The sequence below is a fragment of the Pseudoxanthomonas sp. SE1 genome (genome assembly GCF_029542205.1).
GTDB lineage: Bacteria > Pseudomonadota > Gammaproteobacteria > Xanthomonadales > Xanthomonadaceae > Pseudoxanthomonas_A.
Genome location: NZ_CP113783.1, coordinates 1,338,973 through 1,395,188, shown reverse-complemented (window position 1 = coordinate 1,395,188; position 56,216 = coordinate 1,338,973). Strand labels below are relative to the sequence as shown.

Annotated in this window: 56 protein-coding genes (2 of these 56 only partly in view); 31 read left to right on the top strand and 25 right to left on the bottom strand. The window is 67.0% G+C overall.

Annotated elements, in window-relative coordinates; genetic code table 11:
• The 6 genes from OY559_RS06445 to OY559_RS06420 form a co-directional block, all read left to right on the top strand.
• On the top strand, positions 1-761 hold the 3' portion of the coding sequence (locus OY559_RS06445) for an aldo/keto reductase (RefSeq protein ID WP_277729232.1). Its footprint begins 208 nt before the window's first position; 761 of the gene's 969 nt are visible here — the last part of the coding sequence; the start codon falls outside the window, past its left edge; it ends in the stop codon at positions 759-761.
• A 99-nt stretch (positions 762-860) separates the two neighbouring features.
• Positions 861-1,238 (top strand): GFA family protein, encoded by a 378-nt coding sequence (locus OY559_RS06440; protein WP_277729231.1) that lies wholly within the window; start codon positions 861-863, stop codon positions 1,236-1,238.
• Positions 1,239-1,358: 120 nt separating this feature from the next.
• Positions 1,359-1,769, top strand: coding sequence for a DUF695 domain-containing protein (locus OY559_RS06435; RefSeq protein ID WP_277729230.1), 411 nt, complete (start codon positions 1,359-1,361; stop codon positions 1,767-1,769).
• Between the two features lie 202 nt (positions 1,770-1,971).
• A complete protein-coding gene (locus OY559_RS06430) occupies positions 1,972-2,295 on the top strand; it encodes a YbjQ family protein (RefSeq protein ID WP_277729939.1) in 324 nt (107 codons plus the stop codon).
• Positions 2,296-2,320: 25 nt separating this feature from the next.
• The gene (locus tag OY559_RS06425) at positions 2,321-2,887 is read left to right on the top strand and encodes a hypothetical protein (protein WP_277729229.1); all 567 of its coding nucleotides are present in this window, start codon (positions 2,321-2,323) and stop codon (positions 2,885-2,887) included.
• The gene (locus OY559_RS06420) at positions 2,884-3,306 is read left to right on the top strand and encodes a hypothetical protein (protein ID WP_277729228.1); all 423 of its coding nucleotides are present in this window, start codon (positions 2,884-2,886) and stop codon (positions 3,304-3,306) included. The genes OY559_RS06425 and OY559_RS06420 overlap by 4 nt, the downstream gene beginning before the upstream one ends.
• A gap of 24 nt (positions 3,307-3,330) precedes the next feature.
• On the opposite strand, the gene OY559_RS06415 is transcribed toward OY559_RS06420, so the two are convergent.
• Complete coding sequence (locus tag OY559_RS06415) at positions 3,331-3,555, bottom strand: DUF2798 domain-containing protein (protein ID WP_277729227.1); 225 nt, start codon at positions 3,553-3,555, stop codon at positions 3,331-3,333.
• A 26-nt stretch (positions 3,556-3,581) separates the two neighbouring features.
• Positions 3,582-4,073, bottom strand: a complete 492-nt coding sequence (locus OY559_RS06410) for a DUF2938 domain-containing protein (protein WP_277729226.1) — start codon at positions 4,071-4,073, stop codon at positions 3,582-3,584.
• Positions 4,074-4,172: 99 nt separating this feature from the next.
• Here OY559_RS06410 and OY559_RS06405 point away from each other — a divergent pair, with 99 nt between their 5' ends.
• The 4 genes from OY559_RS06405 (at position 4,173) to OY559_RS06390 (ending at position 6,616) form a co-directional block, all read left to right on the top strand.
• Positions 4,173-4,586: a helix-turn-helix domain-containing protein gene (locus tag OY559_RS06405; protein ID WP_277729225.1), complete on the top strand. Its 414-nt coding sequence runs from the start codon at positions 4,173-4,175 to the stop codon at positions 4,584-4,586.
• Between the two features lie 94 nt (positions 4,587-4,680).
• Positions 4,681-5,826 (top strand): glycosyltransferase family 4 protein, encoded by a 1,146-nt coding sequence (locus tag OY559_RS06400; protein WP_277729224.1) that lies wholly within the window; start codon positions 4,681-4,683, stop codon positions 5,824-5,826.
• A complete protein-coding gene (locus tag OY559_RS06395) occupies positions 5,804-6,355 on the top strand; it encodes a phosphatase PAP2 family protein (RefSeq protein WP_277729223.1) in 552 nt (183 codons plus the stop codon). The genes OY559_RS06400 and OY559_RS06395 overlap by 23 nt, the downstream gene beginning before the upstream one ends.
• Before the next feature lie 105 nt (positions 6,356-6,460).
• Positions 6,461-6,616, top strand: coding sequence for a helix-turn-helix transcriptional regulator (locus OY559_RS06390; RefSeq protein WP_277729222.1), 156 nt, complete (start codon positions 6,461-6,463; stop codon positions 6,614-6,616).
• A gap of 34 nt (positions 6,617-6,650) precedes the next feature.
• Here the strand turns inward: OY559_RS06390 and OY559_RS06385 are convergent, their stop codons facing one another.
• From OY559_RS06385 to creB, 6 genes are all read right to left on the bottom strand, one after another.
• Complete coding sequence (locus tag OY559_RS06385) at positions 6,651-7,541, bottom strand: carbon-nitrogen hydrolase family protein (RefSeq protein WP_277729221.1); 891 nt, start codon at positions 7,539-7,541, stop codon at positions 6,651-6,653.
• On the bottom strand, positions 7,538-8,143 hold the full coding sequence (locus OY559_RS06380; RefSeq protein WP_277729220.1) for a GNAT family N-acetyltransferase: 606 nt from the start codon (positions 8,141-8,143) through the stop codon (positions 7,538-7,540). Before OY559_RS06380 ends, OY559_RS06385 begins: the two co-directional genes overlap by 4 nt.
• A gap of 58 nt (positions 8,144-8,201) precedes the next feature.
• Positions 8,202-8,627, bottom strand: a complete 426-nt coding sequence (locus OY559_RS06375) for a hypothetical protein (protein WP_277729219.1) — start codon at positions 8,625-8,627, stop codon at positions 8,202-8,204.
• Positions 8,628-8,634: 7 nt separating this feature from the next.
• Positions 8,635-10,008: a cell envelope integrity protein CreD gene (gene creD / locus OY559_RS06370; RefSeq protein WP_277729218.1), complete on the bottom strand. Its 1,374-nt coding sequence runs from the start codon at positions 10,006-10,008 to the stop codon at positions 8,635-8,637.
• 89 nt (positions 10,009-10,097) lie between these two features.
• Positions 10,098-11,537 (bottom strand): two-component system sensor histidine kinase CreC, encoded by a 1,440-nt coding sequence (gene creC / locus OY559_RS06365; RefSeq protein ID WP_277729217.1) that lies wholly within the window; start codon positions 11,535-11,537, stop codon positions 10,098-10,100.
• Position 11,538: 1 nt separating this feature from the next.
• Positions 11,539-12,249 (bottom strand): two-component system response regulator CreB, encoded by a 711-nt coding sequence (creB, locus tag OY559_RS06360; RefSeq protein ID WP_277729216.1) that lies wholly within the window; start codon positions 12,247-12,249, stop codon positions 11,539-11,541.
• Here creB and rlmJ point away from each other — a divergent pair.
• The 6 genes from rlmJ to mfd all read left to right on the top strand — a co-directional run bounded on the left by rlmJ (position 12,248) and on the right by mfd (position 19,895).
• Complete coding sequence (rlmJ, locus tag OY559_RS06355) at positions 12,248-13,105, top strand: 23S rRNA (adenine(2030)-N(6))-methyltransferase RlmJ (RefSeq protein ID WP_277729215.1); 858 nt, start codon at positions 12,248-12,250, stop codon at positions 13,103-13,105. The genes creB and rlmJ overlap by 2 nt on opposite strands.
• A gap of 82 nt (positions 13,106-13,187) precedes the next feature.
• A complete protein-coding gene (locus OY559_RS06350) occupies positions 13,188-14,141 on the top strand; it encodes a DUF808 domain-containing protein (protein WP_277729214.1) in 954 nt (317 codons plus the stop codon).
• A 55-nt stretch (positions 14,142-14,196) separates the two neighbouring features.
• Positions 14,197-14,745, top strand: coding sequence for a GNAT family N-acetyltransferase (locus OY559_RS06345; protein WP_277729213.1), 549 nt, complete (start codon positions 14,197-14,199; stop codon positions 14,743-14,745).
• Positions 14,746-14,861: 116 nt separating this feature from the next.
• Complete coding sequence (locus OY559_RS06340) at positions 14,862-15,911, top strand: class I SAM-dependent methyltransferase (RefSeq protein WP_277729212.1); 1,050 nt, start codon at positions 14,862-14,864, stop codon at positions 15,909-15,911.
• A gap of 19 nt (positions 15,912-15,930) precedes the next feature.
• Positions 15,931-16,203 carry a DUF4242 domain-containing protein gene (locus OY559_RS06335; protein WP_277729211.1) on the top strand — a complete coding sequence of 91 codons (273 nt, stop codon included), beginning with the start codon at positions 15,931-15,933 and terminating at the stop codon, positions 16,201-16,203.
• Between the two features lie 104 nt (positions 16,204-16,307).
• Positions 16,308-19,895 (top strand): transcription-repair coupling factor, encoded by a 3,588-nt coding sequence (gene mfd, locus OY559_RS06330; RefSeq protein WP_277729210.1) that lies wholly within the window; start codon positions 16,308-16,310, stop codon positions 19,893-19,895.
• Positions 19,896-20,026: 131 nt separating this feature from the next.
• Here mfd and OY559_RS06325 read toward each other — a convergent pair whose 3' ends face one another.
• Positions 20,027-21,577 (bottom strand): phospholipase D family protein, encoded by a 1,551-nt coding sequence (locus tag OY559_RS06325; protein ID WP_277729209.1) that lies wholly within the window; start codon positions 21,575-21,577, stop codon positions 20,027-20,029.
• 116 nt (positions 21,578-21,693) lie between these two features.
• Between OY559_RS06325 and OY559_RS06320 the strand changes: the two genes are divergently transcribed.
• From OY559_RS06320 to OY559_RS06300, 5 genes are all read left to right on the top strand, one after another.
• Positions 21,694-22,239, top strand: coding sequence for a SixA phosphatase family protein (locus OY559_RS06320; RefSeq protein ID WP_277729208.1), 546 nt, complete (start codon positions 21,694-21,696; stop codon positions 22,237-22,239).
• Positions 22,236-22,901, top strand: coding sequence for a deoxyribonuclease V (nfi, locus tag OY559_RS06315; protein WP_277729207.1), 666 nt, complete (start codon positions 22,236-22,238; stop codon positions 22,899-22,901). The genes OY559_RS06320 and nfi overlap by 4 nt, the downstream gene beginning before the upstream one ends.
• Before the next feature lie 87 nt (positions 22,902-22,988).
• A complete protein-coding gene (locus OY559_RS06310) occupies positions 22,989-23,852 on the top strand; it encodes a pirin family protein (protein WP_277729206.1) in 864 nt (287 codons plus the stop codon).
• 149 nt (positions 23,853-24,001) lie between these two features.
• Complete coding sequence (aqpZ, locus tag OY559_RS06305; RefSeq protein WP_142123942.1) at positions 24,002-24,724, top strand: aquaporin Z; 723 nt, start codon at positions 24,002-24,004, stop codon at positions 24,722-24,724.
• Between the two features lie 244 nt (positions 24,725-24,968).
• The gene (locus tag OY559_RS06300) at positions 24,969-25,427 is read left to right on the top strand and encodes a hypothetical protein (protein ID WP_277729205.1); all 459 of its coding nucleotides are present in this window, start codon (positions 24,969-24,971) and stop codon (positions 25,425-25,427) included.
• Positions 25,428-25,472: 45 nt separating this feature from the next.
• On the opposite strand, the gene OY559_RS06295 is transcribed toward OY559_RS06300, so the two are convergent.
• From OY559_RS06295 to OY559_RS06250, 10 genes are all read right to left on the bottom strand, one after another.
• Entirely contained in the window at positions 25,473-26,333 is an 861-nt protein-coding gene (locus OY559_RS06295; RefSeq protein WP_277729204.1) for a pirin family protein, read from the bottom strand.
• A gap of 180 nt (positions 26,334-26,513) precedes the next feature.
• Positions 26,514-27,875 (bottom strand): NAD-dependent succinate-semialdehyde dehydrogenase, encoded by a 1,362-nt coding sequence (locus tag OY559_RS06290; RefSeq protein WP_277729203.1) that lies wholly within the window; start codon positions 27,873-27,875, stop codon positions 26,514-26,516.
• Between the two features lie 175 nt (positions 27,876-28,050).
• Positions 28,051-28,893, bottom strand: a complete 843-nt coding sequence (locus OY559_RS06285; RefSeq protein WP_277729202.1) for an ABC transporter permease subunit — start codon at positions 28,891-28,893, stop codon at positions 28,051-28,053.
• Complete coding sequence (locus OY559_RS06280) at positions 28,890-29,804, bottom strand: ABC transporter permease subunit (RefSeq protein ID WP_185742000.1); 915 nt, start codon at positions 29,802-29,804, stop codon at positions 28,890-28,892. The genes OY559_RS06285 and OY559_RS06280 overlap by 4 nt, the downstream gene beginning before the upstream one ends.
• Positions 29,801-30,937 carry an ABC transporter ATP-binding protein gene (potA, locus tag OY559_RS06275; RefSeq protein ID WP_277729201.1) on the bottom strand — a complete coding sequence of 379 codons (1,137 nt, stop codon included), beginning with the start codon at positions 30,935-30,937 and terminating at the stop codon, positions 29,801-29,803. Before potA ends, OY559_RS06280 begins: the two co-directional genes overlap by 4 nt.
• Positions 30,938-31,038: 101 nt before the next feature.
• A complete protein-coding gene (locus tag OY559_RS06270) occupies positions 31,039-32,160 on the bottom strand; it encodes a polyamine ABC transporter substrate-binding protein (RefSeq protein ID WP_277729200.1) in 1,122 nt (373 codons plus the stop codon).
• A 204-nt stretch (positions 32,161-32,364) separates the two neighbouring features.
• Positions 32,365-33,480, bottom strand: coding sequence for a polyamine ABC transporter substrate-binding protein (locus tag OY559_RS06265; RefSeq protein WP_277729199.1), 1,116 nt, complete (start codon positions 33,478-33,480; stop codon positions 32,365-32,367).
• 90 nt (positions 33,481-33,570) lie between these two features.
• On the bottom strand, positions 33,571-34,935 hold the full coding sequence (locus OY559_RS06260; protein ID WP_277729198.1) for an aspartate aminotransferase family protein: 1,365 nt from the start codon (positions 34,933-34,935) through the stop codon (positions 33,571-33,573).
• Positions 34,936-35,085: 150 nt separating this feature from the next.
• Positions 35,086-36,477 carry a glutamine synthetase family protein gene (locus OY559_RS06255; RefSeq protein ID WP_277729197.1) on the bottom strand — a complete coding sequence of 464 codons (1,392 nt, stop codon included), beginning with the start codon at positions 36,475-36,477 and terminating at the stop codon, positions 35,086-35,088.
• A gap of 102 nt (positions 36,478-36,579) precedes the next feature.
• Positions 36,580-37,341 (bottom strand): gamma-glutamyl-gamma-aminobutyrate hydrolase family protein, encoded by a 762-nt coding sequence (locus OY559_RS06250; RefSeq protein WP_277729196.1) that lies wholly within the window; start codon positions 37,339-37,341, stop codon positions 36,580-36,582.
• A 208-nt stretch (positions 37,342-37,549) separates the two neighbouring features.
• Between OY559_RS06250 and OY559_RS06245 the strand changes: the two genes are divergently transcribed.
• From OY559_RS06245 to OY559_RS06230, 4 genes are all read left to right on the top strand, one after another.
• Complete coding sequence (locus OY559_RS06245; RefSeq protein ID WP_277729195.1) at positions 37,550-38,929, top strand: glutamine synthetase family protein; 1,380 nt, start codon at positions 37,550-37,552, stop codon at positions 38,927-38,929.
• Between the two features lie 157 nt (positions 38,930-39,086).
• Positions 39,087-40,373 (top strand): NAD(P)/FAD-dependent oxidoreductase, encoded by a 1,287-nt coding sequence (locus OY559_RS06240; RefSeq protein WP_277729194.1) that lies wholly within the window; start codon positions 39,087-39,089, stop codon positions 40,371-40,373.
• 97 nt (positions 40,374-40,470) lie between these two features.
• Entirely contained in the window at positions 40,471-41,775 is a 1,305-nt protein-coding gene (locus OY559_RS06235; protein ID WP_277729193.1) for a GGDEF domain-containing response regulator, read from the top strand.
• 275 nt (positions 41,776-42,050) lie between these two features.
• Entirely contained in the window at positions 42,051-42,512 is a 462-nt protein-coding gene (locus OY559_RS06230) for a bacteriohemerythrin (RefSeq protein WP_277729192.1), read from the top strand.
• Positions 42,513-42,562: 50 nt separating this feature from the next.
• Here OY559_RS06230 and OY559_RS06225 read toward each other — a convergent pair whose 3' ends face one another.
• From OY559_RS06225 to OY559_RS06215, 3 genes are all read right to left on the bottom strand, one after another.
• Positions 42,563-43,840, bottom strand: a complete 1,278-nt coding sequence (locus tag OY559_RS06225) for an MFS transporter (protein ID WP_277729191.1) — start codon at positions 43,838-43,840, stop codon at positions 42,563-42,565.
• Between the two features lie 136 nt (positions 43,841-43,976).
• On the bottom strand, positions 43,977-45,479 hold the full coding sequence (locus OY559_RS06220; RefSeq protein ID WP_277729190.1) for an aldehyde dehydrogenase: 1,503 nt from the start codon (positions 45,477-45,479) through the stop codon (positions 43,977-43,979).
• A gap of 152 nt (positions 45,480-45,631) precedes the next feature.
• Positions 45,632-46,180, bottom strand: coding sequence for a type II toxin-antitoxin system RelB family anti-toxin (locus OY559_RS06215; RefSeq protein WP_277729189.1), 549 nt, complete (start codon positions 46,178-46,180; stop codon positions 45,632-45,634).
• 236 nt (positions 46,181-46,416) lie between these two features.
• On the opposite strand from OY559_RS06215, the gene OY559_RS06210 reads away from it, so the two are divergent.
• The 6 genes from OY559_RS06210 to OY559_RS06185 all read left to right on the top strand — a co-directional run bounded on the left by OY559_RS06210 (position 46,417) and on the right by OY559_RS06185 (position 53,293).
• On the top strand, positions 46,417-47,787 hold the full coding sequence (locus OY559_RS06210) for an omega-aminotransferase AptA (RefSeq protein ID WP_277729188.1): 1,371 nt from the start codon (positions 46,417-46,419) through the stop codon (positions 47,785-47,787).
• 65 nt (positions 47,788-47,852) lie between these two features.
• Positions 47,853-48,968, top strand: a complete 1,116-nt coding sequence (gene ald, locus OY559_RS06205) for an alanine dehydrogenase (protein ID WP_277729187.1) — start codon at positions 47,853-47,855, stop codon at positions 48,966-48,968.
• Positions 48,969-49,196: 228 nt separating this feature from the next.
• Positions 49,197-50,687 carry a CoA-acylating methylmalonate-semialdehyde dehydrogenase gene (locus tag OY559_RS06200; protein WP_277729186.1) on the top strand — a complete coding sequence of 497 codons (1,491 nt, stop codon included), beginning with the start codon at positions 49,197-49,199 and terminating at the stop codon, positions 50,685-50,687.
• Positions 50,688-50,719: 32 nt separating this feature from the next.
• Complete coding sequence (locus tag OY559_RS06195) at positions 50,720-51,931, top strand: serine hydrolase domain-containing protein (RefSeq protein WP_277729185.1); 1,212 nt, start codon at positions 50,720-50,722, stop codon at positions 51,929-51,931.
• 104 nt (positions 51,932-52,035) lie between these two features.
• A complete protein-coding gene (locus OY559_RS06190; protein WP_277729184.1) occupies positions 52,036-52,404 on the top strand; it encodes a response regulator in 369 nt (122 codons plus the stop codon).
• Between the two features lie 43 nt (positions 52,405-52,447).
• Positions 52,448-53,293, top strand: coding sequence for a cyclic di-GMP-binding domain-containing protein, MshE-related (locus OY559_RS06185; protein WP_277729183.1), 846 nt, complete (start codon positions 52,448-52,450; stop codon positions 53,291-53,293).
• A gap of 6 nt (positions 53,294-53,299) precedes the next feature.
• Here the strand turns inward: OY559_RS06185 and rlmKL are convergent, their stop codons facing one another.
• The 3 genes from rlmKL to OY559_RS06170 all read right to left on the bottom strand — a co-directional run.
• Positions 53,300-55,435, bottom strand: a complete 2,136-nt coding sequence (gene rlmKL, locus OY559_RS06180) for a bifunctional 23S rRNA (guanine(2069)-N(7))-methyltransferase RlmK/23S rRNA (guanine(2445)-N(2))-methyltransferase RlmL (RefSeq protein ID WP_277729182.1) — start codon at positions 55,433-55,435, stop codon at positions 53,300-53,302.
• A gap of 154 nt (positions 55,436-55,589) precedes the next feature.
• Positions 55,590-56,117, bottom strand: coding sequence for an alpha/beta fold hydrolase (locus tag OY559_RS06175; RefSeq protein ID WP_277729938.1), 528 nt, complete (start codon positions 56,115-56,117; stop codon positions 55,590-55,592).
• Positions 56,114-56,216 carry the 3' portion of an MOSC domain-containing protein gene (locus tag OY559_RS06170; protein WP_277729181.1) on the bottom strand. 389 nt of this gene lie beyond the right edge of the window, so 103 of the gene's 492 nt are visible here — the last part of the coding sequence; its start codon lies beyond the right edge, outside the window; its stop codon occupies positions 56,114-56,116. Before OY559_RS06170 ends, OY559_RS06175 begins: the two co-directional genes overlap by 4 nt.

The following is a 56,216-nucleotide window of genomic DNA, read 5'->3' as shown; positions in this document are numbered from 1 at the left end:
GCGACGTGCTGCGTGCCTCACCCGGCCTGCGCCAGCGCATGGTGCTGCAGTCGAAGTGCGGCATCCGCTTCGCCGACGATCCGGCGGGCACCCCGGGACGCTACGATTCCAGTCATGCGCACATCGTCGCATCCGTCCATGGCAGCCTCACGCGACTGGGCGTGGAGCACCTGGATGTCCTGCTGCTGCACCGTCCGGATGCGCTGGTGGAGCCGGAAGAGGTCGCACGCGCGTTCGACGACCTGCATGCCGCCGGCAAGGTGCGCCATTTCGGCGTGAGCAACCACACCGCCGGACAGATCGCGCTGCTGCGCAGGCATGTGCGGCAGCCACTGATGGCCAATCAGCTGGAAGTCAGCCTGCTGCACCATCACCTGATCGACGACGGCGTGGTCACCAACACCACCGGCCATGCCTATGCGGCAGCAGCCGGCACGCTGGACTACTGCCGCCTGCACGATATCCGCGTGCAGGCGTGGTCGCCGCTGGCCGGCGGCAAGTTCGCAACGGCCTCGGAGTTCGCCGATCCGGTGATCCGCCAGACGTCCCAGCTGCTTCGCCATCTGGCGGAAGAGAAAGGCGTCACGCCGGAAGCGATCCAACTCGCCTGGCTGCTGCGCCACCCCGCCGGCATCCAACCCATCGTCGGCACCACCGACCCGGTTCGCCTGGCGGCCTGCTGCGCCGCCGACGGCGTCGAGCTGAGCCGGGAAGCATGGTACGCATTGTTCACCGCTGCGCGCGGCGAGCGCGTGCCGTGAGACAGCCCCTCTCGTCGAGATTGCATGCCGGCGGGCGCTCACACATATGATCTTCCATCACGGCCGATCCTCCGGCCAGACCACAACGAGGACGTACCGGTGATCACCCCGCAGACCGTCAAAGGAACCTGCCATTGCAAGGCGGTCGAGTTCGAGGTGGACCTGGTCAATGGCCACGAGAACATACGCCGTTGCAACTGCTCAATGTGCAGTCGCCGGGGCGCCATCATGGCGGGCGTCACCCTGGACCGATTGCGCATCACGCGCGGCGAGGACAAGCTCAGCGTGTACCAGTGGAACACGAAGATCGCCAGGCACTATTTCTGCAGCCTCTGTGGCATCTACACGCATCACCGACGCCGCAGCGTCCCGACAGAATACGGATACAACCTGGCGTGCATCGAGGGAATCGATCTCGCGACCATCGGCGAGATAGGCGCCAGCAATGGCGCCGCGCAATCGCTGGTTTCATCCTGACCTCGCCTCATCGTCCCTGTCAGAATGCAGTCCATGACGTGATCGAGGTGTCCGGCATCCATGGCAGACCAGTACGTCCGCATCGTTCTCCCGGAAGCGCACTACACGCTCTTCGACGCCATGCGCAGCGATCTTCCAGAAGTCATTGTCGTCAATGACGCGTTGTTGACGTTCCTGCATCTGGACATATTCCCCTGGCACCTCGAGATCAGCATCCACGCCACGCATCTCGCCGACCAGGGCATGCCGACCCCGGAAGAAAGCGCGCTTCTCTTCGAGATCGGCGACAGCATCGAAAAGGCCATCGAGGGCAACAACGCACTATTCCTGGCGCGCAGCACTTGGGGCGGCCTCAGGCAGTTGTCCTTCCGAGTGCACGACCCCGAACAGGCGAACGATACCCTGCAATCCATACTCGCCAACAAGCCGCACACCAGGCCGTGGGAGTATCGGATGCATGCCGATCCGCACTGGCACGAGGCCGGCTACTTCTTCAAGCTGTTTTCCACCGCGGAGGGTGCGAATGCATGATCTTTCGAAGAAATCGACCGCCCGACAACGATCCGATGCCAGCGGAAACTGGAACTGGACTTGAGCGGGGATGGGTCCCGATCCGCCGACCCCGACCCGTGCCACCGGCATCCGGCGCCCGGCACCACCACAGGAAGAACGCGTGACGGATCCCTACAACTCCCCGGCAACGCGTCCGGCGGCTTCACCCCTGAACGACGCCATGGTCACCACGGCACTGGAACTGCCGGACTACCGCATCGTCCGCAATCTGGGCCTGGTGCGCGGCATCACGGTACGGTCGCGCTCGATCGTCGGTAATTTCCTGGGCGGATTGCAGTCGCTGTTCGGCGGCAACATCACCATCTATACCGAACTGTGCGAGCAGGCCCGCGACGAGACCTACCGCGACATGCTGCAGCACGCGCGCCAGTTGGGCGCCAACGCGATCATCGCCGTCCGCTACGACGCCACCGACGTGATGGCCGGCCTGACCGAAGTGCTGTGCTACGGCACAGCGGTGGTGGTCGAGCCGCATGGCCTTTGATGCGGCGACGCCTTCCGGAGTGCCGATGCAGCCGCTGAAACGAAAACGTCGGTGGCGGACCGGGCTCGTACTGATTGGAATGCTCCTGACAGCCTACCCCGCCTTCGTCCTGACCTACACCTGGTCCCACGTCCTGCAAAGCCCGCTCCCGGGTGGCCGCCACGGTCCGCTGGATGCTTACCGGCACACGCTCGCCAGCGCCGTGGTGGCCTACACGCTCGATGCGCGCGCTGTCGGCCTGGTCAACGGCGTGATGGAACGGCGCGGCAGGCGCTCCAACGCCATGGACATCCACAACAACCTGATCGGCGCCAGGATCGGCGCGCGCGCGATGCGGTTCTCGGACATCGAACCGATGGTGGCGCGCAGCGTGGCGTCAGGCAGCATCGACGGACCAGACGACGTGGCTGCCGCGGAGCGACTGGAAGGAAGGATTCGCGTGGTGACGCTGGCGCCCCCAGGGAAGTGGCGTCAACGCCGACGTCCACACGCATGTCCCATGACCAGGACAGGCTCGGCTATAGTCGCCCCAGCCACGGCCGGCCCCACGCCGACCGGCAATCCCTCGCATCCTTGCCGGAGGTTGTCATGAAGCGTGTGATCCGTTTGATCCTGGCGGTCATCGCCGGGCTGTTCGTCGGCAGCATCGTCAACATGGGGCTGGTCATGCTCAGCGGGCATGTCATTCCGCTGCCGGCAGGTGTCGATACCACCACCACGGAAGGCCTGAAGGCGGCGATGCCGCTGTTCGAACCGAAGCATTTCCTGTTCCCCTTCCTGGCCCATGCGGTCGGCACGCTGGTGGGGGCCTTCGTCGCCACGCTCGCGACACCCGGGCGCACGCGCGGCCCGGCGTGGGTGGTCGGCGCCTGCTTCCTGATGGGCGGCATCGCAGCCGTCGCCATGCTGCCCTCACCGCCCTGGTTCACCGTGGTGGACCTGGTGTTCGCCTACCTGCCGATGGCGTGGCTGGGGCATCGGTTGGCGGCACGGGGACAGCGCGCGGCCTGATGGCGGCCTTCACCCGCTGAAGAATCAGGCCGTCAGCCTCGCGACGATCCGACGCACCCACGGCGCCAGCAGGGTGACGGCGACGAAGGCCACCGGCCACGTCGTGGCACAGCTGCGCGCCCAGATTGCCAGGAAGCCCGCGTGCAGCCCCTGGTTGACCAGCAGCACGAACGCGGACACCAACGACACCATGATGGCGGACAGCAGCGCACCGAACAGCAACGGCGCGAAACGGGCGGGAATACGCATGCAGGACTTCTGTTGGAAGAATGGGATCAGAAGGAAAAGAACGGACGTACGAGCAACGCCGACAGATAGAGCCCAGCGCCGAACATCAGGTGGTTCAGCAGGCTGTGCATACGCGCGATGCCGGGACGCGGCGTTCTGGACGCCGCGACGCCGGCGCCCATACCGGGCTGCATCAGCAGGAACGGAACGGCGACGGTGACCAGTCCCACCAGGAGTGCCGGCCCCGGCGTAGGGTCACGCAGCCACGCAACACCCCAGACCAGGGGAAGCACTCCAGCAAAGGCGATGCCGGTCAGGTAGTGCGCACACCAGCCCAGCGTCCGTTCGCCGCGGACGGAGGCGCTGCGGGCGATGGCGTCATGGCGGAAACGGCCCGCCCGCATGTGGCCCAGCCAACGGCCCACCAGGGCATAGTCGGCGACAGGCACGCCAAAGAGCGCGCGTCGCAGCAGGCCCCAGGCATCCATCGCGAGCGTGGCGCCGATGCCGACGAGCAGCGTGCAGGTCAGGTAATCCATAGCGGTCTCCCAGATTGAAGGCGCGGCGCACGCTTGCGCCGCACGACCATGGCGTGCACGATGCCACTTCAAGTCAACTTCAAGTCAAGCGGGGTCGTGATGGACATCGGCGAGGTCGCGAAACGGTCCGGCTTACCCGCATCCACACTGCGCTACTACGAGCAGAAAGGACTGATCGCATCGATCGGACGCCATGGCCTGCGCCGCACCTTCGATCCGGACGTGCTGGAACGCCTGGCGCTGATCGCCCTGGGGCAAACGGCTGGGTTTTCGCTCGACGAAATCGCCGCGATGTTCGGCGCCGACGGCCGGCCCGATATCGATCGCCGCAGCCTGCGCGCGAAGGCGCGGGAACTGGACGCGATGATCCTGCGCCTGACTGCCATGCGCGACGGACTGCGCCACGCTGCGGCCTGCTCCGCGCCCAGCCACCTCGAATGCCCACGGTTCCGGCATCTGCTGCGCGAGGCGGCCACGGGCGGGCGTCGCTCAGGCAGGCCGAAGATGCGCTGAGGGGCGTTCTTCCTGCCGCGTCATGTGCCGGTAACCGCGCTGCAATACACGCTACATCTCCCGCCCTCAGCATGCGCAAAACGTGGAGCTGCGCATGCGCTTTGCCATTGTCACCGAGACCTATCCGCCGGAGGTCAACGGCGTCGCCCTCACCGTGCAGGGGCTGGAAACCGGCCTGCGCCAGCGTGGGCACGCGGTATCGCTGGTACGCCCACGGCAGGCGGGCGATGCCGGTGCGGCGGATGAAACGCTGCTCGTGCGCGGCACCAGCCTGCCGCGCTATCCCGGACTGAGATTCGGCCTGCCCGCCACCCGGCGCCTGCTGGCGCAGTGGAGGCAGTCCCCGCCGGACGCGATCTACGTGGCCACGGAAGGCCCGCTGGGGTGGTCTGCCGTGCGCGCCGCGCGCCGGCTGGGCATTCCGGTGGCCACCGGCTTCCACACGCGCTTCGACGAATACATGCGCGACTATGGCGCGCGCTTCCTCGAACACACTGCGCTGCGCTGGATGCGCCGCTTCCACAATGACGCGGACGCCACGCTGGTGCCGACGCGCGAACTGGCCGACTTCCTGCAGTCGCAGGGCTTCCGGCATGTGGTGCGATTGGCGCGGGCGGTGGACGCGCAGCACTTCAGCCCCGCGCGGCGTGATGACCGCCTGCGTACGCAGTGGGGCCTGCAGCCGGACGACCTGGCGGTGATCTACGTGGGCCGCATCGCAGCGGAGAAGAACCTGGACCTGTCGATCCGGGCCTTCGAGGCGATCCGGCAGCAGCATCCGACCGCGAAGTTCGTTTGGGTGGGCGATGGCCCGATCCGCGCGCGGCTCGCGCAGGAGCATCCGGACTTCATCTTCTGCGGCGTGCAGCGTGGCGACGCGCTGGCGCGGCACTTCGCCAGCGGCGACCTGTTCCTGTTTTCCAGCCACAGCGAAACCTTCGGCAACGTGACGCTGGAAGCGATGGCCAGCGGTGTGCCGACGGTGGCGTTCAACTACGGTGCCGCGCGCGAGCATCTGGTGGATGGCATGCACGGCGCCGCCGTCGACAGCGACGACGGCTTCATCTCCGCGGCCTTGCGGTTGGCGGGTGATGCCCCGGCGCGCCGCGCCATGGGCGACGCCGCCAGCGACGCGATGCGCGCGCTGCATCCCGACCAGGTGTCCGCCGATTTCGATGCCCTGCTGACCGACCTCGCCCTGACACGGAGAAGCCACCATGCGTCCGTTGCTGCCGCGTAATCCCCTCATCGGCCGGGACACCGGCTGGTGCCTGCTGGCCAATCGCTGGGGCGAATGGAACGGCGTGCGCCGCTTCTTCGCCCTTGTCAGCCGACTGGGCGATGGCGTGTTCTGGTACGTGCTGATGGCCGCGCTGATCGTCGCCGATGGCATGGACGGGCTGGCGGCATCGGCGCACCTGGCGGCGACCGGTGTGATCGCGTTGACGCTGTACAAGGCATTGAAGCGCTGGACGAAGCGACCCCGTCCGTTCGCGTCGGACGTGCGCATCCGCGCATGGATCGCGCCGCTGGACGAGTTCAGCTTCCCGTCCGGGCATACGCTGCATGCGGTCGCATTCACCATCGTGGCGCTGGCGCATTACCCGGTACTGGCGCCTTTGCTGATCCCGTTCGCGGCCTGCGTGGCGGTCTCGCGCGTGGTGCTGGGCCTGCACTACCCCAGCGATGTCCTGGCAGCGACGGTGATCGGCAGCGCACTGGCGACGCTTTCGATCTGGCTGGTGCCGGGCGTGAGCCTGCTGGGCTGAGCCATACACTGCCCAAGCGACAAGTACAGCGGACGACGAGTTATCTCTACGGCTGAGGCCCGGGTCACCGACCAGATCCGCACGCTGCGCTTCCTGGCTGGCGAAATGACCCAGGCCGACCTTGGCAAGCGCGTGGGTGTGACCCGGCAGACGATTGCCGCGATCGAGGCCGGCAAATATTCGCCCACGCTGGAATGCGCGTTCCGCATCGCGGAGGTGTTCGACAAGCCGCTGGTCGAGGTGTTCGGCTGGGAACCCTGAACACCGAAGCACGCAGGAGCACCACCGGGTGCGCTTACACGAGATCGAACCCGACCGCTCTCGCCCGCACCCGCGACGGTTGCCATTGCCCCGGCCAGTCGCGGTCGTTGGCCACCTGGGCATTGGCTCGGCTGCGCTCCAGCGCCTCAACGTCGAGATCCGCGATGGCCCACACCTGGTCGTCGCGGGTCTGCACCACCACTCCGTCATCCGGCAGACCGCGATCCATGGGCGCGAAGATCGCGGCCTCGCCGGTGTTGACGTCGAGGGCGGGACTCCACGGGGCTTCGCCCGCGGTGACCGCCTGCGCCACGAACATCCGGTTCTCCAGCGCACGCGCCAGGCAGCCGACACGCACACGGGTGGCGCCGGCGTCCGTATCCGTGCAGCTGGGCACCAGCAACAGGCGCGCGCCGGCTTCGGCCTGCGCACGCACCGGCAGCGGAAACTCGGCGTCGTAGCAGACGGACACGCCGGCACGCACGCCGTCGATGTCGAAGACCTTCAGCGCGTCGCCGCCCTCGATGACGCCCAATACCTTCTCGAAACCGGTCAGTTGCAGCTTGTCCTGCCATGCGTGCGCACCCGCGGGCGTGAACACATCGCTGCGGTTGCGGTAGCGGCCATCGCCATGCGCCAGCAGGAAACTGCCGGCCACGATATGCAGGTCCAGTTCTGCCGCCAGCCGCCGGTAGAGCGCCAGCCAGTCGTCGCGATAGCGCTGGATCGCCGCCAGCGAGGCGTGCAGGTCGGCCCGCGTGGCACTGTCGAAGGTCGCGGCCAGTTCCAGCGACAGATATTCCGGCAGGACGGCGATGCGTGCGCCCGACGTGGCGGCCTCACCGAGCACAACGGCCTGTCGCTCGGCGAAGGAACCGAAATCCGCGGGCGCCCCTACGGCGTACCTGGCGACGGCGACCTTCATCGCGACAGTCCCAGTCCGCGCAACCAGAACGTCAGCGCATGATCCACCTCGCCGCGGCCGATCTCGTTCCATGCCAGCCGCATCGCCATGCCCGGCTGCCGCGTGTAGCCGCGCTTGTCCCAGAACGCCTCATGGCTACGATGCCCGACCGGCCTGCGGGGATCGTCCGCATCGCGATCGACCGCGCAGAACGCCGTCCATCCGAACCGCCCCAGGGCGCGCGCATGCGCTTCGCGGTGATCGAAGAACGCGTGGCCGATGCCATGGCCGCGGTAGGCCGGCAGCAGCACGGATTCGCCGAAGTAGAAGACGTCCTCCGGATCCATCCCGCTGTCCAGGAACGGCTGGCGGAAGGCTTCGGTATCGTCCGCCAACGGCAGGCCGGTGGAGGCACCCACCACGTCCCCGCCCTGCATCGCCAGCACGAACACGCTTTCCGCCGAGCGCGCGTACGCGGCCAGGTAATCGCGCTCGAAGTCCGGATCGCCTTCGTAGAGATAGGGCCAGTCGCGGAACACGGTCACGCGCAGGCGCGCGACATCGTCAAGCCAGGGCGTGATTTCCGGCCCACGGAAGAGGCCGATGGTGTGCGCAGAGTTCATCCCTGGACTCTAGCGCACGCCACCGGCCGGGGCGAGGCAACCGCATGACGTCCCGTCGTTAGCGGGGTGCGGGGAATGCGTCGGCGTGTTGTAGTCCGCGATCGTCCCAGACGTACACGGCGCAGGCCGCGGCAGGCAGCAGGCACAACGCCGCGCGGCCGTCGTCGCTGCGCGTGTCGAACCGCTGCGATGCACCCTGGCCCTGATCCCGCCATGCGGTGTACGTGAGGGGATGCGTCCAGCGCCCCAAGCCTTCCCTGGCCTGGCGTGCGTCCTGCAGATAACCGGCCGCGCGCGAAACCAGGGCGGCGATCGTCTGCGAAGAAAGCCTGAAAAGCAGGCATCCCCTGCGCCGATGCGCGAGCGGGAACAGCAGCGTGGCCAGCGTGGCGTCGTCCATGGCCTCGACGATGACCGCGTCGGTCCCGATCTTCTCGGGCAGCACGCGCCGTGCACGCCGATGCAGGGTGGCGGGATCGATCATGGCGGCCTCAGCGCAGTTCCGTGCCCAGCGCATACCAGTCCACCTTGCGGGTGACCCACATGATCACCGCCAGGATGCCGAACAGCAGCAACGAGCCCATCAGCAGCGCGTTGTTCTCGGACTTCAGCAGGATGTACAGCACGCCGTAGAGCGCGGTCAGCATGGTCGCGAAGCCTGCCGCGCGCAGCCAGCTCTGCAGCACGCCCGACAGGTAGAAGAACTGCAACCCGATGCAGGCCGCGGCGGAGACGAGGTACGCCTGCCAGAACGCGATGTGCTCGGACAGGCTGAGCAGCAGCAGGAAGAAGATCGCCAGCGCCAGGCCCACCAGCAGGTACTGCAGCGGATGGATCGGCAGGCGCTTGATCAGTTCGAACAGCGCGAACCCGACGAAGGTCAGCACCACGAACAGGATGCCGTACTTGCTGGCGCGGTCGACCTGCGTGTAGACGTCCACGGTATCCGCCAGGCTGACCACTGCGCTGTCGATGGCGGTATCGCTGCTGCTGTCGGCACCGTAGCCGGATGGCGTGGCGCTCAACGACGGTGGCTGCGTCAGCTTGCCGGATGCGGATTCCAGCTGGCTCTGCGCGGCACTCGCCAGCGAAGAGACCTGCCAGCGCGCGGTGAAGCCCGCATCGCCCAGCGTCTTGCTGTTGGGCAGGAAACGGCCACCGAACAGCGGCTGGCGCCAGGGCGAACTCATCGCGATGTCGTTGCTGTCCGCGATCGGCGCGATGCCGATGGTCTGGGTGCCGGCCAGTGCCATGTCGAGGTGTACCTCGCTCGCCGGCAGCGAGCCGCCCTGCACCTCCAGCAGCGCATGGATGCCTTCCATCCGCGACGACAGCGCGCCGGTACCGGCGCCCAGCTTCCGCGGCACGCCATCGACCTTCATCGACGGCGTACCGACCAGGCCGCGCACGTCGGCCATGCCGACCACCATGTAGGGCTGCCCGTAGATGCGCCCGTCGGCACCCGGCACCTGCAGCGGCGCGAAGCTCGCCTTCATTGCCGCCTTCCATTCGTACACATTGACCGTGTACAGCCCGATGCGACGCTCGCCCGGCTGCAGGCGACCGTCCACGGTCAGCGTAGCCGGGGTCTGCAGCAGGTAGCCTTCCTTCACGTCCCGGCGCACTTCGGGCTTGCCGTCTTCGTTCAACGCATTGACGAGGCGCTCTTCGCGCCACGGGACGACACGCAATGGACCAACCACCTGTTGTGGCCCGGCCATGCTCTGGGAGACGCGTGTTTCGGCCAGCGTGCGGTAACGCTCGCGGTCCTGGATGACCCCGCGGATCATCACCAGCGGAATGAGCAGCAGCAGGACCAGCCCGCCGACGGTGAGGAAACGCAACAGCAACTTCAATGACTTCATGTCGATGCCCCGGTTGGATACGGGATGCATCGTCCGGTGCCGGTGTGCAACCGGCAGGAAGCGTGTTTGAAGGCTGTGTGAAGTGCGGGCTAGAGCCGGGGCAGCGACAGCACCGCTTCGGCGCCGCCGTCGTGGCGGTTGTCGAGCGTGGCTTCGCCACCATGCAGGCGCATGACTTCGCGCACGAACGGCAGGCCCAGGCCGGAACTGCGTTGGCCTCCATCGGGCCGGGGCAGCGAGTAGAAGCGCTCGAACACGCGCTCGCGCGCATAGTCGGGCACGCCCGGTCCACGGTCGCGGACGATGAAGCGCACCAGTCCATCCACGGCCTCGACCGCCAGTTCCACCGTGCCGCCGGGCGGCGAGAAGGCGATGGCGTTGTCCAGCAGATTGCCCAGTGCGCGCCTCAGCAGGAAGGCGTCGCCTTCCACCGCCCAGGCCCCCGCCTGCGGCACGCGAACCACATCCACGCCGTGTGGAGTGAGCTTGGCATCCAGCCCCTGCACCACCTCGTCGGCCAGCGCTGCGGTGTCCACGCGCTCCCGGCGCTGCAGCCAGCCATGCTGCTCCACTTCGGCCAGCGCGAGCAGCTTGTCTATCGTCTCGGTGAGCCGGTGTTCCTGGGTCTGGATGTTGCGCACGAAACGCTGGTGGTCCGCTTCGGGCAGGGGTTCCTGCAGCAACTCGGCGGCGCCGCGGATCGCGGCGAGCGGGCTTTTCATCTCGTGCGTCAGCGACTGCACGTACTGCTCCACGTACGCCTTGCCCTGCAGCTTGCGGCGCATGGTTTCCAGCGCGCGGCCGAGGTCGCCGATCTCGTCGGCGCGCGGACGCGGTGGCGGCACGGGTTCACCCGCGCTGACCGCCTGTGCGTAACGGTTCAATCCGCCGATGCCGCGCACCAGCCACCACGTCATCAGCACGCCGATCAGGGCGGAAATGCCGATCAGCCAGGCACCGCGCAAGAGGATGCTGCGCTGGCTGGCGACGATGAAGGGCTCGATGCTGCGGTTGGGCTGCGACAGCGTCAGCACGCCCAGCAGCGTGGCGCGATCGGCCGGATCGTAGATCGGCGCCGCCACGTGCATCACCGTATTGGTCTCGTCGCCGGGCGATTCGGGACTGGAACGGGCTCCGTACTCGCCGCGCAAGGTGCGGTAGACATCGTTCCAGCGCGAGTTGTCGCGGCCGACATCGCGCCCCTGCGAGTCGAAGACCACCGTGCCGCGCGCGTCGGTCACGGTGACGCGGTAGTCCACCGAGCGCTTCTGGAAACGCCACACCCAGGCCTTCGGGTCGCGCTGCTGCGCCGCGGCCACGTTGCCGGCGAAGGCACCCTCGGCGATGCGGCCCGCCTTCAGGTCTTCGGCGGCCATTTCGGCCAGCACGTTGGCCGCATCGACCAGCGTGGATTCCATCGCCTGGCGCACGCCCGGCTTCACCTCGTTGACGAACACCCGCATCACGAAGAATGCGGCGATGCCGACGATCAGGAAGAAGCCGAGGACGAGCTTCAGCCCCAGCCGCATCTCAGGCCTCGATCGCGTAACCCAGGCCGCGATGGGTGCGGATCGGGTCGGGGTCGGCGCCAGCCGCGCGCAGCTTGGCGCGCAGTGTCTTGACGTGGGTGTCGACGGTGCGGTCGGCGCTGTCGGCGTCGCTGTCCCATCCGCGGTCCATCAGCTGCGCACGGCTGAGGATCGCGCCAGGCCGCTGCAGCAGCGCATCCAGCAGCGCGTACTCGTAGCGGGTCAGGTCCAGCACCTGCTGCCGGTAGCGGATGCGGTGGCCGTCGCGGTCGATGGCGAAGTCACCGCGCGCGGTCCATTCTCCCTCCGCGGCCTTGACGGTACCGCCGGCACGCCGCAGCCGGGCGCGCACGCGCGCCACCAGTTCGCGTGGCGAGAACGGCTTGGTGACGTAGTCGTCCGCGCCCAGTTCCAGGCCCAGCACGCGGTCGATCTCGTCGTTGCGCGCGGTCAGGAAGATCACCGGCACGTCGCTGAAACCTCGCAGTTCCCGGCAGACATCGAAGCCGCTGGCGTCGGGCAGGCCGACATCGAGCACCACCACGTCCACGCCACCGGCGCGCACGCGCGGCGCCACGTCGCGCGCCAGCAGGCAGTGGTCGGCTTCGATGCCTTCGCTGCGCAGGGCATACAGCACGGCATCGGCGATGGCGGCTTCGTCTTCGGCAATCAATACACGGGGCATGGCGCAAGCATATATGCTGCGCGCCATGAATTACCGCCACGCCTTCCACGCCGGCAACCATGCCGACGTCCTCAAGCACATCGTGCTGCTGGCCATGATCGAGGCGCTGAAACGCAAGGACGCGCCGTTCTTCGTGCTGGACACGCATGCCGGGCGCGGCCGTTACCTGCTGGGCGGCACGGAGAGCCGCAAGACCTCCGAGGCCGACGAAGGGGTGTTCAAGCTGCTCGACGCGCCGCGCATGCCGGAACTCGTCGAGGCCTATCTTCGCGCGGTGCAGGCAAGCAATCCGGTCGGGGCGCTGATCGCCTACCCCGGCTCACCGCTGCTGACCGCGCAGGCGCTGCGCGACCAGGACCGGCTGGCGGCCTGCGAACTGCAACCGGACGAGGCGCAGGCGCTGAAGGACCTGTTCGCCGGCGACGACCGCGTCGCCGTCCACGCACGCGACGGCTACGCTGCGATGAAGGCGTTGCTGCCACCCCGTGCGGGTTCGCAGCGGATCGCACGCGGCCTGGTGCTGATCGATCCGCCCTACGAAGCCCAGGATGCCGAGTACCCGCAGATCATCGCCTCGCTGCGCGATGCCCTGGAGCGTTGGCCGGCCGCGACCTATGCGGTCTGGTACCCCATCAAGCAGCGACGCACGCTGTCGCCGTTCTTCCGCAAGGCGACCTCGCTGCCCTCCAAGGGGGCGTTCGTCGCCGAATTGCAGGTCCGGCCGGATGACTCGCCGCTGCGCCTCACCGGCAGCGGCATGCTGGTACTCAATCCGCCCTGGCAACTGGACAAGGCGCTGGCGCCCGTGCTGCCGGCGCTCGCCGCCGCCCTGGGCGAGGCGGGCGCCAGCCACCGGCTGGAGTGGCTGCGCGCACCGGATTGACCCCCGCCGCGGGATTGCGCGGCCCGGTCAGGGGGCTGTGCGAGAATCGCGCCCTCCCCCTTCACGACGACGACCTTCATCTATGGCCGGATCCAGTCTCTTCGCCCTGATCGACGACATCGCCACGCTGCTGGACGATGTGTCCGTGATGACCAAGGTGGCCGCGAAGAAGACGGCCGGCGTGCTGGGCGACGACCTCGCGCTGAATGCCCAGCAGGTCACCGGCGTGAAGGCGGACCGCGAGTTGCCCGTGGTATGGGCCGTGGCGAAGGGGTCGGTGGTCAACAAGGCCATCCTGGTGCCGGCCGCCCTGGCGATCAGCGCGCTGGAAACCTGGCTGCACGGCAAGGGCTATAACATCCCGCTGGTGACGCCGCTGATGATGCTGGGCGGCGCCTTCCTCTGCTTCGAGGGCGTGGAGAAGCTTGCGCACAAGTTCCTGCATGGCAAGGACAAGGACAGCCAGCACCACGCCGACCTGGTCAAGGCGGTGCAGGACACGAACGTGGACATGGTCGCGTTCGAGAAGGACAAGATCCGCGGCGCCATCCGTACCGACTTCATCCTGTCGGCGGAGATCATCGTCATTTCGCTGGGCACGCTGACGGGACGCACCTTCATGGAGCAGGTGCTCACGCTGGTGGCGATCTCCGCGATCATGACCGTGGGCGTGTACGGCCTGGTGGGCGGCATCGTGAAGCTGGACGATGCCGGCCTGGCATTGACTTCGGATGTCCGCGAGAACGGCTGGGCGCGGTTCAAGCGCGCCTTCGGCCGCGGCATCCTCTACAGCGCGCCCTACCTGATGAAATTCCTTTCGATCGCCGGCACCGCCGCGATGTTCCTCGTCGGTGGCGGCATTCTCGTGCACAGCATCCCGGCGCTGCACCACGTCATCCAGCCTTACGCGGAAGGCAGCGCGGGCTGGTTGTGGGAAGGCCTGTTCAATGCAGGCGTCGGCATCGTGGCCGGCGCGATCGTCGTGGCCGTGGTCACCGCCTTCTCGCGCCTGCGCGGCAAACGCCACGGCGCCTGAACCAGCGGCGCCACGGCCCTCGCCCCGTCTCCGGATTTCATGCGAGCATCACATCATGACCGCACCGAAACGCCTCCCGCCCTGGCACGAACACTTCCGTCTGCCCAACGGGCGCGAACTGTTGATCCGGCCGATCCGGCCTGAAGACGCCGGCCCCATCCAGGGCGCATTCGGACTGCTGGGTCCGGAGGAAATACGTCACCGCTTCCTCTACGCGCTGAAGGAACTCACGCCGGAGATGGCGCAGCGGCTGGCGCACCCTGACCCCAACACCGAATTCGCGCTGGTCGCCGCCGAAACGTTGCCCCCGGGCGAAGCGCTGGTGGGTGCGGTGGCCCGCGCGGCCATGGTGGCGCGCACACGCGATGCCGAGTTCGCCATCCTGGTCAGCCACTTCATCGCCGGCCAGGGGCTGGGCCGCCACCTGATGCGCAAGCTCGCCAAGTGGGCGCGTTCCAAGAAGCTCGACCGCCTGTATGGCGACGTGCTGGATTCCAACCAGCCGATGCTCGCGCTGGCGCAGTCGCTGGGGTTCAAGCGCGTGCGCGAGAACGACGGCTCGGGCCTGGTCCGCGTGGTACTGGATCTCAACGAAGAAGCCTGAGCCGCGCGCAGCGCTGGCGTTCCGATCAGCGGCCATCCCGGCATCGGCGCGCAGGCGTACCCTGCCGTGCAGGGGGCTCGCGGCAAGCCCTGCCGTGCTTGCCAAGGTCACGGCCCATGAGTACCGACAATGACCGCCTGAACGCGTTCCTCGGCCGCGCGGTCGGCGATCTGGGGGCAGCGATCAGCGCCACGCTTATGCTGGTGGGCGACCGCCTGGGCTTGTACCGCGCGCTGGCGGATTCCCCGGGCACGCCTGCCGACCTCGCCCAGCGTACGCACACGCATGAGCGCTACATCCGCGAATGGCTGGCCAACCAGGCCGCCGGCGGCTATGTGACCTACGACGCCGAAAGCGGCCGTTATTCGCTCGATGACGCGCAGGCGCTCTGCCTGGCCAACCCCGACAGTCCCGTCGACCTGGCCGGCGCCTATTACATCGTCGAAGCCGCCTTCCATGCACTGGAGCGCACCACCGAGAACTTCCGCAGCGGCCAGGGCATGGAATGGGGCGAGCACCACGCCTGCCTGTTCCATGGCACCGAGCGCTTCTTCCGCGCTGGTTACCACGCCCACCTGCTGGCCGAATGGTTGCCCGCGCTGGACGGCGTGGTGGACAAGCTCGCGCACGGCGCATTGGTGGCGGACGTTGGCTGCGGCCATGGCGCCAGCACGGTACTGATGGCCAGGGCTTTCCCGCATTCGCAGTTCGTCGGCTACGACTACCACGCGGATTCGATCCGCACCGCCAACGAACGCGCGCAGGCAAGCGGCGTGCGCAATGCGCGCTTCGAGGTGGCCGACGCGGTCAGCTACGGCGAAGAGGGCCTGGACCTGGTGACGTTCTTCGACTGCCTGCACGACATGGGCGACCCGATCGGTGCGGCACGACACGCCCACGACGCCCTCAAACCGGACGGCCACTGCCTGCTGGTGGAGCCCTTCGCCGGCGACCATGTGCAAGACAATCTCAATGCGGTGGGGCGCGTGTACTACGGCGCGTCGTCGCAGATCTGCGTGCCGGTGTCGCTGGCCCGCCATGGACCGGCGCTTGGCGCCCAGGCTGGCCAGGCCCGGCTGCACCAGGTCATGGCGGAAGGCGGATTCCGGCGTTTCCGGCGCGCGGCACAAACGCCGTTCAACCTGGTACTGGAAGCCCGCCCCTGAGCCCGCCGAGGAGATCGCCATGCCCCGTTACCTCATCGAACGCGACATCGAGGGGGCTGGCCTGATGACGCCGGCCGAACTGAAGGCCGTCTCGCAGAAGTCCTGCAGCGTGTTGTCCGAGCTCGGCCCGCTGGTGCAGTGGGAACACAGCTATGTCACCGACGACAAGGTCTATTGCGTCTACCGCGCCCCCAGCGAAGCGCTGGTCCGCGAACACGCACGCCTTGGTGGCTTCCCGGCCAACCGCATTTCCACGGTGACGCAGGTGATCGACCCCCTCACCGCCGAGTGATCCGTCCCGGGCGTGACGGCCCGTCGGCGCGCACTTGGTAAACTCCACCTCCCTTTGCGCTGGGCACCCCATGGTGTCCGGCGCTGCCGCTGTTTTGTGTACCCATGACCGATACCAAGAAACCTGCCCCGCCCGCTCCGCCCCTGCCTCGTGGCGGCCAGTCCCGCGCCTGGTGGCGCGCGCCCGCGTCGCCCACCGCGCTGGCCTGGTCCATCGCCTCCGCCGCGCGCGCGCATGACGGGCCATTACTGGTCGTTGCGCGCGACAACCACGAAGCGCACCAGGTGGAAGCGGACCTGCACACCTTGCTGGGCACGGTGGCCGACGTGCCGGTGGTGCCGTTCCCGGATTGGGAGACGCTGCCCTACGACCAGTTCAGCCCGCACCCGGACATCGTGTCGCAGCGCCTGGCCGCGCTGCACCGCCTGCCCACGCTGGCGCGCGGCATCGTGATCGTGCCGGTGCAGACGCTGATGCAGCGCCTGTCGCCGCTGCGCCACATCGTTGGCGGCAGCTTCGACTATCGCGTCGGACAGCAACTCGATTTCGATGCCGAGAAACGCCGCCTGGAAGCCGCCAGCTACCGCCATGTCCCGCAAGTGCTGGACCCGGGCGACTTCGCCGTGCGTGGCGGCCTGCTGGATGTCTATCCGATGGGCGCGGAGGCGCCGCTGCGGATCGAACTGCTTGACGACAGCATCGACTCGATCCGCCATTTCGACCCGGAAAGCCAGCGCTCGCTCGACCGGACCGATGCCGTGCGATTGCTGCCCGGGCGCGAAGTGCCCCTGGACGAGCGGTCGGTGGAGCGCGCGATGACGCTGCTGCGCGACCGCTTCGACGTGGACACGCGCCGCAGTGCGCTCTATCAGGACCTCAAGTCCGGTTTGGCACCGGCGGGCGTGGAGTACTACCTCCCGCTGTTCTTCGACCAGACCTCCACGCTGTTCGACTATCTGCAGGAAAACACGCTGCCCGTGCTCACCGACGGCTTCGGTGAAGCCGCTGAGGCCTTCTGGGCGCAGACACGCAACCGCTACGAGCAGCGCCGCCACGACATCGAACGCCCGCTGTTGCCGCCGGAAGAGCTGTACCTGCCGCCGGATGGCCTGCGCGAGCAACTCAACCAGCGCGCGCGCGTGGAAGTCTGCGGTCCCCAGCACAACCGCCATCTCGACGCGCTGCCGCTGGGCGACCAGCCATTGCCGCCGCTGCCAGTCGCGGCGAAGGACGCACCTGCGGGCGAGGCCCTGAAGTCGTTCCTCGGCCACTACCCGGGCCGCGTGCTGATCGCCGCTGACTCGCCCGGTCGCCGCGAGGCCCTGCTGGAAGTGCTGCAGGCGGCGGAGCTGAAGCCGGTGGTCGTCGCCGATTTTGCCGCCTTCTTCCCTTCTCCCTCCGGGAGAAGGTGGCGCGAAGCGCCGGATGAGGGTGCGGCGGAGACCTCGACAACGGAACCATCGCGCACCTCCCGCGCCCCCACCCCGACCCCTCTCCCGGAGGGAGAGGGGCTTCCCCGCTTCGCGATCGGCGTGGCGCCACTGGAAGACGGTTTCGCACTGGACGACCCGTGCATCGCGGTACTCACCGAGCGCCAGCTGTTCCCCGAGCGCGCCACCCAGGCGCACCGCCGCAAACGCACCGGCCGCGAGCCCGAGGCGATCATCCGCGACCTCGGCGAACTGACCGAAGGCGCGCCCATCGTCCATGAAGACCACGGCGTCGGCCGCTATCGCGGACTGATCGCGATGGACGTGGGCGGCATGCCGGGCGAGTTCCTCGAGATCGAATACGCCAAGGGCGACCGCCTGTACGTGCCGGTGGCGCAGCTGCACCTGATCAGCCGCTACTCCGGCGCGTCGGTGGAAACGGCGCCGCTGCATTCGCTCGGTGGCGAGGCATGGGCCAAGGCCAAGAAAAAGGCCGCCGAGAAGGTCCGCGACGTCGCCGCCGAACTGCTGGAAATCCAGGCACGCCGGCAGGCGCGCGCCGGCCTGGCGCTGCACCTGGACCGCGCGATGTACGAACCGTTCGCGGCCGGCTTCCCGTTCGAGGAGACGCCCGATCAGCACCATGCCATCGAAGCCGTCATCCGCGACCTGGCCAGCAGCCAGCCGATGGACCGCGTGGTCTGCGGCGACGTGGGCTTCGGCAAGACCGAAGTCGCCGTGCGTGCCGCGTTCGCCGCCGCCAGCGCCGGCAAGCAGGTGGCGGTGCTGGTGCCCACCACACTGCTGGCCGAGCAGCACTACCGCAACTTCCGCGACCGCTTCGCCGACTGGCCGCTGAAGGTGGAAGTGCTGTCGCGCTTCAAGACCACCAAGGAGATCAAGGCCGAGCTCGACCGCCTGGCGGAAGGCAAGCTGGACGTCATCGTCGGCACGCATCGCCTGCTGCAACCGGACGTGAAGTTCAAGGATCTCGGGCTGGTGATCGTGGACGAGGAACAGCGCTTCGGCGTGCGCCAGAAGGAAGCGCTGAAGGCGTTGCGCGCGAACGTGCACCTGCTGACGCTGACCGCCACGCCCATCCCGCGCACGCTCAACATGGCCATGGCCGGCCTGCGCGACCTGTCCATCATCGCCACGCCGCCGGCCAACCGCATGGCCGTGCAGACCTTCGTCACGCCATGGGACGCGGCGATGCTGAAGGAGGCCTTCCAGCGCGAGCTGTCGCGCGGCGGCCAGGTGTACTTCCTGCACAACGATGTGGAAAGCATCGGGCGCATGCAGCGCGACCTGCAGGAACTGGTGCCGGAAGCGCGCATCGGCGTGGCGCACGGCCAGATGCCGGAACGCGAGCTGGAACAGGTGATGCTGGATTTCCAGAAGCAGCGCTTCAACGTGCTGCTGTGCACGACCATCATCGAGTCCGGCATCGACATACCCAACGCCAACACCATCATCATGAACCGCGCCGACAAGTTCGGCCTGGCGCAGCTTCACCAGCTGCGCGGGCGCGTCGGCCGTTCGCACCATCGCAGCTACGCGTACCTCGTGGTGCCGGACAAGCGCAGCATCACCGCCGATGCGCAACGCCGGCTGGACGCGATCGCCTCGATGGACGAGTTGGGCGCCGGCTTCACCCTGGCCACGCACGATCTCGAAATCCGTGGCGCCGGCGAACTGCTGGGCGAAGACCAGAGTGGCCAGATGGCGGAGGTGGGCTTCAGCCTGTACACCGAACTGCTCGAGCGCGCGGTGCGTTCGATCAAGGCCGGCCACCTGCCCGACGTGGACCTGGGCCAGGAACGCCGCGGCGCGGAAGTCGAACTGAACGTGCCGTCGTTGATCCCGGATGACTACCTGCCCGACGTGCACACGCGCCTGACCCTGTACAAGCGCATCAGCAGCGCGCGCGACAAGGACGAACTGCGCGACCTGCAGGTGGAGATGATCGACCGCTTCGGCCTGCTTCCGGACCCGGCCAAGTACCTGTTCGCCACGGCGGAACTGAAACTCGCCGCGAACGAGATGGGCATACGCAAGCTGGAGCTGGGCGAGCATGGCGGCCGCATCGTGTTCGAGACCAAGCCGAAGATCGACCCGATGGCGGTCATCCAGCTGATCCAGAAGCAGCCGAAGCTCTACACCATGGACGGCCCGGACAAGCTGCGCATCAAGGTGCCCCTGCCGGACGCGCCCGACCGCTTCAATGCGGCGAAGGGCCTGTTGACCACGCTGGCCACATGATTCGTAGCGTGCGCTGTGCGCACGACCGCGGGTGTTGACGGATCACGCGGTAGTGCGCATGGCCGACCCGTAGCGTGCGCCATGCGCACGACGCGCGGCTTGACCTCGTGCGGTCGTGCGCGTGGCGCACGCTACAGTTGGGACTCGACCGGCAGCCAGCCGATGGCGCGTGCGGTCCAGCGACGCCATACGCTGGCTTCCGGCTCGCGGTCCCAGACGCGCGGTGGCTGTTGCGAGGCGTCTTCCCAGCGCAGCGCGCCATCCTGCAGGTACACGCGATAGCTCGTGTCCGGCGCGATCTTGGCCTGGTAGCTGCGCAGCAGTGCGGCGGCGGCGCCACGGTCGCGGAACAGCACGCCCATCTCGGTGTTGAGGTTGACCGAGCGCGGGTCGAGATTGAAGGAACCGATGAAGCCGGCGTCATCGTCCACGGCGAAGGCCTTCGTATGCAGGCTGGCACCGCTGGAACCGAACAGGCTGCTGTCCTGGTCGCCATGCGGCATCAGCTCGAACAGCGTCACGCCGCCTTCCAGCAACGGTACCCGGTAGGGAGCGTATCCCCCATGCACGGCCATGACGTCGTTGGCGGCCAGCGAGTTCGTCAGTACGCTGACATCCACCCCCTGCGCACGCCTGGCCACCAGCCAGCGCGTGCCCTCGTCGCCCGGCACGAAGTACGGCGAGATCACCCGGAGTTCGCGCTTGGCCTCACCCATCGCCTTGCCCAGCCGGTGGACCAGCCACTGGCCCTGTCCTTCCCCCCGGCCCTTGGAGGCGGGATCGGAATACACACCCACATCGTCCAGCCAGTGCAGCGTATTGCCTCCCGCCAGCGCGCGGACGCCGGGTGAACGCCGCAACCTCGCCACATAGTCGCCCGCCTGCGCGGACGCATAGCCGGCATCGCCGTTCTCGCGCAACCGCTCCAGCGCGCCCTCCTCCGCGGTCGTCAGCGCTGCGAGCGGAATGACCGAGGCGCTGTTCCAGAAGTCGTCGAAGATTGCCGCTGCCTGTGCGACCGCAGGTCCGACCAGTACCGCATCCAGATCGAGGAAATTGGTCTGCGCGGCGGCGTCGAAATACTCGTCGCCCACATTGCGGCCGCCCACGACGGCCACGCGTCCATCGGCGATCCAGGCCTTGTTGTGCATGCGGCGGTTCATGCTGACCGGGCGCAGCAGCATCTCGCTGGCGCGCCCCAGTACGCCGGCACGACTGCGCGAAGGATTGAACAGGCGCACCTCGATGTTGCGATGTGCATCCAGCGCAGCCAGGTGGGAGTCCTTGCCGTGCGCGGTCATGTCGTCCAGCAACAGGCGCACGCGCACGCCGCGGTCGGCCGCGCGCAGCGCTTCATAGCTCAGCAGGTTGCCGGTGAAGTCCTGGTTCCAGATGTAGTACTGCAGGTCCAGGCTGCGGCCCGCCGCACGCGCCGTGGCGGCGCGTACCGTGAAGGCGTCCAGGTTGTCCGACAACAGCGCCATGCCGCTCTGCCCGCGACGTTCGTGCAGCATCGGCGCAATGGCACGATCGAGTGCCGTCGCATCGGCCGCCGTCGGCAACGACTGCGACGCCGGACCGCGCGCGCCCTCGGCAAATCGACCGTAGCTGTACAGCGCCATCGCCGACGCCACCACCAGCAACAGCAGGGCTATGCCCACCCGGCGCAGCCACTTGCGCATGGTCTCCCCCTCTTCACGGACCTGGCCCTATCGTAGCCGCAGCGCCGTGACGACACCGCTTGCGCCGGGCCACCGTCCGTTGCACGCTCGCCGCCCGCCCTTCATCCAGGAATGTCATGCGCCTGCCGCACCGGTTCCGCTTTCCCGTCCTGTTGCTGCTGGCATCGCTCGCCTCCGGCTGCGGCACGCTGTCGCCTCGCGAACCGTCCGCGCCCCTGACGTACGTGGTGGTACGCCATGCCGAGAAGGCGACCGACGACGCCGAGGATCCCAGCCTCTCCGCGGCAGGACGGGCGCGTGCGCGCATCCTCGCCGAGCGCCTGCGTGATGCCCCGCTGACGGCCGTCTATGCCACCGAGTTCCGGAGAACGCAGCAAACCGCGCATCCCGTCGCGGAGACGCATTCGGTCCCGGTGACGGCGTACTACGCGCGCGGTCCGGCCGGCGAGATCGCCATGCATTGGAAACAGGCGCATCGCGCCGGCACCGTGCTCGTCGTCGGCCACAGCAATACCGTGCCCGAGCTGGTCGCCGCGCTGTGCGGATGCGCGACCGCGCCCATGGACGACAACGAGTACGACCGCGTGTCCCTCGTTCGCATCGGCGCCGATGGCCGCGCCACGCTCGAAGTGCAGCGCTACGGCGCGCCATCGACCCCATGAGTCGCGTGTTCGGCGATTGGGACGGCAGCATCGCGGATGCGCGACGCCTGCAGGAACGCCTCGCCGGTGAAGTGGCGGTACGCGATGACGTACCTGAAGCACCGCGCTGGCTGGCGGGTTTCGATGTCGGTTTCGAAGACGAAGGCGCCGTCACGCGCGCCGCCGCCGTGCTGCTCGCCGCCGACACGCTGCAACCCGTTGCGTCGGAGGTGGTGCGCGTCCCCACCTCCATGCCCTACGTCCCCGGCCTGCTGAGCTTCCGTGAGCTGCCCGCGCTGATTGCCGCGCTCGACCGCCTGCCGCACGCGCCCGACCTTGCGTTCATCGATGGCCAGGGCATCGCCCATCCGCGCAGGCTCGGCATCGCCGCGCATTTCGGCGTGGCGACCGGACTGCCCAGCATCGGCGTGGCGAAAAACGTGCTGTGCGGCAAGCACGACGCGCTTGGCGCGACGCCCGGAGAGCGCACGCCCCTCATCCATCGCGGCGAGCAGATCGGCTGGGCGCTGCGCAGCAAGGTGCGCTGCAATCCGTTGATCGTGTCGCCTGGCCACCGGGTGTCGATGCAGGGCGCTCTCGACTGGGTACTGCGTGCCCTGCGTGGCTACCGCCTGCCGGAGCCGACGCGACTGGCGGACCGGCTGGCGTCGCGGCGCGACTGATCCCTCGCGCAACAATCCGTTTCCGTTCCGTCGCAGGCATGCGCCATGTCCCGTGCGATGCTTCGTCCTCTCCCGGAGGATCTGCCCATGACCACGATCATCGCACCCCGCGTGCACGACCTCGGCGGCGGCTTCAACGTGCGCCGCGCCGTCCCCAGCCTGCAGGCCCGCAGCGTGGGACCGTTCGTATTCGTCGACCACATGGGGCCGGCGGTGTTCGAGCCCGGGCGCGGCATCGATGTCCGCCCGCATCCGCACATCGGCCTGGCCACGGTGACGTTCCTCTGGTCCGGCGCGATCAACCACAAGGACACGCTGGGTTCGGAACAGGTGATCACCCCCGGCGACGTCAACTGGATGACCGCCGGCCGCGGCATCGCCCACTCCGAACGCACGCCGGTGGACGTCCGCACCGGCCAGCATGCGGTGCACGGCATGCAGACCTGGGTGGCGCTGCCGACGTCGTACGAAGAAGTCGCGCCCGAGTTCCATCACCACGCGGCGGCCACGCTGCCAGTGCTGGACCGCCCGGGCGTCCGGTTGCGCGTCATTGCCGGCCAGGCATATGGCCAGGAATCGCCGGTGAAGGTATTCAGCGGCACGTTCAACGTTGCCATCGACCTGCAGCCGGACGCGGAGTTGGAGATCGACAACGACCACGCCGAACGCGCGCTCTACATCCTCGAGGGCGACGCCCAGGTGGACGGCGCCGACATCCCGGAGAAGCATCTGGTGGTGTTCGACCGTGGCACCCGACCGGTGCTGCGCGCGAAGACGCCGCTCAAGGGCCTGCTGATGGGCGGCGAGCCGCTCGATGCACCGCGTCATATCTGGTGGAATTTCGTTTCCAGTTCGAAGGAGCGCATCGAACAGGCCAAGCAGGACTGGCTGGACGGCCGCTTCGGCCATGTGCCGGGTGAAACCGAGTTCATTCCCTTGCCCGAGCGCTGATGGACCCGCGTGCATCCGGCAAATGTGACACCTCCTTCATTGCCGTTTGAATGCGCCCGGCATAACGCAAAGCAAACACTTGCGACGCGCGGCTTCCGCTATCGTGCGCGCACCGTCATGTGACGGGACGCACACCGATGGGGGTTGGCATGAGTCTGGCAAAGAAGCTCGCAGCGGAGTTCCTGGGAACATTCTGGTTGGTGCTGGGCGGCTGCGGCAGCGCAGTGTTGGCAGCCCATTTCGGCGGCGACGGCAACCCGCTCGGCATCGGTTTTCTCGGCGTGGCACTGGCTTTCGGCCTGACCGTGCTCACTGGCGCTTATGCGTTCGGCCACATCTCGGGCGGGCACTTCAACCCGGCGGTGAGTTTCGGGCTGTGGGCGGGCGGCCGGTTCCCGGTCAAGGACCTGGTGCCGTACATCGTGGCGCAGGTGCTGGGCGGCCTCGCGGCCGGCTTCATCCTGTGGCAGATCGCCAGCGGCAATCCGGCCTTCGCGGTCGATCCGAACGCGGCAGGCGCCTTCGCCAGCAATGGCTACGGCGCGATGTCGCCCGGCGGCTACTCGGTGGCGGCGGCATTCCTGACCGAAGTGGTGCTCACGGCGTTCTTCCTGATCGTCATCATGGGCTCGACCCATGGACGCGCGCCCGCCGGCTTCGCACCGATCGCGATCGGCCTGGCGCTGACCCTGATCCACCTGATCAGCATCCCGGTCACCAACACCTCGGTGAACCCGGCACGCTCCACCGCAGTGGCGCTGTTCGCCGGCCCGGCGGCCATCGGGCAGCTGTGGCTGTTCTGGCTGGCCCCGATCCTGGGCGGCCTGATCGGCGGCATGCTGTACGGCTGGATGGGACGGGACCGCGACTGAACCCTTCGGCCTGTGCCCGGAAACACCGGGCACAGGCCCGACAAGCGGCGTGACGGGTGTCGCCGTTCGGCCACGCCTTGCGTTGTTTTGCGACGCAGCATGGGCTATGGTCGGGTCAACTGCCGGGGGAAAACGGCAGCCGACGTCGTGGAATGCCAGGGGACTACGCAGCGGCCGCACGCGGCCTGCCACGACGCGGACGAATTGGCTCCGCCTGCCGGGGCGCTCCATCCAGGGGATTTCCATGAAGACCGTGATTGCCGCTTGCCTTTGCCTCTTTTCCGCCTCCGCGTGGGCGCAGGCTGCCCCAGCGTGCCCCACCCTGCCCGCCAACGCCGGCCTGCAATGGGAACAGCGCGCCGACGCCAGCTTCATCGCCTGCAAGGCGGTCACCGCCGATGGGCGCCAGGTACTGAACGTGATGCTGACCTCGCGCGACCCCAAGATCCGCCTGGAACGGCGCCTGCGCGAAGAAGAAAGCACGTTCTCCGGCGAGGAGATCTACTGGTACAAGCTGGACCTGGGCGGACGCGACGTGCCCGGCATGGAGTCCCGCCGCATCACCGTGGTCGAACTCGACGACGACCAGTACGCGCAGGTCTGGATCAACGCGGACTCGGCGGAAGAACTGGGCTCGATGATTTCGCTGGCCCAGCAACTCGATGTGCGTGCGGCCAGCGCGCAGCTGTCCGCCGGCAACTGACGCCACCGGCGGCATCCACGGCGGGAAGCGATTCCGCCCTTCGCGTCAGAACCGGCCTTCCTGGAAGTCGACGAAGGCTTGCATCAGTTCCTGCCGCGTGTTCATCACGAAGGGGCCATGCCGCATGACGGGTTCGCGCAGCGGGCGGCCCGCCACCAGGATCAACCGCGCAGGCTGGCTGCCTGCACGTAGCTGCAGCGTGTCGCCACCGCCCAGCACCCCCATCTCGTGCGTGTCCAGCGGGCGGGCTTCGTCGCCCTCGCCCACCGTCAGCGCGCCTTCGAACACGTAGGCGAACGCGTTGTGGCCCGCGGGCAACGTGTAGTCCCACGCATGTCCGGGCTGCAGCGAAATGTCGAGATAGACCGGATCGGTGGCCGGTTGGGAGATCGGGCCCTGCGTGTCGCCGACGGCGCCCGCGATGACCTTCACCACGATTCCCTTGGCCGGATGTGCAACCGGGATCTTCTCCGGTGCGAATTCCTGGTACTTCGGCGCCGTCATCTTGTCGCGCGCCGGCAGGTTCACCCACAGCTGGAAGCCGCGCATGCGCCCGGATTCCTGTTCGGGCATCTCCGAATGCACCAGGCCACGACCGGCGGTCATCCACTGCACCGCACCCGGCGTCAGCAGGCCTTCGTTGCCGTGGTTGTCGCGATGGCGCATGCGGCCGTCCAGCATGTAGGTGACGGTTTCAAAGCCGCGGTGAGGATGCTCGGGAAAACCGGCAAGGTAATCCTCGGCCTTGTCCGTGCCGAACTCGTCCAGCAGCAGGAACGGATCCAGGTCCGGCAGGTCGGGGCCCCCGATCACGCGGGTCAGCTTGACGCCGGCGCCGTCGGACGTGGGTCGGCCGCGGATCGTGCGGATCACGCGGGCGGGCGTGGTATCGGTCAGGGTGTTCATGGTGCCTCCAGTTCGACTGCCGACAAGATGGCACCGGCATGGCGGCTTAGGAACGGCGGCCACCGTAACCATCCGTTCCACCGTTGGATCGCAACGGACGTGGGAGCGACGTGAGTCGCGAGGCTTTCAGGCTTCCCGGTTCGCGACTCACGTCGCTCCCACGTCCGTTGCCGGCAAGTCTCAGGCCACGTAGACCGACTTGATGTTCATGAACTCGTGGATGCCGTGCTCGGCCAGCTCGCGGCCGAAACCGGAGCGCTTGGTGCCGCCGAACGGCAGGCGCACGTCGCTGCGGACGATGGCGTTGACGAAGGCGGCACCCACCTGTAGCTGCCGCGCGATGCGGTCGCCCCGCTCCACGTCCTTCGTCCACACGCTGCCCCCCAGGCCGAACGTGGTGTCGTTGGCCACGCGCACGGCTTCGGCATCGTCCTTAACCCGCAGGATGCTGGCCACCGGGCCGAAGAGTTCTTCCTCGTAGGCCGGCATGCCGGGCACGACCGCATCAAGGATCGAAGCCGGATAACCGGCATGCGACGCATCGGGCTGGCCGCCCAACAGCACCTTCGCACCCTTCGACACGCTGGCCTGCACCTGCTTGTGCAGTTCGTCGCGCAGGTCCTGGCGCGCCATTGGTGCCAGCGTGGTGGCCTCGTCCTGGGGATCGCCCAGCTGCAGCTTCGATGCCGCCTCGACGAAGCGCTTCACGAATTCGTCCGCGATCGCGTCCTGCACGATGAAGCGCTTGGCCGCGATGCAGGTCTGGCCCGCGTTGCCGAAGCGCGACGCCACCGCGCCGGCCACCGTCTTCTCCAGGTCGGCATCGTCCAGCACGATGAAGGCATCGCTGCCACCCAGTTCCATCACGCTCTTTTTCAACTGGCTGCCGGCATTCGCGGCGACGGAACGCCCGGCGCGTTCGCTGCCGGTCAGCGTCACGGCGACGACACGCGCATCGCGGATCACCTCGGCTGCCTGGTCGTTGTCGATATGCAGCACGCCGAACACGCCGTCCGGCAAGCCGGCGGTCGACAGCACCTCGCCGATGATGTCGGCGCAGCGCGGCACGTTGCTCGCATGCTTGAGTACGGCCACGTTGCCGGCCATGAAGGCGGGCGCGAGGAATCGGAAGACCTGCCATATCGGGAAATTCCACGGCATCACCGCCAGCACGCAGCCGAGCGGCTCGTAGCGCACGTAGCTCCGCTGGCCGTCGGTGGCGACGGGCTGGTCCTGCAGGTAATCGGCCGCGTGGTCGGCGTAGTAGTCGCAGGCGCCGGCACACTTGTCGACTTCGGCCAGGGCTTCCTTGCGCAGCTTGCCCATCTCGGCCGTCATGATGCGCTGGATGTCATCGCGGCGGCGGCGCAGTTCGGCCCCGACCGCACGCAGCCGCTTGCCCCGCTCGGTGAGCGACAGTGCGGCCCAGCTCGGAAACGCCTGCTGCGACGCCGCCAGCACGGCATCCACCTGCGCGGAGGTCATCAGTTCGTGGCAGTAGTCGACCTTGCCGGTCGCCGGATTGATGGTTTCGACGGTCATGGGAGATTCTCTTGCCTGGCCGACATCTTCGGACGGCGTGTGTTAGCGGATCGTCGTGGCTTTGTAGGAGCGCCCTAGGGCGCGATGCTTTCCCTACACCCCAACAAAAAGCATCGCGCCCTAGAGCGCTCCTACAAGGGGATCGGGATGCGGCAGGCGCGTGGCTGCCACCGCATCAGCCGTTCTCCTGCAACGCCAGTTGCACGTCGCGCTGGCGACGCTTCTCCTCGCGATACATGAACCACCAGCCCAGGAACGCCGCCACGCTGACCACCAGGATCATCAGCGTGGCCAACGCATTGATCTTCGGGCTCAGGCCTCGTCGCACCGACGAGAACACCTCGATCGGCAGCGTGGTGGAACTGGGCCCGGCAACGAAGCTGGCGATCACCACATCGTCCAGCGACAGCGTGAAGGCGAGCAGCCATCCGGATACCAGCGCCGGCGCAATGATGGGCAGCGTGATCAGGAAGAACACCTTGATGCGGTTGGCACCCAGGTCCATCGCCGCTTCCTCCAGCGATTTGTCCAGCTCGGACAGGCGTGAGGACACGACCACCGTGACGAACGCCAGGGTGAAGGTGACGTGCGCGATCCAGATCGACAGGATGCCGCCCGGCTTGAAGCCTATGAACTGCCCCAGCGACACGAACATCAGCAGGATCGACAGGCCGATGATCACCTCCGGCATCACCAGCGGCGCGGTGATCAGCGCACCGAACAGTGTCTTGCCGGGAAAGCGGCGCATGCGGGTCATCACCAGGGCCGCCATCGTGCCCAGTACCACCGCGGCGCTGGCGGTCCAGAACGCGACCTTGATGCTGATCCATGCGGCGCGCAGCATCTTCTCGTCGCGGAACAGCTCGCCGTACCACTTGAACGAGAAACCCGACCACACCGTGGCCAGGCGCGACTCGTTGAAGGAGTACACCATCAGGATGAAGACCGGCACGTACAGGAACGCGAAACCCAGCCCGAGCACCACCCAGTTGACCGTGCGTTGTCCGACGCGGCTCATGTCAGCCTCCCTTCCAGTTCGCGTTGCTGGACGCGGTTGAAGATCAGGATCGGGATCAGCAGCAGGATCAGCATGACGATGGCCACGGCGGATGCGGCTGGCCAGTCGCGATTGTTGAAGAACTCGCCCCACAGCACCCGACCAATCATCAGCGTATCCGGGCCACCCAGGAGTTCCGGTATGACGAATTCACCCACCGCCGGGATCATCACCAGCATGCAGCCCGCGATGATGCCCGCCTTCGACAGCGGCAGCGTGATGGTGAAGAACGCTTTCCACGGCTTGGCGCCCAGGTCGTAGGCCGCCTCCAGCAACCGGTTGTCGTGCTTCACCAGGTTGGTATACAGCGGCAGCACCATGAACGGCAGATAGCAGTAGACGATGCCGATGTACGCGGCCATCGGCGTGTACAGGATCTGCAGCGGTTCGTCGATGATGCCGATCTTCATCAGCAGGTTGTTGAGCAGGCCGTTGTTCTTGAGGATGCCGATCCACGCGTAGACCCGGATCAGGAACGATGTCCACGACGGCAGCACCACCAGCATCATCGCGATGTTGCGCGACGAAGGCGGCAGGCGTGCGATGACGTAGGCGATCGGGTACGCCACCAGCAAGGCCAGGAACGTTGAAATGGCCGCGATCTTGATCGAGCTGAGATACGCCTGGATGTACTGCGAGTCGGTGAAGAGCGCGGTGTAGTTGCCCAGGTTGAGCTTGAGCGTCAATGCCTCGTCGATGTATTCGAGGATGGGCGTGTACGGCGGCATCGCGATCGCCAGCTTGGCGAACGAGATCTTCAGCACGATCAGGAACGGGATGGCGAAGAACAGCAGCAGCCACACGTAGGGCACCGAGATGACGCCCCAGCGTGGCCCCGGCAGGCGCTTGCCCAGGGAACGGAGGATGTTCATGAGGTCAGCACCACGCCGTCGTTGTCGCCCCACCACACCCAGACTTCATCATTCCAGGTGAGTCCCTCGCTGGCCCAGCGCTGCACGTTGGCGAAGTTGGCCATGAACTTGTAACCGCTCGGCAGGCGCACGTGGTAGACCGAGTGGCTGCCGAAGTAGGCGATGTCCTCGATCACACCCTTCGCCTTGTTGTGCGGCTGTTCCGGTTCCTGCTTGCCGATGCCCAGCTTCTCCGGCCGCACCGCGAAGCCGACTTCCTGTCCTTCGAAGCCGGAGATGCCATGGCCGATGTAGATCGGATCCGGCAGCTGCGGCGAGCGGATGGTGACGTAGTCGGCTTCGTCCTCCTCCACCACGCCTTCGATCAGGTTGACCGAGCCGATGAACTCGGCGGCGAAGCGACTGGTGGGTTGCTCGTAGATTTCGTCGGGCGTACCGACCTGGCGGATCCAGCCCTGGTCCATCAGCGCGATGCGCGTGGCCATGGTCATCGCCTCTTCCTGGTCGTGGGTGACCATCACGCAGGTCACGCCCGACTTCTCGATGATGCTCACCAGTTCCAGCTGCATCTGCGAGCGCAGCTTCTTGTCCAGCGCGCCCATCGGTTCATCGAGCAGCAACAGCTTCGGGCCCTTGGCCAGGGAGCGCGCCAGCGCCACGCGCTGCTGCTGGCCGCCGGAAAGCTGATGCGGTTTGCGCTTGGCCAGCTTGCCCAGCTGCACCAGCGCGAGCATCTCTTCCACGCGCTTCCTGATGGCATCCTTGGACAGGCCATCCTGCTTCAGGCCGAAGGCGATGTTCTGCTCCACCGTCATGTGCGGGAACAGCGCATACGACTGGAACATCATGTTGAGCGGCCGCTCGTACGGGGGCAGATCGTTGAGCAGCTGACCGTCCAGATAGATCTTGCCGGACGAGGGCTTTTCGAAGCCTGCCAGACATCGGAGCAGCGTCGACTTGCCGCTGCCCGATCCACCGAGCAGGGCGAAGATCTCGCCCTTGCGGATGGTCAGGTTGGTGTCGTCCACCGCCACGAAACCATCGAACTCCTTGCGCACATCGACGATGCGCAGATACTCCTGCGCATTCGCCTTGCCGTTCTGTGCCGCGCCGTTGCCCTGTTCTGCCGCCATGGAGTTCCCCTGGTCGCCGGGCTGCATGGGCGCCGGCCTGGATGTGGGTATGTACGATCACCGGGTACCGGGACGGACCACGTCCGCCCCGGCCGCGGTGCTTACTTGCCGGTCTTCAGTTCCGTCCAGATGCGGGTGTACTGGCGGTCCACTTCCGGCGGAATGATGGCGAAGGTGAACAGCTTGGCCTCGACCTCGGGCGTCGGATAGATCGTCGGATCCTCGGTGATCGTCTTCTCCATCAGATCCTTCGCCTTGGGGATCGCATTCGGATAGCTGATGAAGTTCGAGTTGTTCGCCATCACCTGCGGGTCGAGCAGGTAGTTGATGAAGGCATAGGCCTCATCGACGTGCTTGGCGCCCTTCGGGATGGCCAGCATGTCGAACCATTGCGGCGCGCCTTCCTTCGGAATCGCATAGGCGATGTTGACGCCGTTGCCCGCTTCGGCGGCGCGGTCGCGCGCCTGGATGATGTCGCCCGACCAGCCCACGACCAGGCAGGTATCGCCATTGGCCATCGCGTCGATGTACTGCGAGGAGTGGAAGTTGGTGATGTACGGGCGGATCGTCTTCAGCAGGGCGGCGGCCTTGTCGATCACCGCCGCGTCCTGGCTGTTGGGATCCTCGCCCAGGTAGTTGAGCGCGATCGGGATGATCTCCGAGGGCGTGTCCAGGAAGGTCACGCCGCAGTCCTTCAACTTGGAAATGTTCTCGGGCTTGAACACGATGTCCAGGCTGTTGGCGATATCGGTATTGCCGAAGGCCGCCTTCACCTTGTCCACGTTGTAGCCGATGCCGGTGGTCCCCCACATGTAGGGGATCGCATGCTGGTTGCCGGGGTCCTGGTTCTCCAGCCGCTTCATGATGGCCGGGTCGAGGTTGGCGTAGTTGGGGATCTTGCTCTTGTCCAGCGGCAGGAACACGCCGGCCTGGATCTGCCGGCCGAGGAAGTTCATCGTCGGCACCACCACGTCGTAACCGCTGCTGCCGGCCAGCAGCTTGGTTTCCAGCACCTCGTTGCTGTCGAACACGTCGTAGGTCACCTTGATGCCGGTGCTCTTCTCGAAGTTCGGGATGGTGTCTTCGGCGATGTAGTCGGACCAGTTGTAGACGTTGACCTGCTTGGCGCCGCCAGTGTCGGTGCCGCCTTCTCCGGCGGGTTTTCCGCCGCATGCGGCGAGGGTGCACAGGGCCAGGGTGGTTGCCAGTACGCGCAGTTTCATCAATCTCTCTCCGTTCGGCCCGCAAGGGCGGCTTGATGTGGTCCCGTACCGGCCTATGGCCGCCGCGGGCATGCTGTCATTGCAATGGCCTGTTCCGTGCCGGCGTTGCTCCCCTTCTCCCCTCCCCTGTGTCGCCACCCGCTCCCGTGGGTGACGCCACGATGACGAAGGGCGCGTCCGTCCTGGCCCGCGCCCTCGTGTGTTTCAGCGTCCGGTCTTCAGCTCCGTCCAGATGCGCGTGTACTGGCGATCCACTTCCGGCGGCAGCACCGCGAAAGTGAACAATTTCGCGTCCACGTCCGCCGGTGGATAGATCGTCGGATCCTCGGCGATGCTCTTCTCGACCAGCGGCCGGGACGCCGGCACCGGGTTCGGATAGGTCACGTAGTTGGTGTTCGCCGCCGCTACCTTCGGGTCGAGCAGGTAGTTGATGAAGGCGTAGGCGTTGTCGACATTCTTCGCATCCTTCGGGATGGCCAGCATGTCGAACCACTGCGGCGCACCTTCCTTCGGGATCGAGTACGCCACGTTGACGCCGTTGCCCGCCTCTGCCGCGCGGTCGCGCGCCTGGATGATGTCGCCCGACCAGCCGACCACCAGGCAGACATCGCCGTTGGCGAGGTCATTGATGTAGGAAGACGAGTGGAAGTTGCGGATGTACGGCCGGATCGACTTCAGCAGCGCCGCCGCCTTGTCGATGGTGGCCGGATCGAAACTGTGCGGGTCTTCGCCCAGGTAGTTCAGCGCGATCGGGATCAGCTCCGACGGCGTGTCCAGCACCGTGATGCCGCAGTCCTTCAGCTTGGCCGCGTTCTCCGGCTTGAACACCACGTCCCAGCTGCCGGTCACGGCGGTTTCGCCGAAGATGGCCTTGATCTTGTCGACGTTGTAACCGATGCCGCTGGTGCCCCAGAGATACGGCACGGCGTACTGGTTGCCCGGGTCCTGCAGCGCGATGCGTTCGAGCATCTTCGGGTCGAGGTTCTTCAGGTTCGGGAGCTTGCTCTTGTCCAGCGGCAGGAACACGCCGGCCTGGATCTGGCGCCCCAGGAAACTGAGCGACGGCACCACCACGTCGTAACCACTGCTGCCGGCCAGCAATTTGGTCTCGACCATCTCATCACTGTCGAACACGTCATACGTGACCTCGACGCCGGTGGACTGCTCGAAATTGGGGATCGTGTCCTCCGCGATGTAGTCCGACCAGTTGTAGACGTTGAGGGTCTTGGAGGGCGCGCCGTCGGCGGCCGTCTCGTCCTTGCCGCCACAGGCAGCCAGCACGGCGGCGGCCAGCATGACGGTGAGGGTCTTGAGCTTCATCGGGTTCTCCATGGAATCAGGATCGGGGAGGGAACCATCATACGCCCGGGCCGCGGCGCTGTGACGCAGCGCACGGACCGTTCGATGACGCTACATCCCGAGGTCCGCCGCGGTGTCGTCGAGGGCCTTCCACGTCTTGTCGAACAACTCGTCCACCTGCGCGCGGGTGATCACCAGCGGGGGCGACAGCAGCATCGCATCCCAGGTGGCGCGCAGGATCAGTCCGTGCTTCAGCGCGTGGTCGCGGCAACGCGGGCCGACGGTACCGCGCTCGGGGAAGAACGCACGTTTGCCCTTGTCCGGCACCAGTTCCAGTGCGCCGACCATGCCGGCGATACGCGCCTGCCCGACCAGCCGGTGCTCGCCCAGTTCGGCCCAGCGCTGCGCCAGGTAAGGCGCGACCTCGTTCTTCGCACGCTCGACGATCTTCTCGTCCTGCAGGATGCGGATGTTCTCCAGCGCCACCGCCGCGCAGACCGGGTGGCCGGAATACGTGGCGCCGTGCGCCAGTTCGCCCCCCTGCTCCTTCAATACCTTGGCCACGCGGTCGTTGAACATCGCGGCACCCAGCGGGATGTAACCCGAGGTGATGCCCTTCGCCACCGGCATGATGTCGGGCTGGAAACCGAAGTACTGCGAGCCGAACCACTCGCCGGTGCGGCCGAAGCCGCAGATGACTTCATCGGCCACCAGCAGCACGTCGTACTGGCGGCAGATGCGTTCGATCTCGGGCCAGTAGGTCTTGGGCGGAATGTAGACACCGATGGCACCCATGATGGGTTCGCCGATGAAGGCCGCCACGCGCTCCGGCCCCAGTTCCAGGATCTTCTGCTCCAGCCGGCGCGCCGCGACCAGGCCGTACTCGTCCTCCGACAGCTCGCCGCCGTCGGCGAACCAGAACGGCGGATCAATGTGGTGGATGTCCGGGATCGGCAGGCCGCCCTGCTTGTGCATCCCCTTCATGCCGCCGAGGCTGGCACCGGCCATGGTGGTGCCGTGGTAGCCGTCGTGGCGGCCGATGAAGATGTTCTTCTGCGGCTGGTCCTGCACCGCCCAGAAGTGGCGGACCATGCGCAGGATGGTGTCGTTGGCTTCCGAACCGGAATTGACGAAGAAGGAATGGTTGAGGTCGCCCGGCGCCAGTTCCGCCAGCTTCGCCGCCAACGCGATGGTCGGCTCGGTGGTGCACTGGAAGAAGCTGTTGTAGTAGGCAAGCTGCGTCATCTGCTTCGACGCCACCTCGCCCAGTTCCCGGCGGCCGTAGCCGATGTTGACGCACCACAGGCCGGCGAAGGCATCCAGCAGCTGGTTGCCGTCCGCATCCCAGACATAGCATCCCTCCCCCTTGGTCAGGATGCGCGTGCCCTTCTTCGCCAGCGCGGCGTTGTCGTTGAACGGATGCAGGTGGTGCTCGGCGTCGAGCTTCTGCAGGGTGCGGGTGTCGAGTCGGGTCATACAGGCTCCAATGATTGAGCCCCTCTCCTATTGGGAGAGGGGTTGGGGTGAGGGTCCGACAGAACCATCGGCGGTGAACCATCCCGATGCCGCGGCACCCTCATCCGGCGCGTCGCGCCACCTTCTCCCGGCGGGAGAAGGGCACAGCATTCAAACGTTCAACAACAGGAACTCCCGCTCCCACGAACTGATCACGCGGAAGAAGGTTTCGTATTCCTTGCGCTTCACCGATACGTAGGCGCGCACGAAACGCGCCCCCATCAGTTCCTGCAGGGGTTTGCAGTCTTCCAGCGCATCCAGCGCCTCGCCCAGCGAGCGGGGCAGCTCGAAACCGAGATCCTGCGCACTACTGGAAAGCGGTTCGGTCGGCTTGAGCTGTTCGCGGATGCCCAGCAGGCCGCAGGCCAGCGTCCCGGCCATGGCGAGATAGGGGTTGGCATCGGAACCCGCGAACCGGCTTTCCACCCGCATGTTTTCCGGCGTGTCCATCGGCACGCGCAGGCCGCAGGTACGGTTGTCGTAGCCCCACTGCACGTTGATCGGCGCCACCTGCCCCAGCGCCAGCCGGCGATAGGAATTGACGTTGGGACCGAAGAACGCCATCGCCATCGGCACGTATTTCTGCAGCCCGCCCAGGTAATGGCCGAACAGCTTGCTGCCCTTGCCTTCGGTCTTGCCGGTGAAGACATTGCGGCCGGTCTTCACGTCCAGCAGGCTCTGGTGGATGTGCATGGCGCTGCCGGGCTCGTTCTCCATCGGCTTGGCCAGGAAGGTGGCGTACACGCCATGGCGCATCGCCGCCTCTCGCATCGTGCGCTTGAACAGGAACACCTGGTCCGCGCGCGACAAGGCATCGTCGTGGGTGAAGTTCACTTCCAGCTGCGCGGCGCCGGATTCGTGGATCAGCGTGTCCACGTCCAGCTCCATGGCATCGCAGTAGTCGTACATCAGGTCGAGGATGGGGTCGAATTCGTTGACCGCATCGATGGAGTACGACTGGCGTGCCGTTTCGGGGCGGCCCGAACGACCGGCGGGCGGCAGCAGCGGGAAATCGGGATCGGTGTTCTTCTGCACCAGGAAGAACTCCAGTTCCGGCGCCACCACCGGCCGCAATCCTTCCTTTTCATAGGCCGCCAGCACGCGCCGCAGCACATTGCGCGGAGCCAGGTCGTGCGGCTTGCCGTCCTTGGTGTGGCAATCGTGGATGACCTGCGCGGTGGGATCGGTGGCCCACGGCACCATGCGGACGGTGTCCGGGTCGGGACGCAGGAACATGTCCGAGTCCGACGGTGACGTCAGGTCGTAATAGTCGTCGGGATAATCGCCGGTGACGGTGGTCGCGAAGATGCCTTCGGGCAGGCGCGTGCCGTAGTCGTGGCTGAACTTGTCGGCGGGGATGATCTTGCCGCGCGCGATGCCGGTGATGTCGGGCACCAGGCATTCGACTTCGGTGATGCTGCGCTCTTTCAACCAACGGCGCAGTGAACTCTCGGAAGGCTCGGCGGCCGCGACGGTCTTTCGTTGTGTCTGTTTCTGGCTCATGGGGAACACGGTCCTGGGAAGGGAGGCGCCGGCGCGAGGGCCAGCCACATCGGACACGGGCGCTTCAGCGCCCGCCCTCCCATGGCGGTGGATGCCGCCGCTTCATGCCACGGCTCCGCGGCGTGCCGCACGGGCGCGACAGGCATCGCCGAATGCCCGGAAAAGTGCAAGGTAGAACGGGTTGTCCGCGACCTTCCATTCGGGATGCCACTGCACCGCCAGCATGAACGCCGGTCCGTCGTGGCGGAAGGCCTCGATCAGGCCGTCCGGCGCCTGCGCTTCGACGACCAGCCCTTCGCCCAGGCGACGCACGCCCTGGCCATGCAGCGAATTGACGGTGGCACGCGTGTCACCGACCAGCGTGGCAAGCACGCCACCCGGCACCAGCGCGATGCCGTGCGCAGGGCCGTACTGCACGTCCAGCGGATCGTCCTTGTTCTCGCGGTGATCCATGAAACCGGGCTGCTCATGGACCTTCTGGTACAGCGTTCCACCGAAGGCGACGTTCACTTCCTGGAAGCCGCGGCAGATGGCAAGTACCGGCACGCCCATCTCGATGGCGAGCGGAATCAACGGCAGGTTGGTGGCGTCACGGCGCGGATCCAGCAGGTTGCCCTCGTAGCTGGACTCATCGCTGTAGTGGTGCGGCTCGATATTGCTCACCGCCCCGGTCAGCAGCAGGCCGTCGAGGCCGTCGAGTACCTGGCGCAGCGGCAACACCGGGTCCAGCGTCGGCACCAGCAGTGGCATGCAGCCCGCCCCGTCGACCACCGCGCGCACGTACTTCTCGCCAACGGCAAGAAAGGGATGCGCACCGATTTGCTTGTGGTCGGTCGGCAGACCGACCCGCGGCAGCGAGGTCATGCGGGAAGCCCGGAATGGCTTGCAGGCAAGTTAACCCGGCCGTTTTATTTTTACAACACGAAGCCCTCAAATGACGTTTTCGGCGCTGATATGGTGCGCTGCGGCACCAATTTCGGGCGTTTCATCAACCTGCCGGATCTATCGCGTTGAGTATTCTTGACGCGCCGACTGCTCTGCTAAGCTGCCCGCAGCCTCCTGGATGACCACCATGCGCCCCGATTCCGCTGCGCCTCTCCTGCCTGCCGACGATGCCGCCACGCTGGCGTCGATCCCCGATTGCGAGCAGATCGACCTGCTGCTGCCGGACATGAACGGCCTGCTGCGCGGCAAGCGCATCACGCGCGAGGCACTGGAGAAGGTCTATCGCGACGGCGTGTGCCTGCCGATGTCGCTGATCGCCACCGACATCACCGGCAATACCGTCGAGGAAACCGGGCTGGGTTACGACATCGGCGACGAGGACCGCGTGTGCCGCCCCGTGCCGGGCTCGCTGCGGCCCGTGCCATGGTCGCCGCGCCCTGCCGCACAACTCCTGCTGAGCATGGAAGACGCACAGGGCGGCATGTTCGAAGCCAATCCGCGCGAAGTGCTGAAGCGCGTGCTGGCGCGCTATGCGGCGCGGGGCTTGAAGCCGGTGGTGGCGGTGGAACTGGAGTTCTACCTGTTCGACCAGCGTATGGACGACGCCGGTCGCCCACGCACCTCGATCAATCCGGCGACCGGCCAGCGCAACACCAGCACGCAGGTCTACTACATGGAAGACCTCAACGACTACCGCGGTTTCACCGATGCGGTGGCCGCCATCTGCCGGGCGCAGCGCATTCCCGCGGACACTGCGGTGGCGGAATACGCACCGGGCCAGTTCGAGATCAACCTGAAACACCGCGACGACGCCCTGCTCGCCTGCGACGACGCCATCTACCTGAAGCGCGCGATCAAGGCCGCCGCGCAGCAGCAGGGGTTGATGGCCAGCTTCATGGCCAAGCCGTTCGCCGAACAGGCCGGCAGCGGCATGCACATCCACGCCAGCGTGCTGGATGCCGAGGGCCGCAACATCTTCGCCTCGCCGCCGTCGGCACCGGCCGATGCCCTGAAGCACGCCATCGGCGGCCTGCAGCGCAGCGACCAGGATTGCCTGCTGCTGTTCGCACCGCATGCCAACAGCTACCGGCGCTTCGTGCTGAATGCCTTCGTGCCGCTCAATGACGCCTGGGGCTACAACAACCGCACGGTCGCCATGCGCATCCCGCACAGCGACGAAGCCAACACGCGCATCGAACACCGCATCGCCGGTGCCGATGCCAACATCTACCTCGTTACCGCCGCCGTGCTCGCCGGCATGCTGCACGGCATGGAACAGGGCTTCGATCCCGGCCCCCCGGTCACCGGCAACGCCTACGAGCAGACCGAGGTCCGCACACCGTTCTGGCGCGAGGCGATCGGCGCGTTCATGGGCAGCGAGTTCATCCGCGAACAATTCGGCATGTCGTTCCAGCACATCTACGGCCAGCAGAAGCTCAAGGAGATGCACAGCTTCTATACCGAGGTGACGGATCTGGAATATGCGTGGTATCTGCGGTCGGTGTGAGACGAATGTCGCGCGCTCTTCCAGTCGTCATTCCGGCGTACACCGGGCTCTCAACCGCCGAACGGCGGGTCATCCACGTTGCTGTTTCGCTGTCCGGCCGCTGCAAGAGCAAGATGGATTCCGGCGTACGCCGGAATGACGGCCGAGAGATCTCGTGATGTCGTCTTCTGGCGCTCTTTATCCCGACAGCTGGTACGCCGCCAGCACCACGCCACTGCCCGCACAACCGGTGCTGGAAGGCCGCATCGACGCCGACGTCTGCATCCTCGGCGCCGGCTACACCGGGCTGTCGGCGGCGCTGGAACTGTCGGAGGCCGGTTACAAGGTGGTCGTGCTGGAAGCCGAGCGCATCGGCTGGGGCGCCTCCGGCCGCAACGGGGGCCAGGCCATCGCGGGCTTCAGCTGCGGCGAAGCGAAGCTGGAGGCGCTGGTCGGGTTCGATGACGCGAAGAAGATGTTCGACCTGTCGCTGGATGGCCTGCGCTGGCTACGTGGCCGCATCGACCGGCACGACATCGACTGCGACTGGCGCGACGGCCACGCCACGGTGCCGATCAAGCCACGCCAGCAGCGCGAGGTCGAGCATGCAGTCGAGGACTTCAACACCCGTTACCAGCACCCGGTGCAATGGTGGAACCGCGATCGCCTGCGCAGCGAACTGGCCAGCGACCGCTACCTCGGCGCGATGTACGACCCGGTCAGCGGCCACCTTCACCCGCTGGCATACGCACTGGGCCTGGGTCGCGCCGCACTGGATGCGGGCGTGCGGATCTTCGAGGGGTCGCGCGTGACGCAGCTGGTGCGCGGCGCACGCCCCGTGCTGAAAACGGCACAGGGCGAAGTCGTCTGCGACACCGCGATCCTCGCCGGCAACGCGCTGCTGCACGGCATCGCGCCGGAACTGGAATCGCGGATGATGCCGGTGGGCACCTACATCGCCGCCACACCACCGTTGGGCGAGGCGCGTGCCCGCGACCTGATCCGCAACGACATGGCGGTGGCGGACACCAACTGGGCGCTGGACTACTTCCGCCTCGGTCGCGACCATCGCCTGCTGTTCGGCGGTCGCGCCAGCTATTCGACGATGACGCCCCCGAACCTGCGTGGCGTGATGACGCGGCGCATGCACCGCGTGTTCCCGCAACTGCACGACGTGGGCATCGAGTACCTGTGGGGCGGGATGATCGACATTTCGCTCAACCGGGCGCCGCACTGGGGCCGGCTGGCGCCCAACCTGTACTTCGCGCAGGGCTTTTCCGGCCATGGACTGATCGCGGCGGGGCTTGCCGGAACCACGCTGGCCCAGGCCGTCCGCGGCCAGTCCGAGCGGCTGGACCTGTTCGCGAAGATCGACCACCGTCCCTTCCCCGGCGGACGCGCCCTGCGCACGCCCTTGCTGGTGGCGGCGATGGCCTGGTTCAAGCTGCGCGACGCGCTCTGGTGAACCGACCCGCAAGCGATCCGATTCCGTGACGGCGCTCTCAAGTACACCCCGGGCCGGTCGATAACGGGTTCATGGATACCCCGTAGCGCCGATGACGATGCCGACACCCCTGCGTGTTCCGCCCACCCCCGCCACGCCTTCGCCCTTGCCCCAACGGATCATGGTGGTGGAGAACTCGCGCACGCACGCGCGACTCATCGGCGAGGCCATCGAACAGAAACTCAGTCTGCCGGTGGTCTACGCGTCCACGTTGGCCGAGGCGCGGACGATGCTGGAAAAGCATCCGGACTGGTTCATGGTGGTCACCAGCCTGGTGCTCGCCGATGGCAGCCACGACGACGTGGTGGAGTTCTTCCTGTCGCGCCAGCTGCCGACGGTCGTGGTCAGCGGCGTCTACGACGACACCCTGCGCGAGCAGGTGCTGCGTCGGCAGGTGGTGGACTACGTGCTGAAGAACACCCCGGGCAGCATCGACTACCTGGTGTGGCTGGTGCAGCGGCTGGAACGCAACCGCCGCATCGCCGCGCTGATCGTCGACGACTCGCGCTCGGCACGCCAGCATGCGGCAGCGCTGCTGTCGATGTACGGTTTCCGCGTGGTGGAAGCGGCGGATGGCGAAGCCGGCCTTGCGATGCTCGACGCCAACCCGGACATCCGCCTGGCGATCGTCGACCAGGAAATGCCCGGCATGAAGGGGCATGAATTCACCCGCCGGCTGCGTGCACGCCATGCGCGCGACCACCTGGCGATCATCGGCATCTCGGGCACCAGCGACGGCAGCCTGGTGCCGCGCTTCCTGAAGAGCGGCGCCAACGACTTCCTGCACAAGCCGTTCTCGCGCGAGGAATTCTTCTGCCGCGTGTCGCAGAACATCGACCAGCTGGAGCTGATCGGTACGCTGCAGGACCTGGCCACGCGCGACTTCCTGACCGGCCTGCCGAACCGTCGCCACTTCCTGGCCGAGTGCCACGCGCTGCTGCCGAACACGCTGGGCCGGCAGCAGGCGGTCACCTCCGCCATCATCGACATCGACCATTTCAAGCACATCAACGATACCCATGGCCATGAGGCCGGCGACGTCGCATTGAAGGCCGTCGCACAGGCGATCGCGCGACATGCCGGCACGCAGGACCTGATCGCCCGCTTCGGCGGCGAGGAGTTCTGTGCACTGGTGCCCTACCTGGGTGAAAGCGAGGCACTGGAGTACTTCGAGTCGCTGCGCACCGCGATCGAAGCACTGGAGGTCGACATCGGCAGCCACACGCTGCGCATGACCGTCAGCATCGGTGTCTTCCGGACGCGCTTCCCGGGCCAGACACTCAATCATCTGCTCAGCGAAGCGGACCGGCGCCTGTACCTGGCCAAGGCCGGCGGGCGCAACCGGGTGGTGTCGAGCGGTTGACCTCTCTCTGTAGGAGCGACGTGAGTCGCGACCGGAAGAATGAAGCGCCCGCGAAAGCCCGATGCGGGCACGCATCGACTTGGCACTGAAGAAGCCCCTCTCGCCCCAGGGGTACCGAACGCGTCAGGTCGGCGGTCGCGACTCACGTCGCTCCTACAAGAGCCCATAGGCCCCTGCGACCACCTGCCGCAGCATTGATCCCGATCAATGCCACGACTTCGGTGCGAACCTAAATTCCCTGCGCATTCCGGCATCCGCCGGCAGGGGATACACACATGACACTGCTGATCTGGCAGGACGACATGGACACGGGCATCGACATCATCGATGGCCAGCACCGTCGCATCGTGGAGATGATCAACCATCTGCATGTCACCCAGAAGTCGATGGAACGCTTCGCCGTAGGCGACGTGATCGACGAACTGGTCGACTACACCCTCTCGCACTTCGCCTTCGAGGAGGAGCTGATGGAGGAAGCCGGCTATCCGTTCAGCGCCGCGCACAAGCGCGTGCACGAGGTGTTCACCAAGCGGGTCTCCGAGTACCGGCTGCGCTTCGAAGCCGGCGAGGACATCGTGGACGAACTGCGCAGCATGCTCTCGCGCTGGCTGTTCAACCACATCCGCAATGACGACAAGGCCTACGCGGACTCGGTGAAGCGGCACCTCAACCAGTTCGTGAGGGACCACCAGCAGGACGGCTGGCTCACCCGCACCGTGAAGCGCCTGTTCGGGTAGCGTGCGCCGTGCGCACGACCACGCGATGCTCCGCCGTGCGCGCGGGTAATCTACCGGCGGCGCGGCATGACCAGCAGCGCCACAAGCGTCATGGCGGCCATCGCCGCCAGATACCAGCCGACCGACGCAAGTCCGTATCGTTCACCCAGGCGCGTGGCGATATAGGGCGCTGGCGACGCGCCCAGGATGCCCGCCAGGTTGAATGCCAACGACGCGCCGGTATAGCGCACCGCCGTGGGAAACATCTCCGCCAGGATCGTGCCGCAGGGCCCGTAGGTCAGCCCCATCGCGCCCAGCCCCAGCGCCAGGAAAGCGAGCACGCCGAGGTCACTGCCGGATTCCAGCAACGGGGCGAAGACGAATCCGAAACCGATGATCAGCAGCGTGGCCACGATCATCGCGTTGCGACGCCCGAAACGGTCGGCGTACAACGCCGACACCGGGATGGTCAGCGCGAAGAACAGCACGCCGACCATCTGCAGCATCAGGAAATGCTCGCGCGAGTAGCCCAGCTTCGACGTGCCCCAGCTCAGCGCGAACACGGTCATGAGGTAGAACAGCACGAAGGTCGCCACCAGCGCGAAGGTGCCGGTCACCAGTGCGAACGGATGGTCGCGCACGGTCGTCAGCATCGGCACCTTGACGCGCTCGTCGCGGTCCAGTGCCTTCTGGAAATCGGGCGTCTCGGTGATGCTGAGCCGGACCCACAGGCCGACGAACACCAGCACCGCGCTGGCGACGAACGGGATGCGCCAGCCCCAGGCAAGGAACTGCGCATCGCTCATCACTCCGGTCAGCAGCAGGAAGATGCCGGTCGAACACAGGAAACCCAGAGGCGCGCCGAGTTGCGGGAACATGCCGTACCACGCGCGCTTGCCGGGCGGCGCATTCTCCGTCGCCAGCAGCACCGCACCGCCCCACTCACCGCCCAGGCCGATGCCCTGCCCCAACCGGCACAGCGCCAGCAGCAGCGGCGCCACGATGCCGACCTGGGCATAGGTGGGCAGCAGTCCGATCAGCACCGTCGAGATGCCCATCGTCAGCAGCGCCGCCACCAGCGTCGCTTTGCGGCCGATGCGGTCGCCGAAGTGGCCGAACAGCGCCGACCCCACCGGCCGCGCGATGAACGCCAGCGCGAACGTTGCGAACGACTGCAGCGTCGCGGTGGTGGGGTCGCCCTGCGGGAAGAACAGATGCGGGAACACCAGCACCGCTGCCGTCGCGTAGATGTAGAAATCGAAGAACTCGATGGTGGTGCCGATCAGGCTGGCGAACAGCACGCGGCCGGGGGAGTTGGTGGGCGTGGAGGCTGCGGCGGTGGCGGTCATGGACGGGCCGATGGGTGGGTCGGGGCGATTCTGGCAGAACCACAAGCGGCGGTGCTCAGTGGGACTTCCCTCTCCCCGCCTCGCGGGGAGAAGGAACAGCGCGGCCCCGCGATGCAGCAAGAGGGAGAGATGGCGATCAGCTCCCCAGATTGATCCACGTCGCCTTGATCTCCGTGTACTTGTCGAAGGCATGCAGCGACTTGTCGCGGCCGTTGCCGGACTGCTTGTAACCGCCGAACGGTGCGGTCATGTCGCCGCCGTCCCAGTAGTTCACCCACACGCTGCCGGCACGCAGCCTGCGCGCCACGCGATGCGCGCGGCTGATGTCGCGCGTCCACACACCAGCCGCCAACCCGTACTCGCTGTCGTTGGCCATGCGCAACGCTTCTTCCTCGCTGTCGAACGCGATCACCGACAGCACCGGACCGAAGATCTCCTCACGGCTGATCGTGTGGTCGTGCGCCACGTTGTCGAAGATCGTGGGCTCGAGATAGCAGCCGCCCGCTTCCACGTCGGCGCGCTGGCCACCCAGCGCAAGCCGGGCACCTTCGGCCTTGCCCTTCTCGATGTAATCGAGCACGCGCTGCGTTTGTCCTTCGTCGACCATCGCGCCCATCGGCGCACCAGGATCGAGCGGATGGCGCGGGCGCATCGCCTTGCCGGCCTCGACCACGCGGGCAACGAATTCCTCCTTGATCGACCGCTCCACCAGCAGGCGCGAGGCTGCGGTACAGACTTCGCCCTGGTTGTAGAAGATGCCGCTGGCAGCCGCCTTCGCGGCCACGTCCAGGTCATGCGCGTCGGCGAAGACGATGTTCGGGCTCTTGCCGCCGCACTCCATGTAGGCACGCTTCATGTTCGACAGGCCTGCGCACTGCAGCAGCCGCTTGCCAACGGCGGTAGACCCGGTGAACACCAGCCCGTCCACGTCCATGTGCAGCGCCAGCGGCTCGCCTGCGGTCTTGCCGAACCCCGGCACCACGTTGAGCACACCGGCCGGAATGCCGGCCTCGATGGCGAGTTCGGCCAGGCGGATCGCAGTGAGCGGCGATTTCTCCGAGGGCTTCAGCACGATGGAATTGCCCATCGCCAGCGCCGGGGCGAGCTTCCACGACGCCATCAGCAGCGGGAAATTCCACGGCACGATCGCACCGACCACGCCCAGCGGTTCGCGCGTCACCAAGCCGAGTTCGTCCGGCCCCGTCGCGGCGACTTCGCCATAGACCTTGTCCAGCGCTTCGGCGGTCCAGCCCATGCAGCGGATGGTGGCGGCAATATCGACGCTGCGCGCGTCGCTGACCGGCTTGCCCATGTCGAGCGATTCCAGCAGCGCCAGTTCGTCCGCATGCTGTTCGATCAACTGGGTGAACTTGAGCAGCACTTTCTTGCGATGCGCCGGTCGCGCGTTGGACCACGCGCCTGCATCGAAGCTGCGTCGCGCAGCGGCGACCGCGCGGTTGATGTCCTCTTCCTGCCCATCGGCGACCCGGCCCAGTACGCGCCCATCGATCGGGCTGATGCAGTCGAAGGTCTTGCCCGAGGCGGCATCGACGTACTTGCCGTCGATGAAGGCCTGCGTGCGGATCGACAAGCCGGCGGCCATCGCTTGCCAGTCCTGTTGCGTGCGGGGGTTGCTCATGGAAGCTCCTGGCTGTGTTCCCTTCTCCCACCGGGAGAAGGTGGCGCGAAGCGCCGGATGAGGGTGCGGCGGGGTCCGGGATGCCGGAACTGCGCTGGCTTCACCGTACCCTCACCCCAACCCCTCTCCCGACGGAGAGGGGCTCAAATCGTTCAGAACGTCGCCGGCGTATTCGCGCTGACGATCACCGCATCTTCTTCACCGACATTGCGGAAACGGTGCGGCGTGCGGCTTTCGAAGTAGTAGCCCTCGCCGGCCTTCAATACGCGGATCTGCTCGCCTACGGTGACCTCCACTTCGCCGGCGATCACCACGCCGCCCTCCTCGCCGTCGTGCGCCAGCATGCTGTCGCCGGTGTCGCTGCCCGGCGGCATCACTTCGCGCAGAATGCACATCTGGCGCTGCGGGCGGTGCTGCCCGACGAGGAAGTAGTGGATACCGTTGCTGCCGACGTCCGGCAACTCGTCGGCCACATAGAACGGGCTGTCGGGCAGGCCCTTCTCCAGGTCCAGCGTGAAGAAGTCGGCCAGCGAGATCGGAATGCCGTCCAGCACCTTCTTCAGCGAGCTGACCGAGGGACTGACCTTGTTCTGCTCGATAAGCGAGATGGTGCTGTTGGTGACGCCCACGCGCTTGGCCAGCTCGCGCTGGCTGAGGCCTTTGGATTTGCGGACCAGTTGCAGGCGTGCGCCGATGTCCATCACCACCCTGACAGGAAAGCGGAAAGTGTTGCGGGATACTTTACACCCCTGGGCAGCCCTGTTGGAAAGCCCCGGACCCCCATTTGTAGGAGGGGCTTCAGCCCCGACGCCTTTCGAGCACAAGCGTCGCGGCTGAAGCCCCTCCTGCAAGGACAGGTCTATGCCTATCGTCGGTTGTAAAGTTTTTTCAACGCGCTAAGCTTCGCCCATCCGCCCCGCCCCCCTTTGGAGCCGCGATGAGCGCCGACGACACCTCCGCTGCCCTGGCCGACCATTACGCCCGCCAGAACCTTGAGGCACCTGCCTCGCTCGACCATTTCTGGATGCCGTTCACGGCCAACAAGCAGTTCAAGGCCAAGCCGCGCCTGCTCGCCAGCGCCTCCGGCATGTACTACCGCGATGTCGACGGCAACGAGGTGCTGGATGCCACGGCCGGCCTGTGGTGCTGCAACGCCGGCCATTCCCGGCCGCGCATCGTCGAGGCGGTGAAACAGCAGATCGGTACGCTGGACTTCGCACCCAACTTCTCCATGAGCTCGCCGCTGCCGTTCAAGCTGGCCGAACGCCTCGCCGCGTTGGCGCCGGGCGACCTCAACAAGGTGTTCTTCAGCAACTCCGGTTCGGAAGCCGTGGACAGTGCGTTGAAGATCGCCCTGGCCTACCACCGTGTACGCGGCGAAGGCCAGCGCACGCGTTTCATCGGCCGCGAAAAGGGCTATCACGGCGTCGGCTTCGGCGGCATGTCGGTGGGCGGCCTGCCGAACAACCGCAAGTGGTTCGGCCCCGGCCTGCCGGCGGTCTCGCACATCCGCCACACGCTGGACATCTCGCGCAATGCCTTCTCGAAGGGCTTGCCGCCGCACGGCATCGAGCTGGCCGAGGACCTGGAACGCCAGATCGCGTTGTACGACGCCTCCACCATCGCGGCGGTCATCGTCGAACCGATCTCCGGTTCGGCCGGCGTGGTCATTCCGCCGCAGGGCTACCTGCAACGCCTGCGCGAGATCTGCGACAAGCACGGCATCCTGCTGATCTTCGATGAAGTGATCACCGGCTTCGGCCGTGTCGGCCATGCCTTCGGCGCGCAGCGCTTCGGCGTGACGCCGGACATGATCACCGCCGCCAAGGGCATCACCAACGGCTGCGTGCCGATGGGTGCGACCTTCGTGTCGGACCGCATGTTCGACGCCTTCATGAGCGGCCCCGACAACGCCATCGACATGTTCCATGGCTACACCTACTCCGGGCACCCGCTGGCCTGCGCCGCTGCGCTCGCCACGCTGGACACTTACGAAGAGGAAAACCTGTTCGACAAGGCGCTCAGCCTGGGCGACTACTGGCAGGAAGCGCTGCATTCGCTGAAGGGCCTGCCGAACATCATCGACATCCGCAACATCGGCCTGGTCGGCGCCATCGAACTGGCCCCGCGCGCGGGCGCACCCGGCACCCGGGCCTACGACGTGTTCGCGCGCGCCTTCCACGAAGGCCACCTGTTGACCCGCGTGACCGGCGACGTCATCGCCCTGTCGCCCCCGCTGATCGTGGAAAAGCACCACATCGACCGGATCGTGGATGTCCTGGCGGACACCATACGGGCAACCGCGTAAAATTACGGACCAATGGCACCAGCGCTCCCCACGCGCGAAGCCCCTTCCCGCTACTGGAGAGCAACATGCTGATTGGCGTCCCCAAGGAAATAAAGAACCACGAATACCGCATCGGCCTAACCCCGGCCGGTGCGCGCGAACTGGTCTCGAATGGCCATCAGGTCATCGTGCAGCGCGACGGCGGCAAGGCCATCGGCCTGACCGACGAGCAGTACGTCAAGGCCGGTGCGCAGATCATCGATACGGCCGAAGAGATCTTTGCCCGTGCCGACATGATCATCAAGGTCAAGGAGCCGCAGTCGAACGAATGCGCCATGCTGCGCCCCGGCCAGGTGCTCTACACCTACCTGCACCTCGCGCCCGATCCGGAACAGACCAAGGCGCTGGTCGCCTCCGGCGCCACCTGCATCGCCTATGAAACCGTCACCGACCGCAAGGGCGGCCTGCCGCTGCTCGCGCCGATGTCGGAAGTGGCCGGCCGCATGTCGATCCAGGCCGGCGCGCACGCGCTGGAGAAGGCGCAGGGCGGTTCCGGCGTGCTGCTGGGCGGCGTGCCCGGCGTGAAGCCGGCCGAAGTGCTGGTGATCGGTGGCGGCGTGGTCGGCATCAACGCCGCGCGCATGGCGATGGGCATGAACGCGCACGTCACCATCCTGGACCGCTCGCTCGACCGCCTGAAGTACCTGGACGAGCTGTACGGCCATCAGCTGACCACCATCTATTCCACCCGCGACGCCATCGAAGAGCGACTGCCCGACACCGACCTGGTGATCGGCGCGGTGCTGATCCCCGGCGCCGCCGCACCCAAGCTGGTCTCGCGCGACCAGCTGAAGCTGATGCGTCCCGGCTCGGTGCTGGTGGACGTGGCGATCGACCAGGGCGGCTGCTTCGAGACCTCGAAGGCCACTACCCACCAGAACCCGACCTACGAAGTGGACGGCATCATCCACTACTGCGTGGCCAACATGCCGGGCGGCGTCGCCCGGACGTCCACGTTCGCGCTGACCAACGCCACCCTGCCCTTCGCCGTGCAGCTGGCCAACAAGGGCGCGAAGCAGGCCATGCTGGACGACGAGCACCTGCTCAACGGCCTGAACGTGCACGCCGGCAAGATCACCTACAAGGCGGTCGCCGACGATCTGGGTTACGCGTACGTGCCGGCGCGCGAAGCGCTGGCGTAACTCGCTGTTCCTTCTCCCCGCGCAAGCGGGGAGAAGGTGCCGAAGGCGGATGAGGGGCATGCCGGAGCCATTACCGCCTCGGCGTTGACGACGCTATCGAGCGACTGGAAAAAGCAACACTCGAAACACCGCGCCACGATTAAAGACAAGGGCTCCGTCGCCCCTCACCCGCCCTCCGGGCACCCTCTCCCCGCACGCGGGGCGAGGGATTCCACCAGGTAGTCCGCCATGGCCGAAGCGCTCTCTCACTTCATCAACGGACACAAGGTCGCCGGCAAGGGCGACCGTTTCGGCGACGTCTACGACCCCGCCACCGCCACCGTCACCGCACGCGTTCCCCTGGCATCGGGCGATGACGTGAAGCAGGCCGTGGATGCCGCATCCGCCGCCTTCCCCGCATGGGCAGCCACCACGCCACTGAATCGCGCACGCGTGATGTTCCGCTTCAAGGAACTGCTGGAAACGCACGCCGGCGACCTGGCGAAGATCATCACGTCCGAACACGGCAAGGTGCTGTCCGACGCGCGCGGCGAAGTGACGCGCGGGCTGGAGGTGGTGGAGTTCGCCTGCGGCATCCCGCACCTGCTCAAGGGCGAGCACTCGATGAACGTCGGCCGCGATGTCGATTCGTGGAGCGAGTACGCGCCGCTGGGCGTCGTCGCCGGCATCACGCCGTTCAATTTCCCCGCGATGGTGCCGTTGTGGATGTTCCCGGTGGCGCTGGCCTGCGGCAACACCTTCGTGCTGAAGCCGTCCGAACGCGATCCCTCCGCGGCGCTGTTCATGGCCGACCTGCTGAAGCAGGCCGGCCTGCCCGATGGCGTGTTCAATGTCGTGCACGGCGACAAGGTGGCCGTGGACGCGCTGCTCGACGAACCGCGCGTGCAGGCGCTGAGTTTCGTCGGTTCCACACCCATCGCCGAATACATCTACGCGCGCGGCAGTGCCCACGGCAAGCGCGTGCAGGCGCTGGGCGGAGCGAAGAACCATATGGTCGTGCTGCCGGATGCCGATCTGGACGGCGCCGTCTCGGCGCTGCTGGGCGCTGGCTACGGTTCGGCTGGCGAGCGCTGCATGGCAATCTCGGTGGCGGTCTGCGTGGGCGACGCCACCGCGGACGCGCTGGTGGCGGCGCTTGCGCCCAAGGTCGCCGCGCTGAAGATCGGCCCGGGCTGCCAGGATCCGGAAATGGGCCCGCTGGTCACCGCTGCGCACCGCGACAAGGTACGCGGCTACGTCGATGCCGGCGTGGCCGAAGGTGCGACGCTGGTCGTCGATGGGCGCGCCCACGTGGTCGACGGCCATGCCGACGGCTTCTTCCTCGGTGGCTGCCTGTTCGACCGCATCACCCCGGACATGACGATCTACCGCGAGGAGATCTTCGGCCCCGTGCTCTGCGTCATGCGCGTGCCCGACCTCGATGCCGCGCTGCAGCTGGTCAACGAACACGAGTACGGCAACGGCACCGCCATCTTCACCCGCGACGGCGGCGCAGCGCGCGAGTTCGCCCATCGCGTGCAGGCCGGCATGGTCGGCATCAACGTGCCCATTCCCGTGCCAATGGCCTTCCACAGCTTCGGCGGCTGGAAGCGCTCGATCTTCGGCCCCCTGCACGTGCACGGCCCGGACGGTGTGCGTTTCTATACGCGCTTGAAGACGATCACCGCCCGCTGGCCGGACACGCATGCGGCCGAGTTCGTGATGCCGACGATGAAGTAAAGTCGGGGCCGGTCCCAACACGGTACTGGCCCATGTTGTTACGTCGCCTCATCCTGTCGCTCTCCTGCCTCGGCGCCGCCGTGGCCGCCTCGGCTGCGGAACCCGTCTCGCAGGTCCGCGTCGCTTTCGACCGCGATGGCATCGTCGCTACGCATGTCGAAGGCAAAGCCGACCTCGCCACCGGCCGCAACGTCACCGCCGACGACCCCGTGCGGGTTGCGTCCATCTCCAAGCTGGTCACCGCGATCGGCGTGATGCGCCTGGTGGAGGCCGGTACGCTGGACCTGGATGCCGACGTATCCACGTACCTCGGCTGGCCACTGCGCCATCCGCGCTTTCCCGGAACGAAGATCACCCTGCGCCTGCTGCTGTCCCACCAGTCCAGCCTCACCGACGCCGCCGGCTACTACGCCACGCCGCTGGGCGAAACGCTGAAGACGATCCTCGATGATCCGAAGGCATGGGACGACGCGCATGCGCCGGGTGCGCACTTCCGCTACACCAACCTCAACTTCCCGCTGGTGGCGATGGCGATGGAGAGCGCCACCGGCGAGCGATTCGACCGCCTGATGCAGCGGCTGGTGCTGGCGCCGCTGGAGCTCGATGCCTGCTTCAACTGGGCGGCCTGCGACGACGCCACCGCCATGCGTGCAGTGGTCCTCTACCGCGACGGACACGTGGTCCGCGACGACAACCTCGCAGGGAAGCCGGCTTGCGCCGTCGTCACCGCCGAAGGCGCCGACTGCGACCTCACGCGCTGGAAGCCCGGTGAGAACGGTGCGTTGTTCTCGCCACAGGGCGGCCTGCGCATTTCCGCCTACGGGCTGGCGAGGATCGGCCGGCTGCTGCTGAACCATGGCGAGATCGACGGCGTGCGCCTGCTCATGCCCGCCAGCGTCGACGCAATGGTGGCGCCGCAGTGGACCTTCGACGGCGGCAACGGCGTGACGCACGAAGAAGATACCGGCGACGGGCGGAACCAGGCGTTCTTCTGCCGCTACGGCCTCGCCGTGCAGACGCTGGCCACCCCCGTGGACGGCTGCGGCGACGATCCATTCGGCGACGGGGTTGCCCGCGTGGGTCATTCCGGCGACGCCTATGGCCTGCGGTCGGGGCTGTGGGTGGACCTGCGCGCGGGCACCGGCGTGGTGTATTTCGCGACGGATGCCGGTGCTTCGCCGGCTGGCGCGCATTCCGCGTTCAGTCGTATCGAGGAAACGCTGGCGACCGGCGCATCCCCCTGACGCCCGCTCCTCTCAAGAACTCCCCGGACCGGCCGATACCGCCTACATGTCGCCCCGCGTCGCATCCGCGCGCGGCCTGCACGATCCACAGGGGGATCCTTGAAATGACGTCACGTCCGACGGTTCTGCTTTGCGATGATTCGCGCGCACTGCGCATGCTGGCGGCGCGCCAGCTCGACGACTGCGGCTTCCATGTGGTGGGCGAAGCCGGCAACGGCCTTGAAGCCGTCAGCCAATACCTGGCACTGAAGCCCGACGTGGTGTTGATGGACCTGGTAATGCCCGAATGCGACGGCAAGCAGGCGCTGGGCCGGATCCTGGCGCAGGACCCGGATGCGCGGGTGGTGATCCTCAGCTCGCTCGGGGCACAGAGCGACATCGAGGAGTGTCTGAAGCTGGGCGCGAAGTCGTACCTCCAGAAGCCCATCGATCCCGAAGTGATGGATCGCGTGCTGCACGAAGCGGTCGCCTGACCGCCACGCACGTCCTTCCTTCACCTCCGCACGAGACGACATCATGGCAGCGAAATTCCTGGGCCAGTTCCTGCTGGAACGCGGCACCATCACCTCCGCACAACTCCTCGCCGCGCTCGATGCGCAGCGTGCGTCCAATCCCCTGCTCGGCGAGCTTGCCGTCCACCATCGCATGCTGGATGCCGCGCAGGCCCGCCGCATCAACGAGCGCCAGCGCGCCGAAGACCGTCGCTTCGGCGACATCGCGCTGGAGATGGGGCTGCTGGATGCCGGGCAGCTCGATGTGCTGCTGACCGCGCAGAAAAAGGGCCGCAAGCTGTTCGGCCAGATCCTGGTCGAACAGGGCGCGGTGAGCGCGGAAGTGCTCGACGCAGAACTGGTCGCGCATCGTCGCGACCTCGACGAGGCCAACCATGCGCTGGCGCTTGGCATTGCCGGCCACGCGCTGGCCGACATGGCCACCAGCACCATCCGGGTCTGCAATCGTCTGTTCCCGCGCCTGGCGGGCAGCCAGTGCCAGGCATCGGGCATCGCGGACGATGCCGCGCTGGAGGCCTGCGACGTCACCGCGCACGTGCGCATCGACGCCGGGTCCCAATCCCTGCTCGTGGGCGTGGGCTGCAGCCGCGCGACCGCCCGGGCCATGGCCTGTTCGCTGCTGTCGATCCCGCCGGCGGAATGCGACGAAGAACTCGCCATCGATGCGCTCGGCGAACTGGTCAACGTGCTGATGGGCTATGTGGTCCGCGACACCCTTGCCGAGGACGCCAGCTACCGCGCGCATCCCCCGAGCACGGCACTCTCCGCCGCCGACCTGGCTTCCAGCCGCAGCACGCTGGCCCTGTCGATGGCGTCCCAGCGCGGCGACTTCGTCCTCATCGTCGGTTGAGGCCGCTTACGCCCGCGTCAGCCGCCACGCGCGGTGGATGCGGGCGTTGCGCTCGAAATCCGGCGGGATGGTCTTCGCGCTGATGTCCTCGCAGCGCGCGAACTCGGCCACCGCGGCCTCGTCCAGCTTGAAGCGGCGGAAGTTGTTGCTGAAGTAAAGTACCCCGCCCGGCGCCAGCCGGGCGACTGCCGCACGCAGCAGGCGGACATGCTCCTTCTGCACATCGAAATCGTCGGCGCGCGCGGAGTTCGAGAACGTCGGCGGATCGCAGAAGACCAGGTCGTACTCGGCCTGCTCGGCTTCCAGCCAGCGCACGGCATCGGCCTGCACCAGGCGGTGCTTCGCGCCACCCAGGCCGTTCTCCGCCAGGTTGTCCGCGCACCACTGCAGGTAGGTGGCCGACAGGTCCACGCTGGTCGTACTCGCTGCGCCCGCCACCGCCGCCTGCACGCTGGCCACGCCGGTGTAGCAGAACAGGTTGAGGAACCGCTTGCCGCGCGCTTCCTGCGCCATGCGCCATCGCAGCGGGCGATGGTCGAGGAACAGGCCGGTGTCGAGGTAATCGAACAGGTTGACCCTCAGCAGCGCACCCGACTCGCGCACCACGATGAACTCGTCCCGCTGCTGCATGCGGCCGTACTTGGCGCCGCCCTTGCCGCGTTCGCGCGACTTCACCGCGATCTGCTCCTGCGGCACGCCGAACACCTCGCGCGTGGCCGCCAGCAGCTCGCTGAAGCGGCGGCGCACGTCATGCTCGGGGATGGTGGCAGGTGCGGCGTATTCCTGCACGTGCAGGAAGGTGCGGCCCTGTCCGCCTTCCTCCACGTAGACGTCGATGGCCGCCGCGTACTCGGGCAGGTCGGCGTCATAGGCGCGGTAGCAGGTGACATTTTCGCGCGCGCGCCAGCTCTTGAACTTCTTCAGGTTCTTGCGCAGGCGGTTGGCGACCATCTGGGCGCCCTCCGACAGCGGCTTCGCTTCACGCGGTTCGCGCGCGGGCGCCGCGACCGGGTCGCAGACGATCAGCGCGCACTCGATGGCGCCATTGAACAGTTGGTATTTCTTGCCGGCGCGCAGGCCGGTGGCGTAACCGAGGTCGGCGTTGCCGCACAGCAGGCTGGCCCGCCACTGCGGTACCGACCTCTGCAGGGCATCACCCAGCGCGCGGTAAAGGTCGGCGTCGGCAGCGAGGCGTTCGTCGTAGGGCGGATTGCAGACCACCAGGCCCCGAGGTTCTTCGCGCACGGGCAATTGCGCCATGTCGCACGCCTCGAACTGCAACTGGCCGGCCAGGCCCGCGAGCACCGCATTGTCCCGTGCGGCGCGGATCGACCCCAGGTCGATATCGCTGCCGAAGAACGCCGGACGCAGCGCCTTGCGTCCTTCCGTTTCGCGCTGTACCGCCTCGGCGAACAATGCCCGCCATGACGCTACGTCGAAGCCGAGCCAGCGCGACGGCAACACGTTGCCGTGCCGTTGCAGGCCAGGCGCGACGTCGGCGGCCATCAGCGCACCCTCGATCAGCAGCGTGCCGCTGCCGCACATCGGGTCCAGCAGTGCGCCGCCTTCGTGGTACAGCGCGGGCCAGCCGCCGCGCATCAGCACGGCGGCCGCGAGGTTTTCCTTCAACGGCGCCTCGTTCTGCGCCTGTCGCCAGCCGCGGCGATGCATCGGCCCACCGCCCAGATCGATGGAGATCGTCGCGCGCCCCTTGCGCAGCGACAGGTTGATGCGCACGTCGGGCTGTTCCACGTCCACCGAGGGCCGTTCCAGCCCCTGCTGGCGCAGGCGGTCGACCACGGCATCCTTGACGCGCTGCGCGGCATAACGCGCATGAGTGATGGCTTCGCCAGAGACATGCGCATCCACCGCCAGCGTCAGCTCAGGCCGTGTGTGCTGCTCCCACGCGATCGCCATCACGCCGTCATACAGCGCCTGCTCGTCGAGGCACTCGAACTCGGCGATCGGCCACAGCACGCGACTGGCCAGGCGCGACCACAGCACGGCGCGCTGCGCGTCCACGGGCTCGCCCTCCGCATTGACGCCAGCGACCGTGGCGGTGGCCTTGGGCACGCCGAGCGCGATCAATTCATCGGCAAGCAGGTATTCCAGGCCCTTGGCGCAGGAAACGAAAAATTTCACGATGCAACCTCGATAAACAGGATCGTCGTCCCAGCGAACGCTGGGACCCATCTTGCTCCGCGCAAGCATTCCGGAGCAGAAGCAGGATCAACATGGATGACCCGCCATTCAGCGGCTGAAAGCCCGGCTTGGGCCGGAATGATGGCAGGGAAATTCAAAGCCCGGTCAGCAACTGCCCGAAGGCCTCTGCGGACACGGCGACATGATCGGACAGGCGATGCCCGTCGTTCAGCAGCAGCAGACGCGCGCGACGTCGGAAAGCCCAGTCGACAACCGCCTGCGCCGGGATCAGTTCGTCATCCCAACCGTGGATGACCGAAACCGGTACCGCGGCGGCATCCAGCGCCGGCAGCGGACCCATCGTGATCGGCGGCGCCATCAGGAACAGCCCGCGCACCGGCACCTCCAGCGAGATGCGGCCCGCGATGTAGGCGCCGAGACTGGAACCCGCCAGCACCACGGGACCGCGCGCTGCCGCCGCGTGCGCCAGGCCGCGCAGGCGCTCCAGCCGTGCGACCACATCGCCCAGCGAACTGACATCGCGCCGCGCGTCGAGGTCGGTGTAATCGGGACGTTCGTGGCTCCATCCCAGGCGTTCGGCGACGTCCGCCAGCGCAGTGACCTTGGTGGCGTCGGGGCCGCTCTCGAAGCCGTGCGACAGGATGCAGTGGCCGCGCATCAGAGCGCTTCCACCGCGTCACCGATGCGGAACGCGCCGCCTTCGACGATGCGCGCGCACAGGCCCCCGTGGCCGCGCATCGCGTTGTAGCCACCGGGACCC

Bases quoted from the DNA above. Each gene is read 5' to 3' on its own strand.
- OY559_RS06435 (WP_277729230.1), top strand. From the start codon at position 1,359: ATGCGCAGCGATCTTCCAGAAGTCATTGTCGTCAATGACGCGTTGTTG.
- OY559_RS06430 (WP_277729939.1), top strand. From the start codon at position 1,972: ATGGTCACCACGGCACTGGAACTGCCGGACTACCGCATCGTCCGCAAT.
- OY559_RS06425 (WP_277729229.1), top strand. From the start codon at position 2,321: ATGCAGCCGCTGAAACGAAAACGTCGGTGGCGGACCGGGCTCGTACTG.
- OY559_RS06420 (WP_277729228.1), top strand. From the start codon at position 2,884: ATGAAGCGTGTGATCCGTTTGATCCTGGCGGTCATCGCCGGGCTGTTC.
- OY559_RS06415 (WP_277729227.1), bottom strand. From the start codon at position 3,555: ATGCGTATTCCCGCCCGTTTCGCGCCGTTGCTGTTCGGTGCGCTGCTG.
- OY559_RS06410 (WP_277729226.1), bottom strand. From the start codon at position 4,073: ATGGATTACCTGACCTGCACGCTGCTCGTCGGCATCGGCGCCACGCTC.
- OY559_RS06405 (WP_277729225.1), top strand. From the start codon at position 4,173: ATGGACATCGGCGAGGTCGCGAAACGGTCCGGCTTACCCGCATCCACA.
- OY559_RS06400 (WP_277729224.1), top strand. From the start codon at position 4,681: ATGCGCTTTGCCATTGTCACCGAGACCTATCCGCCGGAGGTCAACGGC.
- OY559_RS06395 (WP_277729223.1), top strand. From the start codon at position 5,804: ATGCGTCCGTTGCTGCCGCGTAATCCCCTCATCGGCCGGGACACCGGC.
- OY559_RS06390 (WP_277729222.1), top strand. From the start codon at position 6,461: ATGACCCAGGCCGACCTTGGCAAGCGCGTGGGTGTGACCCGGCAGACG.
- OY559_RS06385 (WP_277729221.1), bottom strand. From the start codon at position 7,541: ATGAAGGTCGCCGTCGCCAGGTACGCCGTAGGGGCGCCCGCGGATTTC.
- OY559_RS06380 (WP_277729220.1), bottom strand. From the start codon at position 8,143: ATGAACTCTGCGCACACCATCGGCCTCTTCCGTGGGCCGGAAATCACG.
- OY559_RS06375 (WP_277729219.1), bottom strand. From the start codon at position 8,627: ATGATCGATCCCGCCACCCTGCATCGGCGTGCACGGCGCGTGCTGCCC.
- creD (WP_277729218.1), bottom strand. From the start codon at position 10,008: ATGAAGTCATTGAAGTTGCTGTTGCGTTTCCTCACCGTCGGCGGGCTG.
- creC (WP_277729217.1), bottom strand. From the start codon at position 11,537: ATGCGGCTGGGGCTGAAGCTCGTCCTCGGCTTCTTCCTGATCGTCGGC.
- rlmJ (WP_277729215.1), top strand. From the start codon at position 12,248: ATGAATTACCGCCACGCCTTCCACGCCGGCAACCATGCCGACGTCCTC.
- creB (WP_277729216.1), bottom strand. From the start codon at position 12,249: ATGGCGCGCAGCATATATGCTTGCGCCATGCCCCGTGTATTGATTGCC.
- OY559_RS06350 (WP_277729214.1), top strand. From the start codon at position 13,188: ATGGCCGGATCCAGTCTCTTCGCCCTGATCGACGACATCGCCACGCTG.
- OY559_RS06345 (WP_277729213.1), top strand. From the start codon at position 14,197: ATGACCGCACCGAAACGCCTCCCGCCCTGGCACGAACACTTCCGTCTG.
- OY559_RS06340 (WP_277729212.1), top strand. From the start codon at position 14,862: ATGAGTACCGACAATGACCGCCTGAACGCGTTCCTCGGCCGCGCGGTC.
- OY559_RS06335 (WP_277729211.1), top strand. From the start codon at position 15,931: ATGCCCCGTTACCTCATCGAACGCGACATCGAGGGGGCTGGCCTGATG.
- mfd (WP_277729210.1), top strand. From the start codon at position 16,308: ATGACCGATACCAAGAAACCTGCCCCGCCCGCTCCGCCCCTGCCTCGT.
- OY559_RS06325 (WP_277729209.1), bottom strand. From the start codon at position 21,577: ATGCGCAAGTGGCTGCGCCGGGTGGGCATAGCCCTGCTGTTGCTGGTG.
- OY559_RS06320 (WP_277729208.1), top strand. From the start codon at position 21,694: ATGCGCCTGCCGCACCGGTTCCGCTTTCCCGTCCTGTTGCTGCTGGCA.
- nfi (WP_277729207.1), top strand. From the start codon at position 22,236: ATGAGTCGCGTGTTCGGCGATTGGGACGGCAGCATCGCGGATGCGCGA.
- OY559_RS06310 (WP_277729206.1), top strand. From the start codon at position 22,989: ATGACCACGATCATCGCACCCCGCGTGCACGACCTCGGCGGCGGCTTC.
- aqpZ (WP_142123942.1), top strand. From the start codon at position 24,002: ATGAGTCTGGCAAAGAAGCTCGCAGCGGAGTTCCTGGGAACATTCTGG.
- OY559_RS06300 (WP_277729205.1), top strand. From the start codon at position 24,969: ATGAAGACCGTGATTGCCGCTTGCCTTTGCCTCTTTTCCGCCTCCGCG.
- OY559_RS06295 (WP_277729204.1), bottom strand. From the start codon at position 26,333: ATGAACACCCTGACCGATACCACGCCCGCCCGCGTGATCCGCACGATC.
- OY559_RS06290 (WP_277729203.1), bottom strand. From the start codon at position 27,875: ATGACCGTCGAAACCATCAATCCGGCGACCGGCAAGGTCGACTACTGC.
- OY559_RS06285 (WP_277729202.1), bottom strand. From the start codon at position 28,893: ATGAGCCGCGTCGGACAACGCACGGTCAACTGGGTGGTGCTCGGGCTG.
- OY559_RS06280 (WP_185742000.1), bottom strand. From the start codon at position 29,804: ATGAACATCCTCCGTTCCCTGGGCAAGCGCCTGCCGGGGCCACGCTGG.
- potA (WP_277729201.1), bottom strand. From the start codon at position 30,937: ATGGCGGCAGAACAGGGCAACGGCGCGGCACAGAACGGCAAGGCGAAT.
- OY559_RS06270 (WP_277729200.1), bottom strand. From the start codon at position 32,160: ATGAAACTGCGCGTACTGGCAACCACCCTGGCCCTGTGCACCCTCGCC.
- OY559_RS06265 (WP_277729199.1), bottom strand. From the start codon at position 33,480: ATGAAGCTCAAGACCCTCACCGTCATGCTGGCCGCCGCCGTGCTGGCT.
- OY559_RS06260 (WP_277729198.1), bottom strand. From the start codon at position 34,935: ATGACCCGACTCGACACCCGCACCCTGCAGAAGCTCGACGCCGAGCAC.
- OY559_RS06255 (WP_277729197.1), bottom strand. From the start codon at position 36,477: ATGAGCCAGAAACAGACACAACGAAAGACCGTCGCGGCCGCCGAGCCT.
- OY559_RS06250 (WP_277729196.1), bottom strand. From the start codon at position 37,341: ATGACCTCGCTGCCGCGGGTCGGTCTGCCGACCGACCACAAGCAAATC.
- OY559_RS06245 (WP_277729195.1), top strand. From the start codon at position 37,550: ATGCGCCCCGATTCCGCTGCGCCTCTCCTGCCTGCCGACGATGCCGCC.
- OY559_RS06240 (WP_277729194.1), top strand. From the start codon at position 39,087: ATGTCGTCTTCTGGCGCTCTTTATCCCGACAGCTGGTACGCCGCCAGC.
- OY559_RS06235 (WP_277729193.1), top strand. From the start codon at position 40,471: ATGCCGACACCCCTGCGTGTTCCGCCCACCCCCGCCACGCCTTCGCCC.
- OY559_RS06230 (WP_277729192.1), top strand. From the start codon at position 42,051: ATGACACTGCTGATCTGGCAGGACGACATGGACACGGGCATCGACATC.
- OY559_RS06225 (WP_277729191.1), bottom strand. From the start codon at position 43,840: ATGACCGCCACCGCCGCAGCCTCCACGCCCACCAACTCCCCCGGCCGC.
- OY559_RS06220 (WP_277729190.1), bottom strand. From the start codon at position 45,479: ATGAGCAACCCCCGCACGCAACAGGACTGGCAAGCGATGGCCGCCGGC.
- OY559_RS06215 (WP_277729189.1), bottom strand. From the start codon at position 46,180: ATGGACATCGGCGCACGCCTGCAACTGGTCCGCAAATCCAAAGGCCTC.
- OY559_RS06210 (WP_277729188.1), top strand. From the start codon at position 46,417: ATGAGCGCCGACGACACCTCCGCTGCCCTGGCCGACCATTACGCCCGC.
- ald (WP_277729187.1), top strand. From the start codon at position 47,853: ATGCTGATTGGCGTCCCCAAGGAAATAAAGAACCACGAATACCGCATC.
- OY559_RS06200 (WP_277729186.1), top strand. From the start codon at position 49,197: ATGGCCGAAGCGCTCTCTCACTTCATCAACGGACACAAGGTCGCCGGC.
- OY559_RS06195 (WP_277729185.1), top strand. From the start codon at position 50,720: ATGTTGTTACGTCGCCTCATCCTGTCGCTCTCCTGCCTCGGCGCCGCC.
- OY559_RS06190 (WP_277729184.1), top strand. From the start codon at position 52,036: ATGACGTCACGTCCGACGGTTCTGCTTTGCGATGATTCGCGCGCACTG.
- OY559_RS06185 (WP_277729183.1), top strand. From the start codon at position 52,448: ATGGCAGCGAAATTCCTGGGCCAGTTCCTGCTGGAACGCGGCACCATC.